40 protein-coding genes are annotated in these 47,262 nt (G+C 51.3%); 7 read left to right on the top strand and 33 right to left on the bottom strand.

Annotation, left to right across the window (positions count from 1 at the left end):
• Positions 1–33: 33 nt before the first annotated feature.
• Complete coding sequence (locus LI015_RS24915; RefSeq protein ID WP_227126587.1) at positions 34–906, bottom strand: ABC transporter ATP-binding protein; 873 nt, start codon at positions 904–906, stop codon at positions 34–36.
• Entirely contained in the window at positions 899–1,291 is a 393-nt protein-coding gene (locus tag LI015_RS24910; protein ID WP_002567145.1) for a GntR family transcriptional regulator, read from the bottom strand. The genes LI015_RS24915 and LI015_RS24910 overlap by 8 nt, the downstream gene beginning before the upstream one ends.
• Before the next feature lie 239 nt (positions 1,292–1,530).
• Between LI015_RS24910 and LI015_RS24905 the strand changes: the two genes are divergently transcribed.
• From LI015_RS24905 to LI015_RS24895, 3 genes are all read left to right on the top strand, one after another.
• On the top strand, positions 1,531–3,270 hold the full coding sequence (locus LI015_RS24905) for a LytS/YhcK type 5TM receptor domain-containing protein (RefSeq protein WP_002567144.1): 1,740 nt from the start codon (positions 1,531–1,533) through the stop codon (positions 3,268–3,270).
• Positions 3,251–4,081, top strand: a complete 831-nt coding sequence (locus LI015_RS24900; RefSeq protein ID WP_117626584.1) for a LytR/AlgR family response regulator transcription factor — start codon at positions 3,251–3,253, stop codon at positions 4,079–4,081. The genes LI015_RS24905 and LI015_RS24900 overlap by 20 nt, the downstream gene beginning before the upstream one ends.
• 159 nt (positions 4,082–4,240) lie before the next feature.
• Positions 4,241–5,680, top strand: coding sequence for a carbon starvation CstA family protein (locus LI015_RS24895; protein ID WP_002567142.1), 1,440 nt, complete (start codon positions 4,241–4,243; stop codon positions 5,678–5,680).
• 120 nt (positions 5,681–5,800) lie between these two features.
• Here the strand turns inward: LI015_RS24895 and LI015_RS24890 are convergent, their stop codons facing one another.
• From LI015_RS24890 to LI015_RS24870, 5 genes are all read right to left on the bottom strand, one after another.
• On the bottom strand, positions 5,801–7,687 hold the full coding sequence (locus LI015_RS24890) for an ATP-dependent nuclease (protein WP_227126586.1): 1,887 nt from the start codon (positions 7,685–7,687) through the stop codon (positions 5,801–5,803).
• 201 nt (positions 7,688–7,888) lie between these two features.
• Positions 7,889–9,004 (bottom strand): DUF4349 domain-containing protein, encoded by a 1,116-nt coding sequence (locus tag LI015_RS24885; protein WP_227126585.1) that lies wholly within the window; start codon positions 9,002–9,004, stop codon positions 7,889–7,891.
• Positions 9,005–9,218: 214 nt separating this feature from the next.
• Entirely contained in the window at positions 9,219–10,823 is a 1,605-nt protein-coding gene (gene pckA / locus LI015_RS24880) for a phosphoenolpyruvate carboxykinase (ATP) (RefSeq protein WP_038282016.1), read from the bottom strand.
• Positions 10,824–11,063: 240 nt separating this feature from the next.
• Positions 11,064–11,528 carry a YhcH/YjgK/YiaL family protein gene (locus LI015_RS24875; RefSeq protein ID WP_002567138.1) on the bottom strand — a complete coding sequence of 155 codons (465 nt, stop codon included), beginning with the start codon at positions 11,526–11,528 and terminating at the stop codon, positions 11,064–11,066.
• A gap of 85 nt (positions 11,529–11,613) precedes the next feature.
• Entirely contained in the window at positions 11,614–12,447 is an 834-nt protein-coding gene (locus tag LI015_RS24870; RefSeq protein ID WP_002567137.1) for a cell wall hydrolase, read from the bottom strand.
• 593 nt (positions 12,448–13,040) lie between these two features.
• Here LI015_RS24870 and LI015_RS24865 point away from each other — a divergent pair.
• Positions 13,041–14,612, top strand: coding sequence for a sodium:solute symporter family transporter (locus LI015_RS24865; RefSeq protein WP_117626582.1), 1,572 nt, complete (start codon positions 13,041–13,043; stop codon positions 14,610–14,612).
• Between the two features lie 89 nt (positions 14,613–14,701).
• On the opposite strand, the gene LI015_RS24860 is transcribed toward LI015_RS24865, so the two are convergent.
• From LI015_RS24860 to LI015_RS24820, 9 genes are all read right to left on the bottom strand, one after another.
• Entirely contained in the window at positions 14,702–15,490 is a 789-nt protein-coding gene (locus LI015_RS24860; protein ID WP_117626581.1) for an RnfABCDGE type electron transport complex subunit B, read from the bottom strand.
• 16 nt (positions 15,491–15,506) lie between these two features.
• Positions 15,507–16,082, bottom strand: coding sequence for an electron transport complex subunit RsxA (rsxA, locus tag LI015_RS24855; protein WP_002567134.1), 576 nt, complete (start codon positions 16,080–16,082; stop codon positions 15,507–15,509).
• Between the two features lie 12 nt (positions 16,083–16,094).
• Positions 16,095–16,886, bottom strand: a complete 792-nt coding sequence (gene rsxE, locus LI015_RS24850) for an electron transport complex subunit RsxE (RefSeq protein ID WP_002567133.1) — start codon at positions 16,884–16,886, stop codon at positions 16,095–16,097.
• A gap of 15 nt (positions 16,887–16,901) precedes the next feature.
• Positions 16,902–17,513 (bottom strand): RnfABCDGE type electron transport complex subunit G, encoded by a 612-nt coding sequence (locus LI015_RS24845; protein ID WP_002567132.1) that lies wholly within the window; start codon positions 17,511–17,513, stop codon positions 16,902–16,904.
• Between the two features lie 2 nt (positions 17,514–17,515).
• A complete protein-coding gene (locus tag LI015_RS24840) occupies positions 17,516–18,451 on the bottom strand; it encodes an RnfABCDGE type electron transport complex subunit D (RefSeq protein ID WP_002567131.1) in 936 nt (311 codons plus the stop codon).
• Positions 18,452–18,466: 15 nt separating this feature from the next.
• Positions 18,467–19,792 carry an electron transport complex subunit RsxC gene (rsxC, locus tag LI015_RS24835; protein ID WP_002567130.1) on the bottom strand — a complete coding sequence of 442 codons (1,326 nt, stop codon included), beginning with the start codon at positions 19,790–19,792 and terminating at the stop codon, positions 18,467–18,469.
• A gap of 196 nt (positions 19,793–19,988) precedes the next feature.
• Positions 19,989–21,872, bottom strand: a complete 1,884-nt coding sequence (locus tag LI015_RS24830) for an ABC transporter ATP-binding protein (protein WP_227126584.1) — start codon at positions 21,870–21,872, stop codon at positions 19,989–19,991.
• Entirely contained in the window at positions 21,869–23,608 is a 1,740-nt protein-coding gene (locus LI015_RS24825) for an ABC transporter ATP-binding protein (RefSeq protein ID WP_117626578.1), read from the bottom strand. The genes LI015_RS24830 and LI015_RS24825 overlap by 4 nt, the downstream gene beginning before the upstream one ends.
• Positions 23,609–24,094, bottom strand: coding sequence for a MarR family winged helix-turn-helix transcriptional regulator (locus tag LI015_RS24820; protein ID WP_002567127.1), 486 nt, complete (start codon positions 24,092–24,094; stop codon positions 23,609–23,611). It abuts the gene before it with no gap.
• 283 nt (positions 24,095–24,377) lie between these two features.
• On the opposite strand from LI015_RS24820, the gene LI015_RS24815 reads away from it, so the two are divergent.
• The gene (locus tag LI015_RS24815; RefSeq protein ID WP_227126583.1) at positions 24,378–24,851 is read left to right on the top strand and encodes a hypothetical protein; all 474 of its coding nucleotides are present in this window, start codon (positions 24,378–24,380) and stop codon (positions 24,849–24,851) included.
• Between the two features lie 140 nt (positions 24,852–24,991).
• On the opposite strand, the gene LI015_RS24810 is transcribed toward LI015_RS24815, so the two are convergent.
• The 7 genes from LI015_RS24810 to nrdR form a co-directional block, all read right to left on the bottom strand.
• Positions 24,992–25,615, bottom strand: coding sequence for a flavodoxin family protein (locus tag LI015_RS24810; protein WP_002573533.1), 624 nt, complete (start codon positions 25,613–25,615; stop codon positions 24,992–24,994).
• Positions 25,616–25,618: 3 nt separating this feature from the next.
• Positions 25,619–28,771, bottom strand: a complete 3,153-nt coding sequence (locus LI015_RS24805; protein WP_227126582.1) for a DEAD/DEAH box helicase — start codon at positions 28,769–28,771, stop codon at positions 25,619–25,621.
• An 83-nt stretch (positions 28,772–28,854) separates the two neighbouring features.
• Entirely contained in the window at positions 28,855–30,642 is a 1,788-nt protein-coding gene (gene argS, locus LI015_RS24800) for an arginine--tRNA ligase (protein WP_002573535.1), read from the bottom strand.
• A gap of 122 nt (positions 30,643–30,764) precedes the next feature.
• Complete coding sequence (gene efp, locus LI015_RS24795) at positions 30,765–31,322, bottom strand: elongation factor P (protein ID WP_002567122.1); 558 nt, start codon at positions 31,320–31,322, stop codon at positions 30,765–30,767.
• Between the two features lie 132 nt (positions 31,323–31,454).
• A complete protein-coding gene (gene aroE, locus LI015_RS24790) occupies positions 31,455–32,864 on the bottom strand; it encodes a shikimate dehydrogenase (RefSeq protein WP_118019223.1) in 1,410 nt (469 codons plus the stop codon).
• A gap of 9 nt (positions 32,865–32,873) precedes the next feature.
• Positions 32,874–33,392: a YqeG family HAD IIIA-type phosphatase gene (locus tag LI015_RS24785; protein ID WP_054354216.1), complete on the bottom strand. Its 519-nt coding sequence runs from the start codon at positions 33,390–33,392 to the stop codon at positions 32,874–32,876.
• 36 nt (positions 33,393–33,428) lie between these two features.
• Entirely contained in the window at positions 33,429–33,881 is a 453-nt protein-coding gene (gene nrdR / locus LI015_RS24780) for a transcriptional regulator NrdR (RefSeq protein ID WP_002567119.1), read from the bottom strand.
• 182 nt (positions 33,882–34,063) lie between these two features.
• Between nrdR and aroD the strand changes: the two genes are divergently transcribed.
• Positions 34,064–34,822: a type I 3-dehydroquinate dehydratase gene (gene aroD / locus LI015_RS24775; RefSeq protein WP_227126581.1), complete on the top strand. Its 759-nt coding sequence runs from the start codon at positions 34,064–34,066 to the stop codon at positions 34,820–34,822.
• Positions 34,823–35,055: 233 nt separating this feature from the next.
• Here the strand turns inward: aroD and LI015_RS24770 are convergent, their stop codons facing one another.
• The 9 genes from LI015_RS24770 to LI015_RS24730 form a co-directional block, all read right to left on the bottom strand.
• Positions 35,056–35,316: a YlmC/YmxH family sporulation protein gene (locus tag LI015_RS24770; protein WP_002567117.1), complete on the bottom strand. Its 261-nt coding sequence runs from the start codon at positions 35,314–35,316 to the stop codon at positions 35,056–35,058.
• Between the two features lie 153 nt (positions 35,317–35,469).
• Positions 35,470–36,264, bottom strand: coding sequence for a DUF4190 domain-containing protein (locus LI015_RS24765; protein WP_227126580.1), 795 nt, complete (start codon positions 36,262–36,264; stop codon positions 35,470–35,472).
• Between the two features lie 196 nt (positions 36,265–36,460).
• Positions 36,461–37,384: a MetQ/NlpA family ABC transporter substrate-binding protein gene (locus tag LI015_RS24760; RefSeq protein WP_002573540.1), complete on the bottom strand. Its 924-nt coding sequence runs from the start codon at positions 37,382–37,384 to the stop codon at positions 36,461–36,463.
• A gap of 254 nt (positions 37,385–37,638) precedes the next feature.
• Positions 37,639–38,304: a methionine ABC transporter permease gene (locus LI015_RS24755; RefSeq protein ID WP_002567114.1), complete on the bottom strand. Its 666-nt coding sequence runs from the start codon at positions 38,302–38,304 to the stop codon at positions 37,639–37,641.
• Between the two features lies 1 nt (position 38,305).
• A complete protein-coding gene (locus LI015_RS24750; RefSeq protein ID WP_118019262.1) occupies positions 38,306–39,322 on the bottom strand; it encodes a methionine ABC transporter ATP-binding protein in 1,017 nt (338 codons plus the stop codon).
• Positions 39,323–39,746: 424 nt separating this feature from the next.
• Positions 39,747–40,892, bottom strand: coding sequence for a hypothetical protein (locus LI015_RS24745; protein ID WP_227126579.1), 1,146 nt, complete (start codon positions 40,890–40,892; stop codon positions 39,747–39,749).
• A gap of 56 nt (positions 40,893–40,948) precedes the next feature.
• On the bottom strand, positions 40,949–42,352 hold the full coding sequence (locus tag LI015_RS24740) for a Sapep family Mn(2+)-dependent dipeptidase (RefSeq protein ID WP_227126578.1): 1,404 nt from the start codon (positions 42,350–42,352) through the stop codon (positions 40,949–40,951).
• A 140-nt stretch (positions 42,353–42,492) separates the two neighbouring features.
• Positions 42,493–42,939, bottom strand: a complete 447-nt coding sequence (locus LI015_RS24735; protein WP_002567109.1) for a GatB/YqeY domain-containing protein — start codon at positions 42,937–42,939, stop codon at positions 42,493–42,495.
• 165 nt (positions 42,940–43,104) lie between these two features.
• Entirely contained in the window at positions 43,105–44,709 is a 1,605-nt protein-coding gene (locus LI015_RS24730; RefSeq protein WP_002567108.1) for a peptide chain release factor 3, read from the bottom strand.
• Between the two features lie 310 nt (positions 44,710–45,019).
• Here LI015_RS24730 and LI015_RS24725 point away from each other — a divergent pair, with 310 nt between their 5' ends.
• Positions 45,020–46,249, top strand: coding sequence for a DUF1266 domain-containing protein (locus LI015_RS24725; RefSeq protein ID WP_227126577.1), 1,230 nt, complete (start codon positions 45,020–45,022; stop codon positions 46,247–46,249).
• A 130-nt stretch (positions 46,250–46,379) separates the two neighbouring features.
• Here the strand turns inward: LI015_RS24725 and LI015_RS24720 are convergent, their stop codons facing one another.
• On the bottom strand, positions 46,380–47,240 hold the full coding sequence (locus LI015_RS24720; protein WP_319638748.1) for a D-ribose ABC transporter substrate-binding protein: 861 nt from the start codon (positions 47,238–47,240) through the stop codon (positions 46,380–46,382).
• Between the last annotated feature and the right edge of the window lie 22 nt (positions 47,241–47,262).

Below are 47,262 nucleotides of genomic sequence, written 5' to 3'. Positions count from 1 at the left end.
AGTTCAATGCCAGAGTTTTGCTGGCATGATCACTCAAGATTCCGAGAGATCATTGATGAATATTTCCTCCAGGGACAGTGGGATGCACTCAAAGAATACCGGCTCATAGGAAGCCATAACGGCCTCTACCTCGCTCCGGCTTCCCCGCACCGTAATGGTGCAGAGACTTCCCCTCTGTTCCACATTTACCTTATCAAGGGACGTCAGGTCCTCCGGCTTCATATCCGGTTTAAGGACGCACTGTATTTTGTGGATGTTAAGCTTCATGTCGTCCAGGTCCTTTGACAGGAGAATGCCGCCCTTGTGAAGCAGTCCCACATGATCGCATATGTCCTCCAGCTCCCTCAGGTTATGGGAAGCAATAATGGGAGTCAGGTTCCTGTCCTCCATATCCGCTGCAAATATGCTCTTTACCGCCTGGCGCATCACCGGATCCAGCCCATCAAAGGTCTCATCGCAGAATAGGTAGTCCGTGCCCGCGCAAACACCGCAGATAACAGATACCTGTTTCTTCATTCCCTTTGAAAAGGTGTGTATCTTCCGCTTCTCGTCCAGGCCGAAATTTCCCATCAGCTTGTGGAAACGCGCCTCGTCAAATCCCTGGTACACCTTACTGTAATAACGCATCATCTCCACAGGAGTGGTATTATTAAAGAAGTACTGTTCATCCGATATATAGAAAAAGCGCTTTTTTGCCGGGATATTCTCAAAAACTTCATGCCCGTCAATGGTTATGCATCCCTGGTCAGGCTTCAGCACACCGCTGGCCAGCCTTAAAAATGTGGACTTTCCGGCTCCGTTGGTACCAATTAGCCCGAACACGCTGCCATCCCGAATGGTGGCGCTTATATGGTCCACTGCCACGATATCGTCAAACCGCTTTGTCAGGTTCACTGCTTCAATCATTACTCTCTCCCCTTTCCATGGCATGATTCCGGCAGGCCGTATCAATCATTTCCTTCATCTCTCCTGCTGTGACGCCTACCTTTATGCCTTCCTCCACAGCAGAGTTAAAATGCCCCTTCCACTCCTGAAGGATTCCCGCCTTCATCCGGCTGTTATCCGCGACAAAGCTGCCCTTGCCTTTGATGGAATAAATATATCCCTGGCGTTCCAGCTCCGTATACGCCCTCTGGATGGTATTGGGATTGATGGACAGCTCCGTGGCAAGACTGCGCACAGATGGCAGCTGCGCATCCTGCGGCAGGGCACCCTTAAACATCAGTTCCCTAAGCCGCTCCGCCACCTGCTCATACAGCGGCCTGCTGTCCCTGTAATCCAGTACAATCATCCCGTCCTTCCCCCTCTCTGTTCTCGCTGCCGGGATGCCTGACAGCGGCCTCAGCAATGCCCCCGCCATGTCATGGACCAGGTATATCCCGATCCTCCCGGTGTCCCATCTGTATTAAGTATATTAATACAGTTATCTTCCCCATTAGATTACCATAGTCTTCCAAGATTTACAATTAAAGATTTTCTTAAGATTGATTTTTTGGTATACTGGTGTGAGAACGATTAAGGGAGGTCATCATGTCCAATACCATGTTTTTTAACCTGCTTTTAAATATTGGTCTTCTGGTACTCATTGCCACCATGCTCACCAAGCTCCCCATGGTTCGCTCCATGCTGCTGGAGGACAGCCATGCCATGGGAAGCAGGGCCGCCCTGGCAGTCATATTCGGACTGGTCAGCATTTTCTCCACCTACACAGGGGTGCGTGCCCAGGGCGCTATCGTGAACACCAGGGTTATCGGCGTGCTGGCAGCAGGTCTGTTAGGCGGCCCCTATGTGGGAATCGGAGCCGCCGTCATAGGAGGACTTCACCGGTATCTCTTTGATATCGGAGGATTTACCGCCGTAAGCTGCGCTGTCTCCACCTTTGTGGAGGGCCTGATCGGTTCCGCCTTTTCCAAGCGGTTTAAGGCCGGCAAGATTGACGGTGCCGGGGTATTTCTCATCACGGCTCTGGCTGAGATTGGGCAGATGGCCATTATCCTTCTCATCTCCCGGCCCTTCCCGGCAGCCCTGGACCTGGTACGCCTCATTGCCTTTCCCATGATAATCATGAATGCCCTGGGCATGGTTGTATTTCTGGGCACCTTTAATATGGTATTCATGGAGGAGGACAGCCAGTTCGCGGAGAAGATGCGTCTGGCCATGGGAATTGTGGACCAGAGTCTGCCTCACCTGAGAAAGGGACTTTACAGCACCGCGGATATGGAGGCCACCGCAGACATCATCTACCAGTCCACTTCCTGTGCGGCTGTGATGATCACGGATGCCCAGAAAATCCTGGCCATGAAGGGTGAGAACTGGTACGATGTCCTCCGGGATGAAGCTGTGCTGAAACCCATTCTAAGCTCTATCCACGACAGGAAGCCCACCACCTTTTCCTATGCGGAAAAGACAGACCCCCTGTACCATATCCTGAAGAACCACATCATTGTTGCCGCCCCTCTCATCGAGATGGACAAACCAGTGGGGAGTCTGACCATGATGGTAAAGAAACACTGGCATACCTCCCAGTCAAATCTGGACTTTGCCTCGGAGCTGGCCCGTCTTTTCTCCACCCAGTTAGAGCTGTCCGACCTGGATTATCAGAAACAGCTCCGCCGCAAAGCGGAGTTCAAGGCCCTTCAGTCCCAGGTGAATCCCCACTTCCTTTACAATGCGCTGAACACCATTTCATGCGTTTGCCGGGAGAATCCGGACCGGGCCAGGGAACTGATTCTAACCCTCTCCTCCTACTACCGCCAGGCCCTGGAAAACGACCAGTACATGCTGAGCCTTCACACAGAACTGTACCATGTGGCCAGTTACCTGGAACTGGAGCAGGCGCGGTTTGAGGAAAAACTGGTTGTGGAGCTGGATGTGGAGGACGACCTCAACTGCAAGGTTCCCTCCTTCATCCTCCAGCCCCTGGTAGAAAACGCGGTCCGCCACGGCGGGGACAGGACCGGCGCCCGCCATGTTTCCATCAGCGTCCACAGTGTGGAAGGCATGGCGGAAATCTCAGTGGCTGACCGCGGTCAGGGTATCCCCAGGGAAGTGGTGCTGGGACTTTACACTGGCCAGGGAAAGGGAGTTGGCCTGTCCAATGTGCACAAACGCCTGAAAAGCATATATGGAGAAGATAACGGTCTGAAAATCGAGACTTCAGAAGCCGGTTCCAGAGTCTGGTTCCGAATCCCTTTGGAACCGGAAGAAATTCCTGTCCCATCCCATGAAATCAAACAGGAGGAATCATACAATGAAGATAGCTGTGATTGACGATGAACGTCCGGCCAGAAAGGAACTGGTCCACCAGATTATGGACGCCATGCCGGACAGCCAGATTGAGGAGGCTGACAGCGGCGCCTCTGCCATTGAACTCATCAGCCGCCGGACCTTTGACCTGCTGTTCGTGGATATCAGCCTGGGGGATATGGATGGCACCACTCTGGCGGCTGCCGCCAGGCGGATTCTCCCCGATGCCCAGATTGTGTTTGCCACCGCCTACTCCCAGTATGGGGTCAAGGCCTTTGAGCTGGGCGTAAACAACTACATACTGAAACCCTTTGACCCGGACCGGGTGCGCCGTGTCCTGGAAAAATGTCAAAAGGACCTGCAGAAAAACCAGGCCCTTACCGCTTCTGCTGTCTGCTCCTGCGACGATCACCAGACCTGGGGCGAGTCCTGCAGGCCGGCTTTATCCTCTTCATACGCCTCCCAGCAGGAGGCGGGAGATCCGGTCACAGCCGCCTTTCCAGCCAGCCGTATGCCCATCAATATGAACCGGACCATTATACTGGTGGATATACAGCAGATTGTATACATAGAAACTTCAGGGAGAAGCTGCATCATCCATACCCCCACCCGGGACTACACGGAAAACCTTCTTTTAGGGGAGTACGAGAAACGCCTGGCTCCCCATGGTTTCTGCCGCATACACAAAAGCTATCTGGTGAATCTCAGCTTCATCACCGAACTCTTTCCCTGGGCCAACAACAGTCTGGCTGTAAAAATGCAGGGATTTGAGAAGAATATCCTTCCTGTGAGCAGGGAAAAGTCAAAAATGCTGCGCCAGATCATCGGGGTATAGTCCCCCCATACATGATTTATGGGCCATTTTGCCTTCCGTTTATGAACTTTATTTTACTGTTTGTTCACTCCTCCATACAGTTGATACAAAAAACATTCACTTTCACTCCTATTATTGTATAATTATTACAAATACAAGAAATACATAGGAGGTAGGTATATGATTAGTTTTTTTGTATGTCTGGCAATTTTGATTATCGGATTTATGCTCTACAGTAAGGTTGCCGAGAAAGTATTTGGCCCTGATGACAGAAAGCCGCCGGCACTGTCCATGACAGATGGAAGTGACTATGTGCCCATGGGCACTCCCCGTATATTCCTGATTCAGCTGTTAAACATTGCCGGTCTGGGACCTATTTTCGGAGCGCTGGCCGGTGCCTGCTGGGGCCCCAGCGTATTCCTGTGGATCACCTTCGGTACCTTGTTAGGCGGAGGTGTCCATGACTACATGGTGGGCATGATGTCCATGCGCCACAAGGGCGCCAGCGTATCCGAGCTCACAGGTACATATCTGGGCAATGCCATGAAACAGGTCATGCGTGTATTCTCCGTAGTCCTTCTGGTACTGGTAGGCGTAAGCTTCTCCACAGGACCGGCCAACCTGCTTGCCATGCTGACCCCTAATGTATTGGATGCCAAATTCTGGCTGGCAGTGGTCTTGATTTATTATTTCATCGCAACCTTTGTTCCCATCGACAAGGTAATCGGCAAGATTTATCCGATATTCGGTATCTGCCTCATCGTCATGGCCCTGGGCGTAGGAGGAGCCATTATCCTGGGCGGTTATCACATTCCTGAAATCACCCTGTCCAACCTGCATCCTTCAGGCACTCCTATATGGCCCACCATGTTTATCTCCGTTGCCTGCGGCGCCATCTCCGGCTTCCATGCAACACAGTCTCCTCTGATGGCACGGTGTCTTACCAATGAAAAGGACGGCCGCAAGGTATTCTACGGAGCCATGGTGGCAGAAGGCGTCATCGCCCTTATCTGGGCTGCCGCAGGCGTGGCGTTCTACAACGGCACAGGCGGTCTGTTAGAGGCCCTTGGCAACGGACAGTCCAGCGTTGTGTATGAAATCTGCTTCAAGCTTCTGGGACCGGTAGGTGCTGTCATCGCCATGATTGGTGTTATCGCCTGCCCCATTTCCTCAGCAGATACTGCTTACCGCAGTGCAAGACTGACCCTGGCAGACTGGTTCAAGATTGACCAGAAACCCATCAAAAACCGTCTTGCCTTAACTGTTCCGCTGCTGGCCGTGGGCGCTGTTCTGACCCAGGTGGATGTACAGGTGGTATGGAGATATTTCTCCTGGAGCAACCAGACACTGGCTATGATCGCCCTGTGGGCCGCAAGCGTATATCTGTTCCGCAGAAAACGCTTCTACTGGCTCACCGCCCTTCCGGCCACCTTCATGTCGGCTGTATCCTGTACCTATATCCTGATGGCAAAGGAAGGCTTCCAGCTCTCCACCGCCATCGCCTATCCTGCCGGCATCATCTTTGCAGCAGTGTGCCTGGGAACCTTTGTGTTCACCTGCGTGATGGGCAAGGGAAAGAACGCAGACAGTCCTGCGGTTGAAGAACCTTATGGGGTTTAAGGGAACGTTTGAATCGCTCTTCATATAAGAAAGCGATAAAAGGGCGCTGCCCCGGCCAGACTTATCCGGCCATGGGCAGCGCCCCTTTTTCTGTTATATCCTCTTTCTGTTATGTCCTTTTTACATCATACTCTTCTCTGCCTGCCTTTCATCCTCAGGTCTTTTCCTGCTGTCAAAATAGACAAACCGGTCAATGGCATCCAGTATATCCTTAAAATCCTCCTTGGGCGCCAGGTCGATGTAGGCCCTCAGAATCTCTTTTTCCCTGTCCCTGAACGGGCCGTAAAATATATCATATAAATTATGGCCTCTGAGAAAGGTGCGCACCTCTTCCATGTGCTCCTTCATATCTTCCGGGGATGAGAAATCCCGTCCCAGGACTTCCATCAGCTGCTGCCCGCTGCGAATCCGGTACAGATATTCCCTCCATTTGCCATAGAGGGTCCGGTAAAAAACATCCTCGCTTTCCACGATTCCCAGGCGGGCCATAACTGCCGGGTTAAAGAAATAGTTCTCAAACGAATAATACTTTAAAATAAGCACGTTCTTCCTTGTCACCTTCGGCAGGCGGTCCACGTCCTCCAGATTCCTCTCATCGTAATACCTGCACAGCTGCGATGCCAGCTCCTCCGGATCCTTGCCGTCTCCATCGCGTATCATAAGGAACTGATCCCGCAGATAGACCTGGTTCATATACTTTAAGTTGGCATATGTCTTGATGTTTGTGCAGCTGTTTGTGGTGATGATGGATATGCGGTACAGATTTCCTTCCTCATCATAAATCTCAGAATAATACTTTTCCAGAAGCAAAGGCAGGCGGCTCTTGTCCTGTTTCCCCTCCACAATAAACACGAAGCTGACATTCAGCAGATCATTGGCCCCATACCCCAGGTCATCCAATATCTCGCTCATGTTGGTCCGCGGGCGTACAACCGAGTACCGCTCATCATCCAACACCACCTGCCGTATCTGGCGTATGCTGAAATTAAACAAAAGGTCCGGGCTGTGAGTCTTGAAAATGACCTGATTTTTCTTGGACAGCCGGTACAGTATCTCACTGCATGTTTTCTGAAGCTGGGGATGGAGGAATATCTCCGGATCCTCCACCACAATAATGCTGGGAATCCGGCCCTGTTCGCTGATATAGGTCTCTAGCAGGGAAAGCATATAAATACTCCGCATGCCCTTTCCCATCAGCTCCACCGGCTTCACAGTACCTCTCTGGCGGTTATGGGCCGTTACCTCCACGGTAAAAAGCTGGTCCGCATCGCAGCTTAACGTGTACTGTATCTCCTCGTATCCTCCATTTTTAAAGAAATTTTCATTGACCTTTCCGGAAAATCCGCTCAGGTTCATCTGGTATATCTTAAACTCCAGAAGTCTGGCTGTCTCAAAGGCGGAAAGTTCTTCCGGTTTCTTCTTATTAATCAGGCCGATGCACTGGAAACAATGGTTGCATTTCTTAGCCCGCTCAAAAATACAGCTGCCGGATCGCAGCCTTCGAAGCTCCTCGTCCTCCTGGAACATCAGAAGGTCGTTCTGCAGCTGGTTCAGCTCCCGCTCCGCATTGATGCGGTAGATGCGGGGCATCACCATATGGATATAGGGGTTATTCTTCCTATAAAGATCCTCGTACCGCACCTTGCCGTCCTGGTTCACGTGAAAGGTAAAGGACAGCTCTCCGTTTTGGAACGACGGAAGCCGCTCAGAAAATACCCTGCGCCACACATCGTAACGTCTGTACTGGCTGACAATACCCATATGGTGAAACAGGTGCAGATCCTCCTCCTCTATGGAAAAGCAGGCATCAATCCGGATAGCCTGACGGTTCTCATTAAAATCCCTGTCCTGAATCTCATAACAGCCGCACACCGCGCAGATTGCATCCAGCACCGAGGTTTTTCCTGTATTATTTTTCCCAACTAAAATCAGCGCCCGTTCTATATCCCGGATTTCCATGCTTCGTATAGACTTAAAATTGTGGATGTGCAGATAGGTAAGCTGCATGAGGTTCTCCTTTCCCTGGGTATATATGGTGTTGACAGGCAACGGGAAATCTGCCGGATTTCCTAAATCCGGCGGGAACACGGTTTTAGGCATCCTCAGATTATTGCTGTGGATTATTACTATGAGTATACGCCATAAAAAGGCAGGACACAAGCCTGTTTTTGCCGGCTGTGTGTCCTGCCCTCCATATTGGTTTTTATCTTAATTCTGTTCTTTCTCCGCCTGTTCCCTCTCCGGCGGTTCTTTCTCCGGCGGTTCTTTCTCCGGCTGTCCTTTCTCCGCCTGCTCCTTCTGGTCCTTTGCGCCCTTCTTTCCTCCCATGGGCTTGCCGCGGAATGGAGAGAAACGCCTTGGGGATCGGTTCCCGCCCCGCAGCTTTCGGCTCAGCCTTCTGACAATAAGGACAACCGCCCCAATGATAACAGCCAGTACGAACAGGATGGGACTGTTGACGGCAAGCCATACAATCAGGTCAGTTACGGCCGCCCCAAGGTTATTCAGACTGCGGTTAAAGCCCTTCTGAATCCTGGTTCCAATGCTGTCCGGCGCAGTGGGGGTAAGGTCCTTTACCTCCCTCATATAGATGGATACAGTGCTGTAATCCACCTGATTGTCATAGAGGCGCAGCTGGGATGTGTAGGACTCCAGCTCATAGCGGATCTCTGAGAGCCGGGCCTCCAGAGCCACCACCGCATCCAGGGACTCCGCTTTTTCCAGCAAGGCCCAAAGCCGTTCCTGCTCTATCTCCAGCGATTTCTTGCGGCTCTCCGTATCCGAATACTGCAGGGTCACATCCGTCACCTGCTCCTGCTTGCTGGTCACATTTCCCGCGCTCTCCACCGTCTCTACAAAGCGGTCCAGCCGGTCGGCCGGAATCCTGGCCCTGATGTCCGCATGGCGCTGCTGGCTGCCGCCATAGGAATCGACGCTGACTCCCGACACATCAGAGGATTCCACATAACCGCCCAGCTCCCCTACCTGATCTGTAATCTGGGAGAGGACGCCGTCAAAGTCCCTGGCCTCCACGTTCATACTCACATCCCGTATCAGCTTCCTGCCTGCTTCCCCCGGACTTCCGATGTCCGGCGAGGGTGACAGACCGCTTCCGCTCTCAGCCTTTAACCCATTCAGGTCTTCTCCCGCAGGGGCCATGGTTATCGCTGCTTCCCTCACATCCATAGCATATCCTGCAGCCATGGTCTCAGCCGTGGCTGCCGTATTGGACAGCTTGCTGCCGCAGGCAGACAGAGAGAGCAGTGCCAGAAGAACCAGCGTCATTGCCAGCGTCCATGTACGCTTCTTTTTCCATTTTTTCATAACCCATCCTCCTTTATGGTTTCATGGTATCATGAAAAAAACAGCCTTTCAATGGACGTAAATGAGACTTAAGAAACAGTATAAAATATTAAGAAATGTCAGCTCCAGGGAAAGTCATTGGGCACCTGGACTGTATGAAAAGGAGAACCGGACATCCGGTTCTCCCTCTATCATGCTGTCCTTCTGCCGCGGGGCAGAAAGATGATTTTTATGATTATAACTGAGGACCAGCGGAAACCAGTGCCTTTCCAGCCTCGTTGCCCTCATATTTTGCAAAGTTCTTGACAAAACGCTGTGCCAGATCTTTTGCCTTTTCCTCCCACTGTGATACCTCTGCGTATGTATCGCGGGGATCCAGAATCTTAGGATCTACGCCTGGAAGCTCGGTAGGAATCTCAAAGTTGAAGAATGGAAGCTGCTTGGTTGGAGCCTTTGCAATGGAGCCGTCAAGAATCGCATCAATGATACCACGGGTATCGCGGATAGAGATACGCTTGCCTGTTCCATTCCAGCCGGTGTTAACCAGGTATGCCTTTGCGCCGCTCTTCTCCATTCTCTTAACAAGCTCCTCTGCATACTTGGTTGGATGCAGTTCCAGGAATGCCTGTCCGAAGCAGGCTGAGAATGTAGGTGTGGGCTCTGTGATGCCACGCTCTGTACCGGCAAGCTTTGCTGTAAATCCGGACAGGAAATAGTACTGTGTCTGCTCCGGAGTCAGAACGGATACTGGAGGCAGTACGCCGAACGCATCTGCTGACAGGAAAATAACATCCTTTGCAGCAGGAGCAGCTGATACCGGACGAACAATCTTCTCAATATGATCAATCGGATAAGATACACGTGTATTCTCAGTTACGCTCTTGTCATCAAAATCAATCTTGCCGTCAGCATCAAGTGTAACATTCTCTAAAAGAGCATTGCGTCTGATTGCATTGTAGATGTCCGGCTCAGAATCCTTATCCAGGTTGATGACCTTTGCATAGCATCCGCCCTCGAAGTTAAATACGCCGTTGTCATCCCAGCCGTGCTCGTCATCACCGATAAGAAGACGCTTGGGGTCTGTTGAAAGAGTGGTTTTTCCTGTTCCGGAAAGTCCGAAGAAGATTGCGGTGTTCTCACCGTTCATATCTGTGTTGGCAGAACAATGCATGGATGCAATGCCCTTCAGAGGCAGATAGTAGTTCATCATTGAGAACATGCCTTTTTTCATCTCTCCGCCGTACCATGTGTTCACGATTACCTGCTCGCGGCTGGTAATATTGAACATAGCGGCTGTCTCGGAGTTCAGGCCTAACTCCTTGTAATTTTCCACCTTTGCCTTGGAAGCATTATATACAACGAAATCCGGCTTAAAGTTCTCCAGTTCCTCTGCGCTTGGCTGGATAAACATGTTTTTTACGAAATGAGCCTGCCACGCAACCTCAACAATGAAGCGGATTGCCATGCGGGTATCCTTGTTTGCTCCACAGAATGCGTCTACAACAAACAGTCTCTTGTTAGAAAGTTCTTCCAGGGCAATCTTCTTTACTGTATCCCATGCTTCCTGGCTGGCCGGATGATTGTCATTCTTGTACTCGTCCGTTGTCCACCATACAGTGTCCTTTGAGTTCTCATCCATGACAATGAACTTGTCCTTAGGGGAACGACCTGTGTAAATACCAGTCATGACATTCACTGCACCAAGTTCGCTTACCTGGCCTTTTTCATACCCCTCCAGAGTTGGTTTAGTCTCTTCTTCAAATAACATCTCATAGGAAGGATTATAAACAATTTCTGTGGTTCCGGTAATACCATACTGACTCAAATCTACATTTGCCATCATTCATTTACCTCTCTTTCATTTTATCGAAATCCTTTTCATTATCTCATTTTGTGAATTAAAAGTCAATATTTCAATTAACAAAATATTAGCAATGAAATATCAGCAAACATGAGGTAGTCTCCGGGGGCATAAAAAAGGACCGGCCCGCTGATACCGGATACAGCGGGCCGGCCTTTTTTCCTGCGCTTTCTTAAAATCACGCTTCAATCACGTTTTATTACGCATTTAATTTATTTTTTAATCCTCTTTGATTTTTACAATCACCTTTTTAATCGGTGCCGGCTCTCCGTTGGCAGCCTTTGGCTTATGGGCATCCCATGGGTTAAAAATCAGATACTGTCCGGCTCCGGTCACAACCCTAAGTCCGGGGGTGGTGTTCTCAAAGAATACCACATCCTTATCCGGATTATATGGAACCTTTACAGTCATCTCATGTACCGGCGCGTAGCTCATAATCTCGCTGCCCTCAATCACGTACTGGATATCGGTGTAATGCTCATGTGCCTCATATTTAGCCTCCTCCCACGGGATGGTGGTGTAGGCTGTTACATTGGCATACACGTTTTTGCCGTCAATCTCATACTTTCCCGGCTCCAATGCCTCAAGGTCCGTATTCTGAAGGAAATCCACGGCCTTGGCATATCTGCCTTCAATCCCTAAATTCCTGTAAAAGTCCAGGTTCTTCTTCTCATCAAAAATCATATTCCATTCTCCTTTGTGGCATTTCGATTTTCCAATTCCTAGTATACACCTAAAGCCGCAGGAAACTCAATCCTTTTTTATCTGATTATCGGAAGAACTCATGTCCATCATGGGCAAAAAGGTAGGTCAGCCGCCTGTCGAACCAGGAGGCAGCACTGCCGGATGCCCTTCTGTTCATAAAATACAGGGCTCCGTTGGAATAATCTTCACCGGCCAGGGCACGGTCCACGCATTCAATGGTTTCCGCTGTGACCTTTACCGTGTTGATGGTGCCGTTGGATACCGGCTGAAACTGGGATGGCTGGTATACAACTGCCTTTACGCTGTCCGGGAATTTTCCCGACAGGACACGGTTAATGATCACATCCGCAACCAGTATCTTTCCCTTGGGGTCGCAGATTCCCGCCTCCGCCTGGACAATGCGCAGGAGTACCTGGTAATCTTCATCCGTATATTTAATCCTTCTGGCTGCCCGGCGCTCTTCCTCCGCCTTTTTCCTGGCCTCCTCTTCCTGTCTCTCCTTTAATATCTGTTTCTGAAGTGTCTCAATCTGGGTCTGTGCAGCTGCCTGCTTTCTCTGTTTCTCTCGGACGTCCGCTTCCAGCAGCGCACCGGCCAGATGCTGGCCTTCACTGTCTGTGTTTAAATGTCCGAATTGTACTTTTGCTTCAGTAACCAGACCGCTTCCTTCGTTTTCCTCCTCCGCCATGTCAATGGCGTCACTTTCCTCCGTCATGGGCGCTGCCAGGGCGTTTCTTCCCCCGCCGCCAAACCCATTGGCTGAAAATGCTATGATGGCCACTACCATCATACCCGCCATCACCACCGATGAGGAACGGTACATCTGCTTTGTCACTTTCACAGTCAGTGACTTAACAAAGAGAACTACCGAACGAAGGAATGAATGTAATGTAAGCATACATACTCCTCTTTCCTGGCCCCGCACAACTCTGTACAGGTACCATTCTCAAAATTTTATGCAGTGGGTATCTCCCACTTTGTGCATGTTTTTCCGGGATGTATGGCTAATTATATGGGATTTGACTTTTCGCGTCAATGGAGATTTAATAATTTTGTTACATTTTTTCTTACTTTTGAAACATTTGTAATATTTTTTATATATTTACTATGGTTTTCCAGGTGTCTGCACCTTTATTTTGTGCATTTCGCCAGCCATATCTTTACATTTATGTTACAGTATTATTAATTTTTAAACATGTTACATGATTTCCTATTTTTGTAATTTATATTATGTAAATCTTTTTATACCTTAATTATTCATTTTTTACATTTTATATCCATCTTTGGATTTTACATTTATTGTCGAAATTTGACAGTCATCCCCCACTTTAACAAAAAAATGGCATTTTGCACCTCATTCTCTTTCACGAAGTTCCGTCAAAATAGCCAAAGTAGGCAAAAATAAGAAATACCCTTTGACAATCCCCTTGTACTTTGATACATTAAAGTTCAGAAGTTTTAATTATTAAAGTGTATGCGGAGGATATTCAAATGACTGTTAAACTGCTGATGCTGGTTATCTTTTTTGCCATCATGCTGGGAGTGGGATTCTATTCCCGTCGCCATGCCACCAATGTCAATGACTTTGTTCTGGGAGGAAGGGGCGTGGGGCCCTGGCTCACCGCCTTTGCCTATGGCACCTCCTACTTTTCCGCTGTGGTATTTATCGGTTATGCCGGTCAGTTCGGATGGAAATACGGCCTGGCCTCCACCTGGATTGGCATTGGCAATGCCCTGATCGGCAGCCTGCTGGCCTGGGTCATCCTGGGGCGGCGGACCAGGGTCATGAGCAAGCATCTCTCCTCGGCCACCATGCCGGAATTCTTCGGCAGCCGGTTCCACAGCCAGGGCATGAAGATTGTTGCCTCCCTGATTATATTTGTCTTTCTCATACCCTACACAGCCTCTGTCTACAATGGTCTGTCCCGGTTATTCGGCATGGCCTTTGATATTCCCTACAGTGTCTGTGTCATGGGCATGGCTATCCTGACAGCGGTCTATGTCATCCTGGGCGGTTATATGGCCACGGCCATCAATGATTTCATCCAGGGCATCATCATGCTGGCCGGCATCGCCGCCATCATCCTCAGCGTTTTAAGCGGCCAGGGAGGATTTACGGCTGCTGTGGGCAGACTGGCGCAGATTCCCAGCGAGGTCCCGGTTACCCTGGGCCAGCCCGGAGCCTACACCTCCTTCTTCGGACCGGATCCCCTGAACCTGCTGGGCGTGGTGATTCTCACCTCCCTTGGAACCTGGGGCCTGCCCCAGATGATTCACAAATTCTATACCATCCGAAGCGAAAAAGCCATTGCCACAGGCACCGTGATTTCCACCCTGTTTGCCATTGTCATCTCCGGGGGCAGCTATTTCCTGGGCGGCTTCGGCCGGCTCTTTGACAGCCCTGCCATTTATAATGGAAATGGATCCGTGGCTTATGATACCATCATACCGGCCATGCTGTCCGGACTTCCGGACCTGCTGATTGGAATTGTTGTCATGCTGGTGCTGTCCGCATCCATGTCCACCCTTTCCTCCCTGGTGCTCACCTCCAGCTCCACCCTGACCCTGGATTTTATCAAAGGCAGTCTTGTGAAGAACATGAAGGATAAAACCCAGCTGGTGCTGATGCAGTGCCTGATTGTGGCCTTTATCGTCATAAGCGTTATCCTGGCCCTGGATCCGCCTGACTTCATTGCCCAGCTCATGGGTATCTCCTGGGGCGCGCTGGCCGGAGCCTTTCTGGCTCCCTTCCTCTACGGCCTGTACTGGAAAAGAACCACGCCCGCGGCTGTGTGGGCCAGCTTTGCCACCGGCATCGGTATCACGGTTTCAAATATGTTCCTGCACTATATTGCGTCCCCCATCAATGCAGGTGCTGTCTCCATGATTGTGGGACTCATTATCGTTCCTCTGGTATCCCTCCTGACGCCAAGGATGGACTCCAGGGACATAAACGCCATCTTTTCCTGCTACGATAATCTGGTGGAGGCCACCACTAAGAAGGTCCTGCCCGACGACCAGTCCTTTGATTCACCGGCTTTTAAAAAGAGAAAGAAAAAATAACATACAAATGCAGCAAAAAAGCTGTTCCTTCCGCGGTTCATCACCCGGAAGGGACAGCTTTTTATTTCATTCCGATATTTTTATCTCGCCTAAACAATAACCTTGACAGGACATTTTTCTGCGCACTTGCCGCAGTTGGTACACTTCTCGTAGTCAATGACAGCCAGATTGTTCTCCATATGGATGGCATCAAACTCACACTGCTTTGTACACAGGGTACATCCGATACAGCCGGCCGCACAGACAGCTTTTACATCTTTGCCTTTGTCGTGGGAGCTGCACTGTACCAGATGCTCTGCCTTATACGGCACCAGCTCAATCAGGTGGTTCGGACAGGATGCCACACACTTGCCGCAGGCAACACATTTTTCCTTATCTACCACTGCCACGCCGTCCACTACATGGATGGCGTCAAAGGCACATGCCCTGACACAGGAGCCGTAGCCCATACATCCGTATGCGCAGGCCTTCTCGCCGGCGCCCGGGACAACAGATACCTTCTTACAGTCATCCACACCGTAATAGTTGTACTGTACGGCGGTTTTGTCACATGAACCTTTACATTTCACGAAGGCCACCTTCTTCTCGGCAGCTCCGCCTGCAACGCCCATGATGGCTCCGATTTTCTCCGCGGTGGAAGCGCCGCCCACAGGACATGCGCTTACATCCGCCTGGCCGGCTGCGATTGCCTTTGCCAGTGCGTCACAGCCCGCGTATCCACAGCCGCCGCAGTTGTTGCCGGGCAGCTCGTTGCGGACCAGGATTTCCTTTTCATCTACTTCAACTTTAAACTTCTCGCTGGCTATGCCTAAGAAGACACCTATCAGAATACCAAGGATACCTACCACGGCTGCCGCTATTATAATACCTGTAACCATTTTCCTTCTCCTCCTTCTAAATTAATCCGGAAAATCCGAAAAATGCGATTGCCATAAGACCCGAGGTAATAAGGACTATAGGTGACCCCTGGAATGAATATGGGACGTCATTATGCTCAATCTTCTCGCGGACACCAGCTAACATGACAATAGCAATGGTAAAACCAACGGAGATACCGATACCGTTTACAACGCTCTGCACGAAGTTATAGGACTTCGTCACATTGGTAAGGGCAACGCCCAGAACCGCACAGTTGGTGGTAATCAGAGGCAGGTATACGCCCAGAGCCTCATACAGTGACGGCATGGATTTCTTTAAGAACATCTCCACGAACTGAACCAGGGCTGCGATAACCAGGATGAATACAATGGTCTGGAGATATTCCAGATGCAGATTCACAAGAATCCCTGTATACACCAGGCTGGTCACAGCGGACGCAATGGTAATAACGAAAATAACCGCTGCACCCATACCGGCTGAAGTCTCAACCTTTTTTGAAACACCGAGGAATGGACAAAGTCCTAAGAACTGGCTCAAAACAACGTTATTAACCAGAGCGGAACCAATGGCAATTAACAATAACTCTTTCATTTATCCACCCTCCTAATTTTCTTTCTTGGAAGTAGCTGCTTTTAACTCTGCTTCCTTCTTTGCTACGGCTTCCTTCTTTGCAGCAAGGGCCTTCTCTTCCGCCTGGCGCTTCCTGGTCTCCAGCACTTCATGGTTGGACATGCAGGAGGAACCCGTGCACTCCATACAGTTGCCACCGCATGCCAGTCTGGACTGGGGAACGGAACCGTTGGTCGCTGACGGCGCCTTAAACTTATTCTGAAGGGCGGTCAGCACTGCAAGGACAAAGAACGCGCCGGGAGCCAGAACAAAGATGGCGATGTGGTAATCCTCAGGAATCACTACATTGCCGAAGATTGCGCCGGAACCAAGGATCTCGCGGACAAGGCCGATACATGTAAGGGCAAGGGTAAAGCCCAGGCCCATGCCGATACCGTCAAAGGTGGATACAAGCGGGCCGTTCTTGGATGCGTAGGACTCTGCGCGGCCAAGAATGATACAGTTAACTACAATCAGCGGAATATAGATACCAAGGGCAGAATACAGGCTCGGCACATAGGCCTGAAGCAGCAGCTGCACAACGGTAACCAGGGAAGCCACGATAACGATGTATGCCGGGATACGCACGCGGTCCGGTATAATCTTACGGAGTGCTGATATAATCATATTGGAAAACAGTAAAACCACGGTTGTGGAAAGTCCCATACCAAGGCCGTTGACAGCTGATGTGGTTACGGCCAGGGTCGGACACATACCAAGCATCAGGACGAAGGTAGGGTTTTCTTTCACAATACCGTTATATAAACGTTCAGAACAGTTATTCATATTCCCACCTCCTAATTATTTGATGCAGTTATGCAGGTAATATAAAGCTGCATTCACTGCGTTGGTTGTTGCACTGGAAGTAATGGTGGCACCGCTGATTGCGTTAATCTGGGTGTCGTCCGCATTCCCCATCTTGGTTACACTTAAGGATTCGGCATTCTTGCCTATGAACTGGTCTTTGAATTTAGGCTCCTTGGCCTTAAGTCCCAGACCCGGCGTATCATTAATTTCCAGGAACTCGATTCCTGTAATGGTGCCGTCCTCCTTAATGCCCACGGATACCTTCACAGCGCCGCCGTAACTGTCATTGGAAAGGGAAGTGATGACATAGCCCAGCTGGCTGCCGCTGCCGTCCACTGCCTTAAGCACATTCTCCACCTTGACACCGCCAAAATCCATGCCGGCCAGGTCTGCGTTGCATCCCTCGACCGCGGCTGTAAGGGCATCATCCGGTTCAAATGACTCGGCCTCGTTAAATACTGCCTTGTAAGCCTTGTTGTTGGCAGCAATGGTAGCCTTCTCAATGGGTTCCTTAGTTACCTGGTACACACCGCCAAGCAGGCAGCCCGATACCAGTGTGATGACAAAAAGGATCAGCGCGTCTTTCATAAATCCTGCTTTATTCATAATTACTTGCCCTCCTTTCCAAATGCTTTGGGAAGGGTTACTTTCTCAATCAGCGGAACAAGGATGTTGCTGATGATAATTGCGTAGGACACGCCCTCTGCGGAGCCGCCGAAAATCCTGAACAGTCCTGTGAGCACGCCCAGCAGGATACCGAACACAATCTGGCCCTTTGGCGTGATGGGGCTGGTCACATAGTCGGTTGCCATAAAGAAGGCACCGAAAATCAGGCCGCCGCCGCACAGATGGGCTGCAATGTAATTTAAATCAAATCCATGGCCTCCGAACAGGATGGCAAATACCACAACCGTCAGTATGTAGGTGCCTGGAATCCGGATGGAGATTACCTTCTTTGCCAACAGATAGGCTGCGCCGATTAAAAGGGCAATCACGGAAACCTCTCCGATGGTGCCCGGGATATTTCCCACAAACATGGCCGGAACATCCACGGTCCCGCCGCTTTTAAGCACTGCCAGGGGGGTCGCGCCGGACACACCGTCAAACCCGCTGTAGCTGAAATTTGTCATTTTTCCCGCAAAGGAAATCAGCAGGAAGCATCTGGCTGCCAGAGCCGGGTTCATAAAGTTCTGTCCCAGGCCGCCGTAGAGCTGCTTCACCACGATAATGGCAAAGATTCCGCCCAGAGCAGGAATCCACACCGGAATCTCCGGAGGCATGTTCAGTGCCAGAATCAGGCCCGTGACCAGGGCACTGCAGTCGCTGATGGTGCTTGGCTTCTTCATCAGCTTCTCATATACATACTCACTTAAAACACAGGCTGCAACCGTAACTATAAGCACCAGCAGCGCATGCATGCCGAAATGATACACACCGAAAGCAGTTGCAGGCAACATGGCAATGGCCACGTCCAGCATGATGCTGTGGGTGGTCTCATGGCTTCTCACATGCGGGGATGATGATACGTTTAATAATTTACTCATGACTTATGTCCCCTCCTACCCTTTCTTCCTGCGGTTAGCCGCAACTGTCTTGCGCATTTCCTTAAATGCCTGAGTCAGAGGCCTCTTGGCCGGACATATGTAGGTGCAGCTTCCGCACTCCATACATTCCATACCGTTCAGCTTCTCGAATGTCTCGCAGTCGTCCCTGAGGGCGGCCTGCATCATCATCACAGGGATGATGTGGCTTGGACATACACTGACGCATTTTCCGCACCGTATGCATGCGGAAGGCTCCATCTCAGCCACCTGGTCCTTTGTGAAGCAGGTCAGGGCGGACGAAGTCTTGCTTACCGGGATATTCAGGTCAAATATGGCCTGGCCCATCATGGGGCCGCCTGACAGAACCTTTTCCGGCTCCGTCTTAAAACCGCCGGCTGCGTCCAACAGCTCCTGGTAATTGGTTCCAAGCTTTACGCTGAAATTTCTGGGGTCTGCCACCGCGTCTCCGGTGACCGTGATGATCTTCCTCATCAGGGGCGTGCTCTTGCACACTGCCATGTAAATGGAAATCACGGTGTCAACATTGTCCACGATGCATCCTGCGTCCGCGGGAAGCATGGACGAGTTGACCTTCCTGCCTGTAACGGCATAAATCAGGGAACGCTCTCCTCCCTGCGGATACTTTGTCATAAGGGGACAGACCGTGATGCGCGGCTCGTCCTTTACCATCTCGGTAAGTTTCTTGATGGCCTCCGGCTTATTGTTCTCAATGCCGATAACACCCTTTGCATTGTCAAACAGCTGAAGGATGACCTTTAAGCCGCCTACAATTTTCTCCGGCTCTTCCAGCATCATCCGGTAGTCGCTGGTGAGGTACGGCTCACACTCTGCGCCGTTGACCAGTATGTACTCGATGGCGTTCTCATCCTTCGGAGTCAGCTTTACATGAGTGGGGAATCCTGCTCCGCCGAGACCCACGATACCGGCTTCCTTCACAATGTTGCGGATTTCCTCTTTAGACAGGCCTGATGGGTCCCTGTCCTCTCCTACGCCCTCAACCGTCTTATATTCTCCATCATTTTCAACCACAATGGAGGGCACCATTGCTCCGTTAGCCATACGCCTTGGTTCAATGGCCTTCACCGTTCCTGAAACAGAAGCAATTACATTTGCAGAGATGAAACCGCCTGCTTCTCCAATCTTCTGGCCTGCCAGTACATGATCGCCCTTTGCTACCAGAGGCTTCGCGGGTGCACCAATGTGCTGTGACATCGGATACACCAGGTCGCCCTTTGGCATCAGGACCTGTACCGGTTTGTTCTCTGACAGCTCTTTCCCCTCATATGGATGGATGCCGCCTATAAAAGTCGCCAAACCCATGGATTCTCTCCCTCTTTTCTTTGTTTTATTCCTTTGTGCGGCCGGACCAGTACCAGCGCCCGGTATGACCGGCAGGGCTGCCTGCCCCCGCCGGAATACACCAATTTAGTATAGCATAAATAAAGATTGTATACAATACAGATTATATATGTTATTTTTTTAATTATATGTTAAATACATGTTAATTTCATGGCAATCATTCCAGTTCTTTCATGCCTGTATACAGTTCGTAGTACCGTCCTTTCATCTCCAGAAGCTCCTCATGGGTTCCCCGCTCAATGATTTCCCCCTGCTCCAGAACCATAATGGCGTTGGCGCTCCGCACCGTAGACAGCCTGTGGGCAATGATGAAGGTGGTTCGGTCCGCCATCAGCCGGTCCATACCGTGCTCAATGTGTTTTTCAGTCCTGGTATCCACGGAGCTGGTGGCCTCGTCCAGTATCAGCACAGGAGCCTTGGATATGGATGCCCTGGCAATATTGAGAAGCTGTCTCTGGCCCTGGCTTAAATTGGCCCCGTCCCCCTCCAGCATGGTGTCATATCCGTGGGGAAGACGCATGATAAAGGAGTGGGCGGATGCTGTTTTTGCCGCCTGAATAACCTCGTCGTCCGTGGCGTCCAGCCTGCCGTAGCGGATATTCTCCCGCACCGTGCCCGTAAAAAGGTGGGTGTCCTGAAGGACCATGGCAATGTTGCTTCGCAGGGCATCCCTTGAAATAGTTCGTATATCCGCCCCGTCAATGGTGATGGAGCCTGACTGGATGTCATAAAACCGGTTCAGCAGATTTGTTATGGTGGTCTTTCCCGCGCCGGTAGATCCTACAAAGGCAATCTTCTGTCCCGGTTTGGCATAGAGGTTTATGTCCCTTAGAATGGTTTTATCCGGATCGTAGCCAAAGGTAACATGATGAAACACCACATGGCCAATCATAGGACTTGGCACTATGCAGTCCCTGGTGTTGGCCGGCTCCGGCTCCTCATCCATCACCGCAAATACACGCTCTGCTCCGGCCAGGGCTGAGAATACATTGCTGACCTGCATGGATATCTCGTTGATGGGACGGCTGAACTGTCTGGAAAAGTTTAAGAACACGGTCAGCCCGCCCACATCAAAGCCCCTGAGCACACAGAGCAGGCCGCCCACACAGGCGGTAAGGGAATAGTTGATCTGGCTCAGGCTGTTCATCACAGGCCCCATGATACCGCCGAAAAACTGGGCCCGAATCTGGTTGTGCCTCAGGTCATGGTTTAGTATGCCGAATTCCTCTCTGGCCGTATCCTCATGGCAGAATACCTTAACCACCTTCTGTCCGGTGATGGTCTCCTCTATATATCCGTTCACGGCTCCCAGGGACGTCTGCTGGGCGGTAAAGTATTTCTGGCTCCACCCGGCCACAGCTCCTCCCGCCTTCATCATAATGGGAATCATCACCAGGGTGACAAGAGTCAGAATCAGGTTGGTGTACACCATGAGGAACAGGGTGCCGATAATGCTTAATGCTCCGGAAAACAGCTGTACCAGCGTGGAGCTGAGCATCTGCCCGATGGTATCCACATCATTTGTAAAACGGCTCATCAAATCACCGTTGGAGTTGGTATCATAAAACCGCACCGGCAGCTTCTGCATTCTGCCAAACAGGTCATTGCGGATTTTCTGCAGGGCATTTTGGGCCACGGTCAGCATAACCTTTGCCTGGGCATAATTGGCAAGCACCCCCACGGCAAACACAGCCGCCAGCACAGCCAGGGCCCTTGCAAGTCCTGCCGGATCCCCGGGACCTCCTGTTAGCGGGGCAATGAATGTATTGATGATAGGCCGCAGCATATAGGAGCCTGCCAGCGTTGACGCTGTGTTGAGGACAACACAGAAAAATGCCAGCATCATCTTGGATTTATCCTCATTTAAATAATGCAGAAGACGCCTGATGGTGGTGCCTGCGTTCCTGGGCAGCCTTTTGGGGCCCATCGCCATATTCCGCCCCGGCCCATGTCTTCTCCCTCCCATGGGACCCCTGGCCTCAGGAGCACCATGTCTTCCATAGCGCCGTTTCAGGCTTTCCGCTTTCTGTTGTCTCGTCATGATACAGCCGTCTCCTTTCGGTCCCTCTGGGAATAATAAATCTCCTGGTATGCCTTACATTCCTCCATAAGCTGTTCATGGGTCCCCTGGCCGATGAGCCTGCCTTCATCCAGCACTAAAATCCGGTCAGCCTCCTCCACGGATCCGATGCGCTGCGCTATTATGATTTTGGTGGTGTCCTTAAGGCTGGTGTTAAAACACTGCCGTATCCTGGCCTCCGTGGCCGTATCCACAGCACTGGTGCTGTCATCCAGTATCAGGATTTTGGGCCTCTTAAGCAGGGCCCTGGCAATACAGAGTCTCTGCTTCTGGCCCCCCGATACATTGACCCCGCCCTGTCCCATGTCCGTATCATAGCCGTTGGTAAAGGATGTGACAAAGCTGTCTGCCTGGGCGCTCTGTGCCATTTCCCTGATTTCATCCATGGAGGCGTCCTCCTTGCCCCAGCGCAGGTTCTCCTCTATGGTGCCTGAGAAGAGCACATTTTTCTGGAGCACCATGCCCACGCCTTCCCGCAGGTTTTTGAGGGAATATTCCCTGACATCCACCCCGTCCACAAGCACCTGGCCCTTTGTGGCATCGTAGAGCCGCGGTATCATCTGCACCAGGGTGGTCTTGCCGCTTCCCGTGGAGCCGATAATGCCTATTATCTGACCTGGCTCTGCCGTAAAATTTATATCCTCCAGTACCATCTCATCCCGGTTGTCCGTATAGCTGAAGCTCACATGTTTAAACTCCACCTTTCCCTTCAATACAGCCAGGTCCTTCCTGGATGCATCCCGGTCTGTCAGGTCGATCTCCGTGTCCATGACCTCACCCACCCTGCGGATGGATGCCACTGCCCTGGAAAGCTGCAGGAACACCATGGAAAGCATCATAAGCGACATGAGTATCTGCACAATATAAGTGGTAAATGCAGTTAAATCCCCCACCGGCATATCCCCTGCAATTATGATATTGCCCCCGTACCACACCACTGCCAGTGTGGTTATGTTCATGGCAAGGGTCATCACCGGCATGGTGACAATCACGATTTTCATGGCGTCCAGACTGCTGTTCTTTAAATCCTGGTTCATATCCCTGAATTTTTCTTCCTCAAACTCTTCCCGCACAAAAGATTTGATAACCCGTACATTGGTCAGCGCCTCCTGAATGCCGGAGTTTAGCTGGTCCAGCTTTTTCTGCATGGCGGTAAATCTGGGGAATGCTGTCTTTAGTATGACGGCTATGGCGGCTGTCAGCAGGGGGATTACCACCAGGATGACCACGGCCAGTCTGGCATTCATCATGAAGGCCATAATCAGGGCTCCTATGAACATGCCCGGAGCGCGCATGGCCATCCGCAGTCCCATCATAAGCACATTCTGGATCTGCTGAATATCATTGGTCAGACGGGTGACCAGCGAACCTGTGCTGTATGAGTCTATGTTCTTAAATGAAAATTCCTGCACCTTGGAAAAAAGGTCGTCCCTCAGGTCGCTGGTAAAGCTGACTGCTGCTTTCACGGAAAAATAGGCACCACCGATTCCTCCTATAGCCATTATAAGGGTAGCCAGTATCATCAGCCCTCCCACGGACAGGATGTACTGCACGTTTCTCTGAGCCACCCCGTTGTTGATAATCATGGACATCAGTTTGGGAAGCATGATTTCCCCCGCCACCTCTGTCAGCATCAGAAGAGGGCCAAGGATAAAGGCTCCAAGATATGGTTTTATATACTTTCTGTATCGTTTCACCTATGATTCCTCCCTTTGTGCCCTGTCCGTAAACTCCCGGTCCAGGTTCCCGTATATCCGGTCCAGCAGTTGTCCCAGCACCTTCATATCATTCTCGGAAAATCCTTCAAACATGCGGCTCTCCATTTGCCTGAAAATCTTTACGCTGTCCTCCACCACTTTCCTTCCCTTATCCGTTATGCAAATCTGGTTGCACCGGTTGTCCTCCTGGTCCACCAGGCGCCTGATATAGCCCCCTCTTTCCAGTTTCTTAAGGGAAACAGCGATGGTAGCCCCGGACACGCCATACATTCTCGCCAGTTCTTTCTGGGATACGTTGGGGTTATCCGACACAAACATCAGTATCTGATGCTGGCTGCGGTACACCCCTGTGCCGTCCAGGCGGCGCTCCATCATACTCCGGTGCAGCCTGGCCACCCGGATGTACTTCTCTACGAGACAGTGCTCCGGGGATTGAACAAAACAGCTGCGTGATGCTTTGTCCATGTAGATTGCCTCCTTTCCGTATATCTGACTGATTAACCATTAGCCTGCATATAATTAGCTAGTTAATTATACCAAAGTATAACAGAATGGGGGATTTGTGACAAGCATTATTTTTTCTGAAAACCAGCGGGGAAATCCGGTGAAAATCATTACAAAAAATGCTAAAATCAGCCTGGATTTACATGTTCCGATCTGCTATACTTAATTACACCCTGTTTCCAGACGAAACACAAACCGCGATTCGGCACACTGACACAGCACACTGTTTTTAGGAGGTGACAGCTTGACTGATTCTGATAAACTTGATGTCATATTGACTGAAATAATTGATATGAAAACTGATATCCGGGATATGAAAACCGATATACAAGGCGTAAAGACCGAAATGCAGGGCATGAAATCCGACATCTTAGGCGTAAAAGCCGAAATGCAGGGCATGAAATCCGATATGCAAGGCGTAAAAACCGAAATACGGGGTATGAAATCCGACATACAAGGTGTAAAGGCCGAAATGCAGGGCATGAAATCTGATATACAAGGCGTAAAAACCGAAATGCAGGGCATGAAATCTGATATACAAAATATATCCCTGAACACCCGCATGGACAGTCTGGAATTCCAGATTAAATCCACTGAGCGCGTATTAAGAAACCAAATCACGAAGTCCGAAACCCTGATTCTCGGTGAAGTGGAACGGGTTCATTTAATACTGGACCAGCACATTCATAATCAGACCATACATACCGCATTGGCATAGCCGTACATAAAGCCATATTCAAAAAGCCCGGCACACCATAGTGCCGGGCGGGCCCCAGTCTTAAGTCAGTCCATCCTGATTTCATGTATTAATTCCATGTATTGATTTCATGCACTAACCTTCACGTATCAGCCATTTTCCTACCGTATAAAATTCGTTCGTTTCTTTTCCTCTGTCTCAGGCAGCGTAACTCCGGCAGCTTTTCCGGCCTCAATGGATTTGAGCATCCAGGCCATGTTCCTGCCCAATACGCGCATAATCTGCATGCCTTCTTCATCCTTTTTTACATCCTCCGGACATTGCCCGTGCACCATATTCCAGTACTGGGAGGACACTACCGGCATCTGCGTAATCATAAAATATTTGTTCAGCTGGTCCAGGGTGGCAGTTGTTCCGGCCCTTCTGGCAGAAGCAACGGCTGCTCCCGGCTTATGGGCAGCAGCACTGCTTCCGGAATAGAAGAAACGGTCCAGGAAGGAGGTGATAGCCCCGCCGGCCGAAGCATAGTGTACCGGTGAACCCACAATCAGCCCATCGCTCTGCCTCATCTTCTCCACTGCTTCGTTGACCTTGTCGTCACTGTAAATGCATTTTCCAAGCTTACCGCATGCGCCGCAGCCCATGCATCCATGGACAGTCCCGCCGCCCACATGCATAATCTCTGTTTCAATGCCGGCCTGGTTGAGCTCTCCTGCCACCTCTGCAAGGGCTGTGTAGGTACACCCCTTCTCATGGGGACTTCCGTTTAACATTAATACTTTCATTTCCTATTCCTCCTTTATGATATTCAGTATATCATCTCTTGTCAGGCTGCCAAAGGATATCGTGCCCTCAGGCACCACTGCATCCGCCAGATGGCTCTTGGCTTCCTGAAGCTTTAAGATGTTCTCTTCTATGGTATTTCTGGTAATCAGTTTATAGACCGTTACCTGCTTATCCTGGCCTATCCGGTGGGTTCTGTCCGTGGCCTGATTCTGGGCAGCCACGTTCCACCACGGGTCATAATGGATGACGATATCCGCCGCAGTCAGGTTGAGGCCGGTTCCCCCCGCTTTCAGGCTAATCAGGAATACAGGCACCTCATCCTTTCCAAAATCTCCCACCAGCCGGATTCGTTCTTCCTTGGAGGTGGCCCCTGTCAGCATGTGGCTCATAATTCCCTCCTTCTCGAACCTTGTATAAATAATATCCAGCATGGAGGTAAACTGGGAAAACAATAATATCTTATGTCCTCCCGCCACGCCCCTTCGCACCAGGTCCATACAGGTCTCCAGCTTGGCGGAGCTGCCCCTGTAATTGTCGTAACATAACCGCGGGTCGCAGCAAATCTGCCTCAGGCGCATGAGCTCCGCTAAAATCTGGAGCTTTCCTTCCCCAGCCTGGCCAAAACCGCCTGTGCTGAGCTTCTCCTTAAACTTGGCCGCATTGGCCGCATATAATTTTTTCTGCTCCGTTTCAAAGTTGGAATATACCACCTCCTCCATCTTATCCGGAAGCTCCTTTAATACATCCTTTTTTACCCGCCTCAGCACAAAGGGGCCTATGAGCCGCTTCAGCCGTTTGAGGGCAGCCCCGTCACCCTCTCTTACGATAGGGATTTCATATTCCCTCTTAAAGAACTGGCTTCCAAAGAGAAAGCCCGGCATCAGATAATCGAAAATGCTCCACAGCTCCCCCAGCCGGTTTTCAACAGGCGTCCCTGTGAGGGCAAACCTGGTCTGCACATCCTGGGACTTCACTGCCCTTGCGCTCTGTGTGGATGCGTTTTTGATATACTGCGCCTCGTCTATGACCTGATACCGGAAGTGGATGACTTCATATAAGCCTACATCTCTTCTCAGCAAATCGTAGGATGTCACAATAACCTGATAGTCCTGCGGATTTCTTCCCACCTCATTTAAAAGGACCTCCCGCTCCGAACTGCTTCCCACCACGGATAATACCTTAAGGTCCGGCGCAAAACGCCGGATCTCATGCTCCCAGTTGTAGACCAGGGAAGCCGGGCATATAATCAGGGACGGAGACTGTTCGCCTGAGCCATAGGCGTCCTCCAACAGGGCAATAATCTGTATGGTTTTTCCCAATCCCATGTCATCGGCCAGGATACCCCCGAATCCGTAACTGTCCAGGGTCCGCAGCCAGACATACCCGATTCGCTGATACTCCCGCAGAACGCCCCTGAGTCTTTCCGGCGCAGTAAAATCACTGTCCTCCACAGACTTGACCGACCTTACCATGGCCTTTAGCATCTGGTCCCTGTAATAGGTTACGCCGGTACTCTCCTTAAGCAGATAATCCAGATAGAAGGCACGGTAAGCCGGCAGACGGACCTTGCCGCTCTGAAGCTCCTTTCTGGTCACTCCCAATTCCGATGCCATACGGCTGATGACCGTGAGACCGCCTTCATCCAGCCCCAGAAATTGTCCGTTTTTCAGCCTGTAGTACTTCTTTTTCTGGCTGTAGGCCGCCAGTATCCGGTTCAGTTCCTGGCTATTCATGTCACCCATATCCACATCCAGTTCCAGCCAGCCGCCGGCAGCAGAAGCACCCACAGTAACCCTGGGAGGCGCCAGAACCTTCCACTGACGCAGGTTCTCAGACACATATACATCTCCCATGGAACGGAATTCGTCCATTCCCTCTGTCATAAGACGGTAAATCTCATCCTCGTCATTCCTTATGACCAGCCGTATTCCCTCCGGGTCCTTGTACTTGAAATATTTATGGATCAGCTGGCTTACCCTGAACTCCCCCGGCACATCGCGGCATATTGTCCTGGGAAGATTCTCGTCCTCCAGGGGATGGAATTCATAGCCGCCGTAGGCAAGGGTTGGTTCCATCACCAGAGCCCCATTCTCCCCTGTGTCGAACCGGAAGGATACCTTTAACGGCTCCGGCTCATAATCCTTAAAATCCACATCCTCCAGCATAAGACGGCAATACGGAAGAATATGCTTGATAACACGCTCATAGAACAGCGGAATATCCCTCTGACCCACCATCACGCTTTCATCCCGCTCCATGCACATCTGCTCCATGAACAGCCCCATGACCTGGGTACATGACTCGCTGCACCGGTAAAGCCTCTGGCCGGACACCACATACAGAAACCGCTCCCCGCGAAAGCACCCCGCCACCTGCCTTGGCCCTTCGCTTCCTTTCATTGGCGCCACTCCCATAAGGCTGGCTTTCAGGCCGTCCCTTCCCGTCTTCTCCACTTTAAGCGAGACCACAGGATCAGAATCCTCCATATCCATCATGACCCGGTTCCCGCCGGGAAGCTGGACCTTTGCGGTCCGGCCAGACATTATTTCAAAAAACTGATCCCGGTTCATACGGTTAAGGGTCAGGCTGCGGACCGCTTTCTGGTTTTGCACCCCTCCCATAAGCAGGGCCAGCAGTTCCCTGCTGCTGTCTGTAAAAGCCGATTTGTGGTGATGAAAGGACAGGTCCTTTCCATAGGCCACATGGGCACCATTTTCAACGGCCTCCTTAAAGGCCCTCAAATCGCGTACAGCATAAAAACGGGTAATCCCCACCTCAAACTCCAGACGCGTGTCTTTACCGTCCAGAATCAGCACCGGCTCCAGCCTTACCTGAGCGTCCACCTCCTCTGCCAGAATCAGGGCCACCTCCCGGTTGGTGTATTCCCGAATCATGGTGTGAACCTGGGAGGATGTATGAACCGTTGGTTTGGACGCCTCCTCCCTCTGCTGATTATAATACGCAAAAAGGGCCTCCCCATGGGCGCACATTCCCCTGTAAGAATTCCCTTTGCTGCAGGAACAGGAGTAATCCCTTACTCTTCCGCTTCCCAGATATAAATTTACCTCAAATGTTTCCCCCTGGTCTTCAACCAGGCCTTTCACACCAGCCTCCCCCTTCCAGAAGCTGCTGGTGTTCATCCTGACAATCTTCATCTGCTTCATGCATCCTTTCAGCGGGATTCCTGATACCCCTGCCCCAAGGCAGGACCTATCAGCATCCCAGGACATCCCCGCGGTTACATGCGCTCCGGAGCCTCGATTCCCAACAGTCCGATGCAGGCCTCCAGCACCCGTCTGGTAAGGGAAATCAGCCCGATATAGCTCTCTTTCCTGGCCTCATCCTCCTCTGCCAGAATCTTGGTGTCGTGATAAAAGCTGTTAAAAGCATTGGCCAGCTCATAAATATACTGGCATATCTTATGAGGCGCTGTCTCCGCAAAGCTGTTTTCCAGAACTTCATTATATCTGGCCAACATAAGCATCAGGGCCTTCTCCGAACTTCCGGCGCAGGCAAGAATCTTCTTTTCAACGGCATCCTGGCTTACCTGGCCTCCATTCTCCCTGTATTTGGCGATAATGGACTTGATTCTCACAATGGTATAGAGGATATATGGACCTGTATTACCCTCAAAGGAGGTAAAACGTTCAATATCAAAGACATAATCCTTGGCAGCCTGGTTGGACAGATCACCGTACTTCAGGGCAGCCAGACCTACCACAGCTGCCGTACTCCTGGCCTCATCCTCTGATACGGTCCTGTTCTCCATAATTCTCTGGTATACCGCTTCATTGATCTCCTCAATCAGCTTTTCCAGACGCATGACTCCGCCCTCACGTGTCTTAAATGGCTTTCCGTCCTTTCCGTTCATGGTGCCGAAGCCCAGGAAAATCATGGGGGTATCTTCCTTCACAATACCTGCCTTCTTAGCCACCCTGAATACCTGCTCAAAGTGCATTCCCTGGCGTTTATCCACCACGTAAATATAGCGGTCCGGCTTAAAATCCTGTTCCCGTTCCACAATGGTTGCCAAATCGGATGTGGCATAAAGAGAAGCTCCGTCTGACTTACGGACCAGGCAGGGCGGAATCTCTTTGGTGTCCGTATCCTGAGCCACATCCACCACCAGAGCGCCCTGGCTCTCATGGGCCAGCCCCTTATCCACCAGCATCTGAATCATGTCCCCGATGTAGGGTTCCGCGTCGCTTTCGCCCTTCCACAAATCGAATTCCACGTTCAGATTTGCATAATTCTTCTTAAGATCAGCCACAGAGACAGCCATGATATGCTGCCAGATTGCCCGGTATGGGGCATATCCTCTCTGGAGCTTCAGGGTCGCCTGATGAGCCCTCTCCTTAAACACCTCATCTGCCTTGGACTTGGCGCTGGCCGCAGGATATATCTCCTCCAGTTCGCTGATGGTAAAGGGCGCCTCCTGTGGAAATGGTCCCTCAAAGGATTCGTCAAAATACACCAGCTCCGGCTTCCTGTCCCTTAGTTCCTCAATGATAAGGCCCATCTGCAGTCCCCAGTCCCCCAGGTGCACATCACCAATCATATGGTGGCCCAGGAAACGGCCCATACGCTTTATGCTCTCCCCGATAATGGCCGCCCGCAGATGGCCCACATGGAGAGGCTTTGCCACATTGGCCCCGCCGTAATCCACAATAACAGTCTCCGGCTTCTCAGGTGCTTCCAGCCCCAGCTTATCTGACTGAGCCATAAAACCCGTATACTCTGCCAAGAACGCCTCTGACAGCTTCAGGTTGATGAATCCCGGCATTACAGCCTCCGCCTCGGAAAAAACAGGGTGGGAGCCGCCTGAGACCAGATGTTCCACCACCTGGTTCGCTATATCAATGGGCTTCTTCTTATATGCCTTAGCCGCTGCCATGGCACCGTTGCACTGGTACTCACACAGGTCGGGACGGTTGGACAAAACCACCTTTGCGAATGAATCCTCATATCCGCTGGCTGTAAATGCCTGCTTTAATTCCCGCTCCATCATATCCAGAATCTTATTCACAATGTATACTCTCCTTTACTGTGACAATAGGTCTTTCCTTTTCCCGGAAAGTTAAAAACTGCCCCGGCAAATACCGGAGCAATTCTTACAAACCGCCTCCCAGGGCGTATCTGACAGTTGTATTATACACGTGACAGATATTCGCCGGTTCTGGTGTCAATCTTAATCTTATCGCCGATTTCAACAAATAACGGTACGTATACGGTTGCACCTGTCTCTACGGTTGCCGGCTTGTTGGCACCGGTTGCGGTATCACCCTTGAAACCTGGCTCTGTCTCTGTAATCTCCAGCTCAACAAACAGCGGAGGCTCTACGGAGAATACGTTGCCATTGTAAGAGCAGACCTTACATACTTCGTTCTCCTTCACAAACTTCAGGGCATCGCCGATGATGTCCTGGTTCAGGGCTACCTGATCATAGGTCTCCTGGTTCATAAAGTTATATAATTCGCCGTCAGCATACAGATACTGCATGTCCACTCTGTCAATCCTGGCCTGAGGGAACTTCTCTGTAGGACGGAAAGTGCGCTCTACCACGCCGCCGTTGATTACATTTTTTAATTTTGTACGCACGAAAGCTGCGCCCTTGCCTGGCTTAACATGCTGGAATTCCATAATCTGGACAACCTGTCCGTCAATCTCCAGTGTAATGCCATTCCTAAAATCACCTGCTGATATCATAAAGATATTCCTCCTTGAGTTCGTTCATGACGCTTGCCTAAGCGCCCCATAAGTCTTTAATCTTTTATATTCTATACTATGTAGGGAGCATTTTCAAGTTCTTTTTTAACGGCAGTATAAATTTCTCCCTTTTTAGCAAGTTTTATCCGCTGCCCTGCGGTAAATCTCTTCCACGATATCATCCACGTCCCGTCCGTTCACATCCACAATGATATGAGAAGCTTCCAGGTAATGGGGTTTTCTCGACTCCAGAAGGCTGACGATACGTCCCATCACATCACCGCCGTGAAGCATGGGGCGGTCCGACACATCGGATCCGATTCGTTCCATGACGGTTTCCGGCAGGACATCCAGATATACCACGGTTCCCAGCTGTTTGAGAAGCGCCCTGTTTTCCTCCCTGAGAGGCAGTCCGCCGCCCACAGAAATCACTGATCTGCCTCCCTGCTCCAGCAGCTTCTCCAGTACGCCTGTCTCCAGGCGCCGGAAGGCTTCCTCTCCCTGGGTGGCAAATATGTCGGATATGGCCATACCGGCGGCCGCTTCAATCTCCTTGTCCGTATCAATTATGGGCATCCGGTAGCGTGCTGCGAAATGCTCTCCCACACGTGACTTTCCAGCACCCATGAAGCCAATGAGAATCAGGTTATCTCCCCTGCCCTCCCCTGCCTGTTTCTTTTGCAGGTAATTTTCAATCATCTGCTTTGCCAGCTCTATGGTCCCACTGTCCACCCTGACCTGTGGATTCCAAAGTTCATAGGCAATCACACCCTGATATAAAAGCATGTCCAGGCCGTTCACCGCCCTTCCCCCTGCTTCCTGCACCATTTTCATAAACCTGGTCCTGGCGGGAGTATAGACAATGTCCACACCCGTATGAATCATCTCATAAAACCGGGGATTATCAATAATAACATCCTCCACATGGGGATGCATACCCACGCTGGTGGACTGTACAGCCAGATAACCGCCCTTTCTGGCAGGAAGATTCCTGTAACCCTCCAGGGGCAGGGCCTCCGCCAGACCTCTGCCGGTCAGCATGTTGATATAGCCGGCCAGCTCCCTGGCCCTGGCTTCATTCCGGTTGAGGATGTGGATTTTTGCAGCCCCGCCCTTTGCCAGCACATAGGCTGCTGCCTTGGCCGCGCCTCCGGCCCCAATGAGTAAACAGTGTTCTCCTTCTGTCCGGATACCGGCTTCCGCAAAAGCCCGCTTAAGGCCTGCGCCGTCCGTATTATAGCCCTTATACCCCGCTTCTGTCCTGACCAGTGTATTGACCGCCCCGATGGCCCTGGCATCCTCATCCAGTTCAGACAGAAATTCCATTACCCGCTGTTTATGGGGAACCGTTACGTTCATCCCCAGTATATTCAGGGCATAAGCCCCTTTTACTGCGTCCCCCACCCGGTCCTCCTCCACCTTAAAAGGAACGTAGGCTAAATTCACCCCTGTTCTCTGCGCAAAGAAATTATGCATCATGGGTGACATGGAATGTTCCACCGGATTTGCAATCAGCCCGCATACTCTTGTCTTTCCGTCCATTGTCTCACTTTACTCCCTGTATTGGTTTATATCTCTGGCGTGTTTTTTATAAAAATACAGCACCGGCTTTTCCAGGTAACGCTTCATCACAATCTGTATTTCCTCCCTGGGGTTCATGGGCCTTACCAGGATACTGTAGAGGCCGGCCCTGTTGGCACCGTACACATCTGTAAACAGCTGGTCCCCCACAAAGAGAGTATGTTCCCTGTCAGTCCCCATAAGCGCCATGGCCTTCTCATATCCTTTGACTCCCGGCTTGCCTGCCTTATGGATATAGCAGGAACCCACAAAATCCGCAAAGGGCTTTACCCTGGGTTCCTTATTGTTGGATAAAAGGCATGTCTTCATTCCCATGGCGCGAAGACGCTCAAAGAGTTCCACTGCCTGTCCGTCTGCCGGCGCGTCATGGGGCACCAGGGTATTATCAATGTCAAAAATCACGCCCTGCATTCCCTGTGCATGATAATAGTCAAAAGGTATCACATAAGTTGAAACCTCGTAACGGCGGGGATAAAACATTTCCAGCATGTTTATAAGTATTCCTTCCAATCTATTTTAGCAATTCTATTTTTTCAGTAATTTTCCAATCTCGTCTATAAACGTATTCATATCCTTAAATTCCCGGTAAACAGAAGCGAAACGCACATACGCCACCTCGTCCAGGTCCTTAAGCTTTCCCATCACCAGCTCTCCGATGGCGGAGGTGGGCACTTCCTTTTCCTCCATGTTAAAAATCTGGTTTTCAATCTCATCAATCATGGAATTAATCTGCTGGGGTGATACCGGCCGTTTATGGCAGGAGTGAATGATTCCTGCTTCAATCTTGGAACGGTCATATGTCTCCCGGGAATTATCCTTCTTTATTACCATTAACGGCATGGTTTCCAGCTTCTCGTAGGTGGTAAAGCGCTTACCGCAGCGCTCGCACTGGCGGCGCCTGCGTATGGAGCTGTTGTCATCTGCCGGGCGGGAATCTATGACCTTGGTGTCTGCTTCATTACAATAGGGGCATTTCATCTGGGTTACCCATCCTTTCTTTTTTCACGTATCGCCTTAAACGCTTCATATATTTTAACCGAAGAAAGTATGGATAGCAAGGACTTTGTTCTTTTTTCATTACAGTATGGACGAAATCCCCTCCCCGCTTTATAATGAATCCAGACAAATCCAAAAAGATTACAGGAAAGGTGCTCCTTATCATGAAAAATGTCATCATAAAACAAACAATACTTGGGCGGGGAATGCCGAAAATATGCGCCCCGCTGGTGGAAAAGGATTATGAATCCCTGATTCACCAGGCTGCCTCCTTCACGGAGCAGCCAGTGGATATAGCTGAATGGAGAGCGGACTGGTTTGATTCCATACTGGAGCCGGATACCCTGGACCAGGTCCTTCCCGGCCTGGAGTCTGCCCTGAAAGACATTCCACTGCTCTTTACCTTCCGTACCCAACGGGAGGGCGGTCATCTGTCCGCTCCCCTGCCGGCGTACCGCTCCCTGGCAGAACACGCCATCTGCTCCGGCCATGTACATCTGGTGGATTTGGAGCTTTTCTCGGGGGACGATATGATACGTGAGACAATAGTCCTGGCCCACAGACACCAGGTAAGCGTCATCCTGTCCAACCATGATTTCGCAGCCACCCCCAAAGAGGAGGAGATTCTCCGCCGCCTGCATCATATGGAGGACCTGGGGGCAGACATAGCCAAGATTGCGGTGATGCCCCAGTCAGCCGGCGATGTGCTGACCCTCCTGTCCGCCACCCACAAGGCCAGCCAGTCCCTGTCCTGTCCGCTCATCACCATGTCCATGAAAGGCACCGGGCTCATAAGCCGTCTGTCAGGGGAGGTGTTCGGCTCCTGCCTGACCTTTGGCTCTGTAAAGGAAGCCTCTGCACCGGGCCAGATTGAAGTGGGGAAGCTGAAGGAGTTCCTGACAGCCATCCACGAAAACCTGTGACTATTTTATGGTACCCCTTCACAGATTTTTCACATTTCCACCATAAAACCTTCACAATTCGTTTGTATAGTTAGATTTGTAAAAAGCAAATGCTTTTCATACAACTTTTTCTCACAAACCGGCCGGCAGGGGAAGCCCTGGCGGCCACTCCTCTGCCCTTAAGGGCTGAAAAAAGCGCGAATCCTCTTGGAATCCGCGCTGCATGTTTCATTTCGGCCGCTGTATGTTTCCATTCAGCATTTAATGCTTTCCGTCACATCTTTTTCTTTAATGTCCACCAATATGATATCATTTCCCACCTGGCAGATATCGCAGAATGGTATCACATATTCCTTCTCCCGGCCCAAAAAACCGCATATACAGCCCGGCCCAGGCACAATCAGGGCCAGCAGACAGCCCGTTTCCATGTCGAAATCCACATCTCCCACAAATCCAAGGCGCTTGCAGGTCTTTACATTAATCACTTCTTTTTGTTTCAGGTCGTAAATCCTCACGTCCACAGCCTCCCGGCCTCTCTTGCTACTTACTATATGCCGGATACTGTCCGATTAAAACCTGATTTTTGAAAATACCGGCTGTCCGCGGTTACGCGGATAGCAGCCATTCTGCAGGGCGGTACCCGGCAGATGTTACTGATAGCCGCTGTTTCAGTTCAGTTCCGGTATGACAGCCAACACCTCAATCACAACAAAAAAGATGATAATAAGCACAGTGACAGCAACACCGATAATAGAGAGTATCAGTCCGGCCTTTGCCTGGCTGTCCATTCTGTCTCCTTTTTTTGACATAATGGCAAATATGATGCCCAGCACGCCGAACACGACACCGAACAGCATGCAGCAGCAGATACTGCACAGGGAAAGAATTCCCATAACCAGAGAAGCCGTAGCCATATTGTTCTTTTCCTGATATGCAGGCTGGTAAGACTGGTATTGGGTCTGATACTGGGTCTGGTATTGGGGCTGACATTGGCTGTTTCCGCCCGGCTGACTGCCTCCTCTTTCCCGGCGGCTGTCATTTTGGCTGAAATCGCCGCCCTGGCCGGTCCCCGGCTGACCCTGATTTATTCCGGGCTGACCCTGATTTGCCCCCGGCTGGCCCTGACCATAAGAAGCCGGAGCTGGCTTATATACCGGCTGGCTGTCATTTCCGCTGACGCCATTTTCCTTTCCTGCGTCATACGATGCCCCGGATGGGGTTGGTTCCCAGGGACTTCCCAGATAGGGTTTATCCCCGGTTTCGTTCCACCTGTCCTCCTGTAAGGGTGCGTCCACAGGACTGCTCCATCCATCGGAACCATCCTGTCCGGCAGATGCCTGTTCGGAGTCCTCCTCTGTCACCTCTCTGGCCGGCTGTTCCGCCACAATCACTGGTTCCCTGTTACCTGTATGATAATCCGGCCCCTGGCCTTCCCCGGTACCGTATCTGTTTTCATTTTCCATGGATTATCTCCTCTCTCAAGCCCATACGGCCGCGTTCATGTGCCCAGATACAGGGCACACGTTTGGAAAAGTATAACATATTTTGTAAAATAAAACAATCCGCCAGGGTATATCCCCGGCGGACAGCCTCTTACAATTTTATGAATAACTGCATTCTCTCCTTAGGAGTATGCTTGAAAACGCCTTAAAATATGCTTTAGAACAGCGGCACCACTGCGCCTTCATAAGTTTCCTCCATGAACTGCTTTACCTCAGGGCTGGTCAATGCTTCCACCAGGGCCTTGGTTGCATCGCTGGACTCCTCTCCCTCTCTCACTGCCACCACGTTGCCGTAGGTGGTAGCCGCCAGGGACTGGGAATCCTCAGTAGCCAGGGCATCGCTGACTTTAAGCCCTGCTTCAATTGCATAGTTGCCGTTGATAACCGCGATATCGCCGTCAGAAATGGAACGCGGAAGCTGAGCTGCCTCTAACTCTACGATATCCAGGTTCTTGGTATTCTCCACGATATCATTCTTAGTAGCCTCCAGACCAACGCCGTCTTTCAGCTTAATCAGCCCCTGCGCCTCCAGCAGAAGAAGGGCTCTTGCCTCATTGCTCACATCGTTTGGCACCAGTACGGTTGCCTTGTCAGGAAGCTCTTCCAGGGATGCTGTCTTGCCTGCATAAATGCCGAATGGCTCATAGTGGATGGCGCCTGCGCTGACCAGCTTTGTTCCGTTCTGCGCATTAAAGGAATCCAGATATGGCTTGTGCTGAAAATAGTTTGCATCCAGATCTCCTGAATCCAGTGCATTGTTGGGCTGCACATAATCCGTATATTCCACAATCTTCAGCTCATAGCCCTTGGATGCCAGAACCTCTTTCGCTGCATTGAGGATTTCCGCATGCGGCGCCGGGCTTGCTCCTACCACGATTTCCTTCAGTTCTGCACTGGCCTGGGTGGTCTCCGCCTCTGCCGCCGTGGTTTCCTCTTCCTTGGAATCAGCAGCCTGAGTCCCGGCAGTTGCTGCCGTTGTATCTGCCGCCGCAGTCTCCTTTGGGCTGCCGGAGCATGCGCTGAGCGCTCCTGATACCAATACTGCAGCCAGTACGGCTGCGCCTAAGATGTTTTTCTTCATAATTGTGTCCTCCTCGCGTTGGGGCTCTGCCCCTGTTATTTTGCGCCATGATACGGCATTTATCATCAGCCCAGGCTGCACGTCCTTCCTCATATGCAGGTCATATACGTTATCCGTTCCTTGTCAGGAAACCGGACAGCCTCGGCAGATTCACATACAACTCTGTCTCACGGGACTCTCTTCCTGGATTCTGTTACTGGATTCCCTGGATTCTGTTCCCGCACTCTCTTCCCGGATTGTGTTCCGGAATCTTTCTACCGGATTCTCTTATCACTCTTTCTGGACATGCGCATGGCGACCTCCTGGATCAGCTGCACAATAATGACCAGAAGCACTACGGTCACCATCATCATATCGGTCTGGTAACGGTGGTATCCGTAACGGATGGCGATATCTCCCAGTCCGCCTCCTCCTGTAAATCCTGCCATGGCAGAGTACCCGAGAATTGTGGTCACGGATATGGCCGCTCCCACCAACAGAGACGGCTTGGCCTCCGGCAGCAGCACCTTGACTATAATCTGCCAGGTGGATGCGCCCATGGATTTGGCTGCTTCAATGACACCTGCGTCCACTTCCTTCAGGGAAGACTCCACCATACGCCCTATGTAGGGGGCTGCGGCAATAATCAGAGGCACCACCGTGGCATTGGATCCTATGGTCTTTCCCACAATGAACTTGGTAATGGGCAGAACCATGATTAACAGGATGATAAACGGCACGGAACGCAGCAGATTGATGATGAGACCCAGGACCTTGTTAAACAGAGGCACCGGGCTGATGCCCTCCCTGTCCGTCACCACCAGGGCGATTCCCAGGGGAATACCAATTACATAGGATAAGGCAGAGGAAAGGAATACCATGTATATCGTCTCCCAGATTCCTTTTACAAGCATATTTATGGTCGTAGCATCAAATTGCATATCACCGCACCTCCTCGAACTTTACATTGGCTGTTTTCAGATAGTTACAAATCCTGCCGGCATCCGTATCGTCCTCCGGAAGCTGTATGATCATCTGTCCCATGGCCTTGCCTTCAATATCCCTGGTGTCCGCATGCATGATATTCACCGGAACCTTACAGGCCAGCACCATGTTGGCGATTACGGGCTCAGAAGACTCTCTTCCGTCAAAAATAATGCGGATCTGGCGGGAATTGCCAAAGTTTAAGTTCTGCTCAGCCACATCCCCCAGAATCAGCTGACGGCCGATATCGGATTTGGGGCCGGAAAAGATATCGGACACATTTCCCACTTCTGCAATATGGCTGTGGTCTATGATAGCCACTCTGTCGCATATGGCCTCAATAACCGCCATCTCATGGGTAATGACAATGACAGTAATTCCCATCTCCCGGTTTATCTTCTTAAGCAGTTCCAAAATAGATTTGGTCGTGTTGGGGTCCAGCGCGCTGGTGGCCTCGTCACACAGAAGGACCTTTGGGTTCGTTGCCATGGCCCTGGCAATGGCTACCCTCTGTTTCTGTCCGCCTGAAAGCTGCGCCGGATATGCCTTCATCCGGTCCTCCAGACCCACCAGTGTTAAAAGCTCCTCTGCCCGCTTTTTGGCCTCGGCCTTGGATACCCCTGCAATTTCCAGTGGAAAGCATACATTCTGAAGCACATTTCTCTGGGACAGCAGGTTAAATTGCTGGAAAATCATGCCCATGGACTGCCTGGCCAGACGCTTTTCCCTGTCCTTCATCACAGACAGGTTTTTTCCTTCAAATACGACCTTTCCCGAAGTGGGCACTTCCAGATAATTGATGCACCGCACCAGGGTACTCTTACCCGCACCGGACAGGCCGATGATACCGAACACCTCTCCATACCGGATTTCCAAATTGATATCCTCCAGGGCAGTAACCGGACCATTCATGGTCTGGAACTGTTTCCCCAGCCCCACCAGCTGAATGATGGGATTTTCGTTATTTGCTTCCATAGGTTTAATTCCTTTCTTTTGTTCCTGAAACACATATTCGGGGTCCCGCACATGCCCGCGCCCTGGCCACATCGTGGCAGCCTCCAGCGTTCAGGCAAAATCACAGCAAAAAGGCCGCATGTCCTGCACGGACTTGCGGCCCTGAATCTTTCCCTGCTACCGGGATATCTCCTGATTAATCACAATCCATACAGATGAAACTTACATTCAGTTTTTTGCCCATGCGGATACACAGCACATCATCATGTACATGCTGTTCATCATATCCATATTCATCTGCATGGCTCTAAACTGATTCATACGTTCCTCCTGTATTGATTCCTATTAAATCGCTGGGATTTATCTTAGTTAAGAAAATACATCACATGAACCTATTTGTCAAGCACTTTTTCCTGAAACACCCTTCTAAAATGTTCGTTATGATTTAAAGGGTGTCTCCTGAGACAATCACATCAGCTGCCGTAAATCCGGCCTCCGCCGTGCCGGCCATCCCACTGCCTCCTGATGGAACGGCGTCAAAAAGGCCTGCCATGGTGCCCGCTGGCATCTGGTGCTCCCATTTATAAGCGGTTCCTGAAAACCGCCTGTACGCCTGAATATAAAAGTCATCTCCATGGCCTTCCTTCACAAGACAGGCATCTGATCCCAGTCTGGCCGAGCGCATGCGCCTTTTCTCCTGCTTAAGCCGGAAGGCCCGCTTGTCTTGGTGTTTCTTTTCCGCCTTTTTCTGTTCCTGCGCCTTAAGCCGCTCCCGCTCCAGCTTCCGCATCTTCCTGCCGCTGCGGCCCAGCAGCTTCTGGAGGGAACGCAGGGCTCTGGATGCCTTTACACGCTGTTGGTCATCACCACAGGCTGCCGCCCTCTTCAGATTGGAAATGGACCTGTATATGTCCCACACAGCCTCCTGCACCTGACCCTTGGTGCGGGCCCTGGCCACCCGGGAAAAATGGCTGGAGACATTAAGTGAAACAGAAACTCGCACCCTGGGGTCGCTGCCTGCAGAAGGTGTCTCTTTTGCGCCTGTGTGTGAGACCACAGGCACAGCCTCCTTTTCCGTTTTATCCTGCACAGACCAGTAGGAAGTCCCTTCCTCCCCTAAAAATGCTCCCACGGCCCTGGTCTGTCCCTGTTTTGCCAGCAGAGTTCCGGCCGCAGATACCAGCTCAGACCAGCACTGGCTGAAGTCCTCCCGGCTGCTGCCCATGCGCCCCACAAATTCCCGGGACAGATACAGATGTACGCCGGTCCCTGCCTGGACAGCCAGGGTAGCCAAATCACCAGCGTCCTTCTCCTGCGCCAAATGGAACACAATGCCCGGATACTGCTTTTTCAGCTGTTCCAGCATTCGGACAGCCTGCTCTCTCCAATCATCCGCGCCCTCTGTCCAGCTCCACACAGCCTGATCCCGGCAGGCACTGTCATTGCTTCTGACGGCCGTTGTTTCGGGACCATTTTTACCCAAACCATCTGTTTGCTCCTGGCACCCCGGCGGCGCCGTCCGGACCGCCTTGGCATTTTCCATATAAGCGGATGGCCCGCCCTGTTCCGGTACACATCCCAGTCTCACCATTCCATCATCCCCTCATTCACAATCAGGTCACAGAAAAACAGGGTATATTTCCGCTATCAGCTGCACAGCTCCACAATGACCTGTGCAAATATTTTTGCGCTTAAGACAAGCTCATCCACCACAGCAAATTCATCGGCTCCATGCATACGGTTATCTGTTCCAGGCAGGGCTGCGCCATAGGCAACACCATTCTTCAGAGAATGGACATAGGTGCCCCCTCCTGTAGCCTGGCAGCTGCCCTCAAGGCCTGTGTAGTCCTCGTATACGGACAGCAGCGTCCTTACGAAATGAGAATTTCCGTCCACATGGTGAGGCGGTATCATGGAATCATTTTCCAGTGTAAGCCCCTGGTCCGCCATGGCCTGCTTTACCACTCCCAGCACAGATTCTTCTGTGGCACAGATTGGGCACCGGCTGTCAAATACGCCTTCCAGTCCATCAGCGCCTACAGTCAGCATACTGAAAGCAAGGGTCAGAGCACCGGACAGCTCGTCTTCCATGCTGATTCCGGCTGCCTTTCCGCAGGTATCGCCGTGCGGGAAAAGCTTCAGCAGGTTCTTCACCATATCCATCTGGGGGCACTCTACAAAAGGCAGGCGTGTCAGGTACACCAGCAGGCCTGTAAGGGCATTTTTTCCCTCCTGGGGTGTGGATGCATGGGCGCCCTCCCCCTGGGCAGTAACTGTCATAACCGGTAAATCACCCTCCAGTACAAAAGAAATTCCTGTCTCCTTCTCCACAGCCTCTGCCGCGGCCTCCAATGTCTTAAGGTCAATGCCTTCCACAACAGCCCTGGCCTTGCCCGGTACCACATTCGCCTTTATTCCGGCTTCCACCTTCACCAGTCTTGGCATTGCCTCAGAAGCCTGGAAGGATGCATGGAAATGACCTTCCAGACGCCCCTTTTCAATGTTGATGACCGGGAATTCCGCATCCGGAGAAAAGGTCATGGGCGCCTCATCCTCCTTGTCGTAATAATTTACAATATCAGAGCTTCCGCACTCTTCGTCCGTACCCAGAATCAGCCTGACGTTCTTATTTAACGGGATCCCCAGCTCCTTCACTGCCCTCATTGCATAAAGCGCAGCCACGGCCGGTCCCTTGTCATCCGCGGTACCGCGTCCAAAGAGCTTTCCGTCCTTTACCACCGGCTCAAAGGGCTTTGTCTCCGTCCATCCCTCACCGGCAGGAACCACGTCCAGATGGGCCAGGATGTCCAGCTGTCTCTCCTTGTCATTGAGGTCGGCTGTTCCCACATAATTGTCATAATTACGGATGGAAAAACCATAACCCTCTGCCATGCCAAGAGCTGCCTGAAGGGCCTGGAACGGGCCTTCCCCGTAAGGCTTGCCCTCCACATAAGGCATCTTCTCACTGTTAATCCTGCACAGTGTACAGATATCCTCTATCATTTCTTCCCTGTGGGAATCAATAAAACCTTCAATTTCATTCCTATACATCGTAACCGTCTCCTTTTCCTGCGAAGCTTAAGCCCCGCATCCTTTTATTATGCTGCTCTGTCCGGCCTTCTGCTCTGTCCGGCCTGCTGCTCAGCGCACCAAGCCGGGGGACCGGGACCTGCAAAAGCCCCGGGGCGTCCTTAACGGAACATGGAAGCCAGCGTCTCATTGACCAGCCTACCGTCTGCCTTTCCCTTGACCCTGGGCATCAGGACCTTCATAATGGCTCCCTTATCCTTAGCCGTAGGGTTTTCGATTCCCAGCTCAGACAGGACCGCACTTATAACTTCCCGAATCTGCTCCGCACTCATGTCTTCCGGCGCAAACTCCTTGTAAACAGCCATCCTGGCGGCTGCCTCTGACCGGATGTCCTCACGGTCCGCCGGCGCCATCTCGTACGTTTCCTGGGTCTGCTTGATTTCCTTCTTAACGACCGCGTTCTCCTCTTCTTCCGTCAAAGGCTCCCTCTTGTTGATTTCCGCATTTTTGAGGGCGGACAGCAGCATGGAAAGAGAATCCTTCCTGGCCTTGTCCTTAGCCTTCATGGCTTCCACCATGGCAGCCCTTACAGCATCAATCTTACTCATGAATATTACCTCCTCGTTATGAGCACTTAGGGACCGTAGTCTGGTCCCTTACGTGCGATACATTCCGCTGGCACTTAGCGAGGTCCCTTCGAGCTTAGTGCAGCGGCTCGTTATGAGCACTCAGGGACCGTAGTCTGGTCCCATGGTCCTGTTTCCTGCATGGGATCAGGCTCTTCCGAATTCTGAGAGCTTCAGCGCCGGATTGCGGTCCAATACCATGCCCACGCTCCAGCTGTTGATAAACAGCAGCAGCGGATTATCCTTTAAGTCCTTAATTCGTTTCATATCAGATGTACCCTGAATCCTGGCCACATCCACCTCGCCCGGATTCTCCACCCAGCGTATGTGCTCAAAGGGCAGCTTCTCCAGGATGACCTCCACATTATATTCGTTTCGCAGACGATAGGTCAGCACTTCAAACTGCAGCACGCCCACCACTCCCACTATGATTTCCTCCATACCGGAATTAAACTCCTGAAATATCTGGATTGCACCTTCCTGGGCAATCTGGTTCACACCCTTTATAAACTGTTTGCGCTTCATGGTATCCACCTGGCGCACCCTGGCAAAATGCTCCGGCGCAAAGGTGGGTATGCCCTCAAACTGAAACTTCTCATTGGAAGCGCACAGGGTATCGCCTATGGCGAAAATTCCCGGGTCGAATACGCCGATAATATCGCCGGCATATGCCTCCTCCACGATTTTCCGGTCCTGGGCCATGAGCTGCTGGGGCTGGGTCAGACGGATCTTCTTTCCTCCCTGCACATGGTTTACCTCCATCCCTGCCTCGAACTTGCCGGAGCAGATGCGCATAAAAGCAATTCTGTCCCTGTGGGCTTTGTTCATGTTGGCCTGGATTTTAAATACAAAGGCGGAAAAGTCAGGGCGGAACGGGTCTATCACCCCGTCCAGGGTCTTCCTGGAAAGAGGCGGCGTAGTCATTTTAAGGAAATGCTCCAGAAAGGTCTCCACTCCAAAATTGGTCAGGGCCGATCCGAAGAACACAGGGGACAAATCCCCTATCCTGACCCGCTCCATATCTAACTCGTCGCTGGCCCCGTCAAGGAGCTCGATGTCGTCCCTCAGCTGCTGGTGATAGTCCTGCCCGATGATGGAATCCACATCCGCGCTGTCCACGGCAAATTCCTGGCTGTCCACTTCCCTGGCACCGCCCATGGCAGCCGTGAAGGTAGTTATCTTCTTTGAGAACCGGTCATATACGCCCTTAAAGCTCTTGCCGCATCCAATGGGCCAGTTCACAGGGCATGTGCGGATTCCCAGCACTTCTTCAATCTCGTCCAGAAGCTCGTAAGGGTCCCTGGCCTCCCGGTCAAACTTATTGATAAACGTAAAGATGGGGATATGACGCATGACACATACCTTAAACAGCTTGATGGTCTGCGCCTCCACGCCCTTTGAACCGTCGATGACCATGACCGCGGAGTCTGCCGCCATCAGGGTACGGTAAGTATCCTCTGAGAAATCCTGGTGTCCCGGTGTGTCCAGGATATTGATGCAGAATCCGTCGTAATTAAACTGCATGGCAGAGGAGGTCACAGAGATACCTCTCTCCTTCTCAATCTCCATCCAGTCGGACACAGCATGTTTGGCAGCCTTGCGCCCCTTGACGGTTCCTGCCAGATTAATGGCGCCGCCGTACAGCAGGAATTTCTCTGTCAGCGTGGTCTTTCCGGCATCGGGGTGGGATATGATTGCAAATGTCCTCCGCTTTTTTATCTCTTCTGTCATCTGGTTATCTATCTGTGACAAGTTATTCGTCCTCCGTTTTCCATTGAGTAAAAGATGGACGTACTTTGGAAGTACGCCCAAAATCATCCAATTTTTATTCTATTATGATTGGAAACATAAGTCAAGGCCTTTGGCTTTTGATTTTCCCTCTGTTTTTGGTTCTGTTTTTGGTTCTGTTTTTAGTTCTGCCCGTCAGCCTCCCTTCTATGGAAATCTCTGTAAATTGCCGTTGCCGGCAGGGATGATTCTATAGTATACTGTACTCATAAGATCCACCCCCCTTCTGTTACTATAAACGGACCCGTAAGGCCCACAAAGAGAGGAAAAAAGCATGAAATGCACAAAACCAAAGAAACTGGCCCTGTTATTCTGCCTCACGGCTGCCCTGGCATCCGCAGCCCTGCAGGGCTGCGGGGCCAAAACCCCGGAGGATATGCTGGCCCAGATGCAGGAATTCTCCACACCGGATGACACTGCGTCCATTTATCTGGACAAGTCCTGGAAAACCCAGGAGGCACCCATGGACGGATGGCTGATTGCCGCCAGCAGCAGAGAAGACAACGCCGTGTTCCTGCTCCAGTTCATCAAAAACGGCCCCTCCAGCCAGGCCGGCAGCATGGAGGATGTGAAGGATATTATTAAGACCAGCTACAATCTGTCCGGCGAGACCAATGCCGAGGCACCGGAGGTGCCGGGCATGACCAATGTAACCGCCATAACCGGAAGGATGTCCGTGGACAGCACCAATGTGGATGCCTATATTGTATATGGGGAGACAGACTATGCCTACTACTCCATGGCCTATGCGGCGGACAAGATGAATGACAGCAAGATTGCATCCTTCAAGGTCTCCTGTTCTAAATTCCGCGAAAGTGCTCCTGAGGTGGAAGACAGAACCACCGCAGAGCTGACGGATACCATTCGCTGGTTCAATGCTTCCTACGCGGTCCTCACGGACTTAAACGGCTGGGACTACAACCGTTTTGCCGGCCTGGCAGCCAATGATGATGTCATGGCTATGGAGCAGAAATCCCTGGAAGAATGGTGGAGCGTTACAGACCGCGCCACAGCAGACAGCACCCTGGACTGGATTCTGACCGAGGGCCACCGCGATACCTTTGCTGAGGACATGGCATACCTGGAAGAAGCAGGCATCCGGGACATAGCCCCGAATGAGAGAAGCGCTTTCCTGCTGGACCAGTTTCAGATGACTGCGGATGAGGCCCAAAATTATGCGGATATGTTCGGCTTCTATGAGCAGTACGGCCCTGACGCCATTGCAGGCTGGGACTACTGCCGCGCCATGAACCTGATGAGCTTTTACTATCTGGCCGGCTACTACACCGAACAGGAGGCACTGGATAAATCCCTGGAAATCGCCCAGACCATGCAGCCCTTATTTGAATCCTGGGATGATTTGATGTCAAGCTATATGCGGGGCTATGAGTACTGGGCCGAGGAAAGCGCCGACGAGCGCAGGGCGCTCTATGAGGATTTAAAGACCAGGGAGGACAATCCTTACTCAGTAGACTTTAAGATGGAACTTGAAAAGACATGGTAAGCCCCGGAGCATGACAGGGATAAAAAACAGGCATTAAAAAAAATAGTAATATATAGGCGGAAATGGACCCATTCCAGCCCGGAAATTCCGGTTCTGAAGGGTCCATTTCTCATGTATCAATCTGTTGAAACTATTTAATCAGCTCCACTTCCACAGGTATGGATTTCTCCACTGTCTCCCCTGCCATGATTTTGACAGCTGTCCCGATGGCTGTCTCGCCCATCTTATCTGGCTTCTGGGCTACCGTGGCCGCCATTTTGCCGTCCTTCACCGCCTTCTGGGCGTCGTCCGTGGCGTCAAATCCCACAATCTTTATGTCCTTTCCGGAGGCAGCAACTGCTTCCACTGCCCCAAGGGCCATCTCGTCATTGTGGGCAAACACACCTTTGATGGTTCCGTCGGACTGAAGTATGTTCTCCATAACCGTCATACCCTCGGCACGGTTGAAATTAGCGGTCTGGCTGGCAGCCACCTGGAGGGATTGGTCTGCCACCTGGTGGAAGCCCGCTCCCCTGTCAATGGTGGCCGAAGCCCCAGGCACTCCCTGTAATTCAGCTACCTTGGCGCCTTCTCCCACAAGATCCATGAGATACTCTGTTGCCATCCTGGCTCCTGCCACATTATCTGAGGCAATCTGGCAGTCCACATCTACCCCGTTGACCCCGCGGTCCACTGCAATCACCTTGATCCCCTGGGACATGGCGCTCTTTACCGCCGGTGCAACCGCATCTGAATCCACCGGGTTGACAATCAGCACGCCCACATTTCTGGACACCAAATCCTCGATGTCGCTGGTCTGTTTGGCAGCGTCGTCTCCGGCGTCCACAACCACCAGCTCCACGTTATTCTCTGTCGCGGCTTTTCTGGCTCCTTCTGTCAGGGTCACGAAAAACGGGTTGTTCAGGGTGGAGACAGAGAAACCAATCACGTTTCCACTGCTTCCCTCCCTGACATTTTCATAATCTCTCGGAATCTCTAAGCCAGTAAATATAAGGCTTTCAGATTCCTTTTTT

It is taken from the genome of Enterocloster sp. 210928-DFI.2.20 (assembly GCF_020554465.1).
Taxonomy (GTDB): domain Bacteria; phylum Bacillota; class Clostridia; order Lachnospirales; family Lachnospiraceae; genus Enterocloster; species Enterocloster bolteae.
Note: the sequence above shows the minus strand (reverse complement) of the source record. Positions and strands in the feature narration are given on the sequence as shown.

Coding starts and splice junctions, on each gene's coding strand:
- LI015_RS24735 (WP_002567109.1), bottom strand. CDS start 42,939: ATGAGTAAGATTGATGCTGTAAGGGCTGCCATGGTGGAAGCCATGAAG.
- LI015_RS24885 (WP_227126585.1), bottom strand. CDS start 9,004: ATGAAAAAATGGAAAAAGAAGCGTACATGGACGCTGGCAATGACGCTG.
- LI015_RS24840 (WP_002567131.1), bottom strand. CDS start 18,451: ATGAGTAAATTATTAAACGTATCATCATCCCCGCATGTGAGAAGCCAT.
- LI015_RS24755 (WP_002567114.1), bottom strand. CDS start 38,304: ATGCAATTTGATGCTACGACCATAAATATGCTTGTAAAAGGAATCTGG.
- LI015_RS24750 (WP_118019262.1), bottom strand. CDS start 39,322: ATGGAAGCAAATAACGAAAATCCCATCATTCAGCTGGTGGGGCTGGGG.
- nrdR (WP_002567119.1), bottom strand. CDS start 33,881: ATGAAATGCCCCTATTGTAATGAAGCAGACACCAAGGTCATAGATTCC.
- LI015_RS24905 (WP_002567144.1), top strand. CDS start 1,531: ATGTCCAATACCATGTTTTTTAACCTGCTTTTAAATATTGGTCTTCTG.
- LI015_RS24860 (WP_117626581.1), bottom strand. CDS start 15,490: ATGGTTACAGGTATTATAATAGCGGCAGCCGTGGTAGGTATCCTTGGT.
- LI015_RS24725 (WP_227126577.1), top strand. CDS start 45,020: ATGAAATGCACAAAACCAAAGAAACTGGCCCTGTTATTCTGCCTCACG.
- LI015_RS24915 (WP_227126587.1), bottom strand. CDS start 906: ATGATTGAAGCAGTGAACCTGACAAAGCGGTTTGACGATATCGTGGCA.
- rsxE (WP_002567133.1), bottom strand. CDS start 16,886: ATGAATAACTGTTCTGAACGTTTATATAACGGTATTGTGAAAGAAAAC.
- rsxA (WP_002567134.1), bottom strand. CDS start 16,082: ATGAAAGAGTTATTGTTAATTGCCATTGGTTCCGCTCTGGTTAATAAC.
- LI015_RS24870 (WP_002567137.1), bottom strand. CDS start 12,447: ATGCTTACATTACATTCATTCCTTCGTTCGGTAGTTCTCTTTGTTAAG.
- LI015_RS24745 (WP_227126579.1), bottom strand. CDS start 40,892: ATGGTGAGACTGGGATGTGTACCGGAACAGGGCGGGCCATCCGCTTAT.
- LI015_RS24890 (WP_227126586.1), bottom strand. CDS start 7,687: ATGCAGCTTACCTATCTGCACATCCACAATTTTAAGTCTATACGAAGC.
- LI015_RS24805 (WP_227126582.1), bottom strand. CDS start 28,771: ATGAAGATTGTCAGGATGAACACCAGCAGCTTCTGGAAGGGGGAGGCT.
- efp (WP_002567122.1), bottom strand. CDS start 31,322: ATGATATCAGCAGGTGATTTTAGGAATGGCATTACACTGGAGATTGAC.
- LI015_RS24845 (WP_002567132.1), bottom strand. CDS start 17,513: ATGAATAAAGCAGGATTTATGAAAGACGCGCTGATCCTTTTTGTCATC.
- rsxC (WP_002567130.1), bottom strand. CDS start 19,792: ATGGGTTTGGCGACTTTTATAGGCGGCATCCATCCATATGAGGGGAAA.
- aroD (WP_227126581.1), top strand. CDS start 34,064: ATGAAAAATGTCATCATAAAACAAACAATACTTGGGCGGGGAATGCCG.
- LI015_RS24785 (WP_054354216.1), bottom strand. CDS start 33,392: ATGCTGGAAATGTTTTATCCCCGCCGTTACGAGGTTTCAACTTATGTG.
- LI015_RS24765 (WP_227126580.1), bottom strand. CDS start 36,264: ATGGAAAATGAAAACAGATACGGTACCGGGGAAGGCCAGGGGCCGGAT.
- pckA (WP_038282016.1), bottom strand. CDS start 10,823: ATGGCAAATGTAGATTTGAGTCAGTATGGTATTACCGGAACCACAGAA.
- LI015_RS24895 (WP_002567142.1), top strand. CDS start 4,241: ATGATTAGTTTTTTTGTATGTCTGGCAATTTTGATTATCGGATTTATG.
- LI015_RS24900 (WP_117626584.1), top strand. CDS start 3,251: ATGAAGATAGCTGTGATTGACGATGAACGTCCGGCCAGAAAGGAACTG.
- LI015_RS24740 (WP_227126578.1), bottom strand. CDS start 42,352: ATGTATAGGAATGAAATTGAAGGTTTTATTGATTCCCACAGGGAAGAA.
- LI015_RS24820 (WP_002567127.1), bottom strand. CDS start 24,094: ATGGACAAAGCATCACGCAGCTGTTTTGTTCAATCCCCGGAGCACTGT.
- LI015_RS24875 (WP_002567138.1), bottom strand. CDS start 11,528: ATGATTTTTGATGAGAAGAAGAACCTGGACTTTTACAGGAATTTAGGG.
- LI015_RS24810 (WP_002573533.1), bottom strand. CDS start 25,615: ATGAAAGTATTAATGTTAAACGGAAGTCCCCATGAGAAGGGGTGTACC.
- LI015_RS24830 (WP_227126584.1), bottom strand. CDS start 21,872: ATGACGAGACAACAGAAAGCGGAAAGCCTGAAACGGCGCTATGGAAGA.
- LI015_RS24760 (WP_002573540.1), bottom strand. CDS start 37,384: ATGAAGAAAAACATCTTAGGCGCAGCCGTACTGGCTGCAGTATTGGTA.
- LI015_RS24910 (WP_002567145.1), bottom strand. CDS start 1,291: ATGATTGTACTGGATTACAGGGACAGCAGGCCGCTGTATGAGCAGGTG.
- LI015_RS24865 (WP_117626582.1), top strand. CDS start 13,041: ATGACTGTTAAACTGCTGATGCTGGTTATCTTTTTTGCCATCATGCTG.
- aroE (WP_118019223.1), bottom strand. CDS start 32,864: ATGGACGGAAAGACAAGAGTATGCGGGCTGATTGCAAATCCGGTGGAA.